Genomic DNA, 57,671 nt, shown 5'->3' with positions numbered 1-57,671 from the left:
CCTCGCCGGCCTCCACGGGCAGCTTCTCGATGAACAGGGTGTCGCCCTCGGCCACCTTGTACTGCTTGCCGCCGGTCTCAATGATCGCATGCATGTTTCTTTCAACTCCTTCATGACGGGCTCGCTGTCGGGGGAGGAAGCGCGCAGGCCGTGAGCAGGGGAGCTAAGGGAGTACGCAGACGAAAAAACAGGCTGGCCGCAGGCCAGCGGCATTTTTCGCGGAGTACGCACTTAGCGACCCGGCCGCGAGCGTGCCGAGCGTGACATCACGCCGTGCTTCACTTTGGTTCCCATTCAAAGCGGCTCTAGCATTATATCAGCGGGCTCTGGAAAAGTCAAGGCTTTTTGCGGCGATTTTGAGCGGATTACTGCGGGTTTTCCGCAGAAACCGGCATACCCTCCCACACATAGCCCAGCTCCGCCAGATCGGCGGCGGAATAGGTGAGGCCGCCGCCGCTGCGGGTGAGATCCACGTAGTGGGCGCCGTCGTCCTCGGTGAGCTGGTTCCAGAAGTGGGGCTCCCCGTTCAGGGTGCCCTCCACCAGGGTGGAGCCCACCAGGAGCTCCCCGCTGAGCAGCTGGAAGGCCAGGGCCGTGCCCTCGCTGTCCGCACCGTCGCCCAGCAGGGCGTCCCAGGCGGAGGGGCCGCCGCCGGGGGCGGACTGGATCCGCTCCTGGGCCACGGCGAACAGGGTGGCCCGGCGGGCGGAGGCGGACTGCTGCTGGGGCCGCAGGGGGAGCATCAGGGCGTCCACCTCGGCCTGCAGGGCGTCCCGCTTCTGGCGGAGGGCGGAGGCCTCCCCGGGGTAGGTGAAGAGGATCTCCACAATCCGCTGGCTGCCCGACTCGGGGTAGAGGGAGACGGTGAACTCCGGCATGCCCATGGCGGAGGCGGGCGCGTCATAGTAGGCCTGCCGCACCAGCTGGGCGATGGCGTCGGCGTCGGCGGTGAAGTACCCCACCCGCAGGACTGCCTCGCTGCGGTAGTCGGCCAGGGCCTCCGCCACCTCGTTGCGGATGGCGCTGGTGCCGGTGACGTTGACCAGGCTGTTGATCTGCTCCCTGGTGCGGCGGTAGGAGATGGTGATGGTGGCCTCGTAGGTGGTGAGCACCCGGGTGTACTGGTTCTTGATGAAGTCCACCGCGTAGGCGCCCAGGGGATCCTCCGTGGCTACCTCCAGGCAGGCCCGGTTCAGATCCTCCTCCACGTCGCCGGTGTACTCCACCAGCTGGAGCTCCCCCACCTCCGTCCCCTGGGAGACGAAGAAGAGCACCGCGTTGACCAGCTCGGAGTAGGTGCCGACCTGGATGGAGGAGCCGTCCCCGGCGGCGGGCTGCTCGGTGTGGGACTCCACCACGGCGTAGGGCCGCTCCAGCAGGGCGGAGCAGCCCGTCAGGGACAGGGCGCAGCACAGGGCCAGCGCCAGAAGAGCTCGTCGCATGCCGCGCCTCCTCCCGCTCAGTAGCCCAGGGGCTCGTCGATCAGCACCACCTCGGCCCGTCCGATGCCCGTGGGCTTCTCCCACAGCACCGCCAGGGCCCGGCAGATGCGCTCGGGGCTCTTGCAGTCGTAGCACTTGTCCCCCCTGACGGCGCAGGGGGTCTTTTTGCCCAGCCGCTGGGCGTTCTTGGGGGAGGCCACGTTGCGGGCCCGCCACAGGGCGGCGTCGTAGTCGGGGGCGATCTTGTTGGAGCCCACCAGGAAGTAGACCTCCTCGTGGCCGAAGATGGTGGAGGCCACCCGGTTGCCCGTGCCGTCGATGTTGATGAGCTCCCCGGTCTCCGCCAGGCCGTTCACCGAGGTCAGGTAGACGGAGGAGGCCGCCGCGTCGGCAAAGCTGTCCCCCAGCCAGTGGCTGCGCACCGTGGCGTGGCGCTGGAGCCGCTCGATAAGCCCCATGTCCCGCAGGGTGATGGAGCCGCCGTGGCCCACCGCTTTCCCATCCAGCTTCCGGTCTAAGTAGTCCACGGCCTCCGCCGCGGTGTCGAAATAGGTCACGTCAAATCCGCGGGCTTCCAGATTCTTGCGCAGTTTCTCATAGTCGGGCATGTACAGGGCTCCTTTCCAACTTAAATAACAGATCATTGGGGGATGGCGGGGGCAAGCCCCCGCCCTACAGGATGGACGCATACGAGCGGCGGGGCCGTTACGAAGTAAGGGCATGCCGCCGGAAATCCCCCGATAGAGCAGCCTGGGGGGTACATCCAATAGGGGGGAACCGCAGTTCCCCCCTGATTGGTCGTTTCAAGGAGGGGGTGCAGGGGGTTTGGGCGTCAAGAAACGTGCCGGTGGCACGTTTTAGCCCAAAAGCAATTCAGGCGAAGCCACCTTAACCCGTGGAATCGAAATCCCTCCCCCGCCCCTTCTTTGCCCCCATTTCTTCGGGAAGAAATGGGGGCGCCCGCCGCGTAGGCGCCTCGCCGGAGGCCGGGCCTCCACCGGGCGGCCGCCATATATGGCGGCCCTACGTGGAGAGCGGTGGAATGCGGTATCATAAATCGTTCTGTTTATACTCCCGGAACCCGTCGCCCAGCACCTCGTGGGCGTCGCAGACGATGAGGAAGGCGGAGGGATCCAGCTCCTTGACCATGCGCTTGATGGCAACGATCTGCTTCTGCTTGAAGGCCACCATCAGCACCTTTTTCTCCGCCCCCGACCAGCCGCCCTGGCCGTGGAGAATGGTGACGCCCCGGTCGATGTCGTGGATGATGGCGCTGGCGATCTTCTCATACTCGTCGCTGATGATATAGGCCACCTTGGCGTTGTCTATGCCGTAGAGCACCTGATCCATGACGAAGGAGGACAGATACAGGGCGATAATGCCGTAAAGGGCGCTGTAGATGCTGCGGAAGGCGGCGGCCACCGCCAGGATCACCAGCAGATCCACCACCAGCAGCACCCGGCCCATGGGCAGCCAGGACAGCTTGAGCTTGAGCAGCCGGGCCACCAGATCCGTGCCGCCCGTCGTGGCCCCCTGCAGGAACACCACCCCCAGGGAGGCCCCCATGAGCACCCCGCCGAACACGCAGGCCAGGAAGGGCTCCATGGGCTCAAAGGTGCAGAGCATGTGGAGCAGGTCGATGAACACCGACGAGATGAACATGGAGTACAGGGAGGACACCAGCAGGTGGCCGCCCAGCAGCCGCCAGCCCAGGATAAACAGGGGCACGTTGAGGATGATTACCACCGTGCCGATGGGAACCCAGGGCAGGAAGTGGTTGATGATCTGGCCGATGCCGGTGATGCCGCCGAAGCCGATCTGGTTGGGCTCATAGCACCAGTTGAAGCCGAAGGCGTACACCGCCGAGGCCAGGGTGATCCACAGATAGGGCAGCAGGTAGCGCTTGCAGATTTGCTTCATACATACTCTCCCTTTATTCATCCAGCAGGGTCATCTGCTTTTCCTCCCGATCCTCGTCCTTGAGGAGCATCCCCGCGATGGGCAGGGAGCGGGCCCGGTAGCGGGCGGCGTTGACGATGGGGGTGTCGGCCAGGGGCCGGGCGTCGGCCACCTGGTACCTGGGCTTGAGGGTCATCACGTTGACCCCCTGGGTGGAGCGGGTGGTCTTGGGGTTGAGGGCGGCGGTGTGGAACACCACGCAGCGGCCCTCGGTGGAGGTCACCGCCATCTCCGTGTCCTCCCGCAGGTGGACTGCCGCCGCCAGGGGGGACTTGTCCGAGTAGGCGCCGGTGAGGCGCTTGCGGCGGGTCTGGGTCTGGTAGGCGGACAGGGCCACCCGGGCCACCTTGCCGTTGGCGAAGAAGAACAGCACATCGCCGGTGTAGTCGGCCGTGACGCAGGCCCACACGAAGCCCTCGTCGGGCTCCATGCCCAGTTTGGTGGGCAGAAAGTCGCCCAGCACGCTGGCCTTGGCGTCGTCGAAGTCGCTGAGGCGGGCCTTGTAGCACTGCTGCCTGTCGGTGAACACCAGCAGCTCGTCCCGGTTGGACGCCTCCCACTGGAGGTAGGGGCCGTCCCCCTCCTTGTACTTCTGCTCGCCGCTCATGCGCAGGGACTGGGGGGTGATCTTCTTGAAGTATCCCTCCCGGGAGCAGAACACATGCACCGGGTAGTCGGGGGTCTCGTCCTCCGGCTCCTCCGCGGCGGCGTCCGCCGCCTCATAGACGATCTCCGTCCGGCGGGGGAGGGCGTACTTCTTCTTCACCGCCTGGAGCTCGTCCACGATCAGCTTCTTCACCCGGCTGGGGTTGTTGACAATGTCCTGGAGGTCGGCGATCTCCGCCTCCAGCTGCTCCACCTCATCAAGGCGCTTGAGGATGTACTCCTTGTTGATGTTGCGCAGCTTGATGTCCGCCACGTACTCGGCCTGCACGTCGTCGATGCCGAAGCCGATCATCAGGTTGGGCACCACCTCGGCGTCCTCTTCCGTCTCCCGGATGATCTGGATGGCCTTGTCGATGTCCAGCAGGATCTTTTTCAGGCCCTTCAGCAGGTGCAGCTTGTCCTGCTTCTTCTTCATGACGAAGTAGGTGCGCCGCCGCACCCCCTCCATCCGCCAGGCAGTCCACTCCTCCAGGATCTGCCGCACCCCCATGACCCGGGGCATGCCGGCGATGAGGATGTTGAAGTTGCAGGAGAAGGAGTCCTGCAGGGTGGTGGAGCGGAACAGCCGGGCCATCAGCTTGTCCGGATCGGCCCCCCGCTTCAGGTCGATGGTGATCTTCAGGCCGTTCAGGTCGGTCTCGTCCCGCATGTCGGAGATCTCCTTCACCTTGCCGGCCTTCACCAGCTCGGCCACCTTGTCCATGATGGCCTCCACCGTGGTGGTGTAGGGGATCTCGTAGATCTCGATCAGGTTCTCGCTTTTCAGGTAGCGCCACCTGGCCCGCACCTGGAAGGAGCCCCGGCCGGTCTCATAGATCTGGGACAGGGCGGCCTCGTCGTAGAGCAGCTCCCCGCCGGTGGGGAAGTCGGGGGCCTTCAGATAGTCCAGCAGGCTGACATTGGGGTGCTTCAGATAGGCCACCGTGGCGTCGCACACCTCCCCCAGGTTGAAGCCGCACAGGTTGGAGGCCATGCCCACGGCGATGCCCTGGTTGGCGCTGACCAGCACGTTGGGGAAGGTGGTGGGCAGGAGTGTGGGCTCCTTCATGGAGCCGTCGTAGTTGTCCACAAAGTCCACCGTGTCCTGGTCGATGTCCCGGAACAGCTCGGCACAGATGGGATCCAGCCGCACCTCGGTGTACCGGCTGGCCGCCCAGGCCATGTCCCGGGAGTACACCTTGCCGAAGTTGCCCTTGGAGTCCACCAGGGGGTGGAGCAGGGCCCCGTAGCCCCGGGAGAGGCGCACCATGGTGTCGTAGATGGCCGCGTCGCCGTGGGGGTTTAATTTCATGGTGGCCCCCACCACGTTGGCGCTCTTGGTGCGGGCGCCCCCCAGCAGGTGCATCTGGTACATGGTGTACAGCAGCTTGCGGTGGGAGGGCTTGAACCCGTCGATCTCCGGGATGGCCCGGGAGACGATCACGCTCATGGCGTAGGGCATGTAGTTTAATTCCAGCGTCTCGGTGATGGGCTGCTCCAGCACCTCGGGCCGCAGGCCCATGACGTTGGGGTTGTTGACCTTCTTCGCCCCCTCCTCGGGGGCCTTCTTTTTAGCCAATGGTATCAGTCCTTTGAGGAATTGATAATGGATAATTGAGAATTGATAATTAAGGCGTGGAAGGAGACTTGGTGGTTTTGATGATCGCGGTCAGGAGTTTTAACAGTTCCTGTGCGTCTGCGTAGATGCTCTCGTACTGTGCGGCTGAGAGATAGTCGGTTTCATAGAGCAGTTCCAGCCAATAACAGGTTTCGCTGCATTCTTTGATGGCGAGATTCATTTTATAGAGGAAATCATTTCGGCTGAACCCCTGGACAGCTTCTCGAATATTGGCCCCAATACTCGTACCGGAGCGCAGAAGCTGCTTGGACAGGACAAACTCCCGCTTGCTGTCCCCTAAAAATTGATACAGCCGGATAATCCGAATGGCAAACGCCTTGCTCTTTTCCAATACCACGTTTTCGCGCAACCGCCCTACCTCTCTTTCAGAGCGGATAATTGATAATTAGAATTTACGCTTACCAGCCCTGTCCTGCACTTACCACCCAGGTTGGCGGGATAAAAATTATCCATTATCCATTGTCAATTATCAATTTCTTACGAGATATCCGCCAGCTCCAGATATTTATACCCGTTCTCGGCGATGTGATCCTTCCGGCCCTGGAGGTTGTCCCCCAGCAGGAGGTCGAACACCTGGGCGGTGCGCTCCACGTCCTCGGGCATGACCTTGATGAGGCGGCGGGTCTCCGGGTTCATGGTGGTGAGCCACATCATGTCCGGCTCGTTCTCACCCAGGCCCTTGGAGCGGTTGATGGTGCACTTCTTGCCGGCAAGCTCCCCGTTGACGATCTCATTTTTCTCCGCGTCGGAGTAGGCGAACCAGGTCTTTTCCTTGCAGGTGATCTCATACAGGGGGGACTCGGCGATATATACGTACCCCCGCTGAATGAGGGTGGGGGTGAGGCGGTAGAGCATGGTGAGGATCAGGGTGCGGATCTGGAAGCCGTCCACGTCGGCATCGGTGCAGATGACGATCTTGCTCCACCGCAGGTTCATGAGATCAAAGGCGGCCATGTCCTTGGCGTGCTTGTCGTGAACCTCCACGCCGCAGCCCAGCACCTTGAGCAGGTCGGTGATGATCTCGCTCTTGAAGATTTTGGCGTAGTCGGCCTTGAGGCAGTTGAGGATTTTGCCCCGGACGGGCATGATGCCCTGGAACTCCGCGTCCCGGCTCAGCTTGACGCTGCCCAGGGCGGAGTCGCCCTCCACGATGTAGAGCTCCCGCCGGGTGGTGTCCTTCGTCCGGCAGTCCACAAACTTCTGCACCCGGTTGGCGATGTCCACGCTGCCGGACAGCTTCTTTTTGATATTCAGCCGGGTGCGCTCGGCGTTCTCCCGGCTGCGCTTGTTGATGAGCACCTGCTCGGCGATCTTCCCCGCGTCCAGGGGGTTCTCGATGAAGTATACCTCCAGCTGGGCGCGGAGGAACTCGGTCATAGCCTCCTGGACGAACTTGTTGTTGATGGCCTTCTTGGTCTGGTTCTCGTAGGAGGTCTGGGTGGAGAAGTTGTTGCTCACCAGCACCAGGCAGTCCTCCACGTCGGCCCAGGTGATCTTGCTCTCGCTCTTCTGGTACTTGCCCTGGGCTTTCAGATAGGCGTCGATGCCGTTGACAAAAGCGGACTTCACCGCCTTCTCCGGGGAGCCGCCGTGCTCCAGCCAGGAGGAGTTGTGGTAGTGCTCGATGACCTGCACCGTGTTGGAGAAGCAGAAGGACACGGACAGCTTCACCTTGTACTCGGGCTTGTCCGCCCGATCGCGGCCCCGCCGCTCGGTCTGCCAGAACACCGGCTGGGTCAGGGAGTTCTCCCCCGCCAGCTCCTTCACATAGTCCTCGATGCCGTTTTCATATTTGAAGTCGGTGGTCTCGAACTTTCCCCCCACCTCGTTGCGGAAGCGGAAGGTGACCCCGGCGTTGACCACCGCCTGCCGCTTGAGCACGTCCAGGTAGTACTCCACCGGGATGCTGATGTCGGTGAACACGTCCAGATCCGGCTTCCAGCGGAACTTGGAGCCGGTCTTGCGGCCGGAGTAGGGCTCCTTTTTCAGGCCGCCCACGTTCTCGCCCTTCTCGAAGTGGAGGGTGTACTCGAAGCCGTCCCGGTGGATCACCGCGTCGAAGTACTCGCTGGCGTACTGGGTGGCGCAGGAGCCCAGGCCGTTCAACCCTAAGGAGTACTCGTAGTTGTCCCCGTCGTTGTTGTTGTACTTGCCGCCGGCGTAGAGCTCGCAGAACACCAGCTCCCAGTTGTACCGGCCCTCCTTCTCGTTCCAGTCCACCGGGCAGCCCCGGCCAAAGTCCTCCACCTCGATGGACTGGTCGGCGTAGCGGGTGACGGTGATCAGGGAGCCGTGGCCCTCCCGGGCCTCGTCGATGGCGTTGGACAGGATCTCAAATACGGCGTGCTCGCAGCCCTCCAGCCCGTCGGAGCCGAAGATCACCGCCGGGCGCTTGCGCACCCGGTCGGCCCCCTTCAGGGCGGAGATGGAGTCGTTGCCGTAGCTCTGGTTGGTGGTACGCTTGGCCATGAAATTCTCCTCACTCGTTCCAATCTCACAATATTACATTATAGTATATTACCCCAAACCCGCCCAAAGTGTCAAGAAATGCCGGGGCGCGGCGCGTCCCCTTGCAATCTTCCCGGCGATGGGATAAAATGGTGCCGCCGAGATAAATAAAGAAGGAGGAGAGAGACCCATGAAGAAGAACCTGTAGCGTCTTTTGGGCGCCCTGCTGGCCGTTATCCTGCTGGTGGGCGCTGTCCCGGCTCTTGCGGCCGGTACGGGCGGGCTGAACGGCGAGAGCGGAAAGTGGGCTGATTTTGATGAAAGTATGTACGATACGGTCACATTCATCAGTACGGTCAAAAATGCCCATGTGAATGGATTTGAGTGGCCCGCCAGCGGCACCGTACTGCTGAAAGTATCCAGTTCCACTTATACCTTAACCGGAAGTGAGCCGAATTGCATAGGGATTACCATCCCCGCCGGTCTGGTCGTTGATATTTATAAATATTATCAATCCGCGGGCATGACCGAGCCGGTTTACACCCTGCTGGGCCACTTCGACACCACCGACGGCAATCCCGTGACCATTGGCTCCGGCAGCTCCAACTCCAGTTCCAGCAGTTCCAGCAGCTCCGGCAGCTCCATCAGCGAGGATTGGGGCGAGGTCAACAAATCCTTCGTCTCCGGCGTCAAGTCTGACTTTTATGACAACTCCTACACCGATGTACCCTCGGACATGTGGTGCTATGACGCCATCATGACCCTCACCGAAGGCGGCCTTCTGAACGGCTACGGCAACGGTAAGTTCGGCCCCAATGACAGCCTGACCCGTGCTCAGGTGGCATTCATCTACACCAGACTGATTGGCAACGAAGTTGAAGGCTCCGGTGATATGCTCGGCTACAAATCCTATCAGGATAATGCAACCGCAGACCGTGCTTTTGCAACCATGTGGCTTGCCGGCAACCTGACCCGTAAAGGCGGTGGCCACTCTCTGACCGAATATGAGACCTCTCTTGTGAGAAACGCAGGCGGTCTTGCCTACAGCATCTCTTCCAGTGGCCGGTTCGGTTCCATGTGGCAGGCCGTATACGACAATTGGCGTGCCAGTCTGGACGGCGGCAAAGACCCCAGCACCTATATCTCGTCTGTCGACGACCTGCCCGACGCTGCCGCAATCCATCAGTGGATTGAGGAGCACTGGCAGCTGATGGGCAAGGTCCTGCTCATTCAGGAGAGCAAGGATGTCATCGTCAAGGCCTGTGAGGACGCCATCTGCCGGGCCTACAACCTGGGCATGATTACCGGCACGGATACCTCCGGCACCTTCAGCCCGTACAACCCGCTGACCCGCGGCCAGCTGGCTGCCATCCTGTGGCGTGCCGGGTGGCTTGAGACCGGCTGCCTCAGTTACAACGACTAATCACTCAGCTCCCCGTATGAGACAAAGGGCCGCCGGGCGTTGTCGCCCGGCGGCCCTTCTGCGTGCCGTGTCTCCCGCTCCGCCGCGGGTGATCCGGCCCGCTTTGGACAGCTTGCGTTTTCTCCTTTCGCCTTTCGCCAGAGGGTGAGCTCACCCGGCACCGGCTTAAAAGGAGATGCAAGGAGGAACAGGCCTCTTTTCCTGTCCAGCCCTAGTATGTGCAGCTTCTGCGGGGGCATGCGCGGAAAATTTTGGTTTAACCGCCGTCATATTTGTCCACACTGGACATACCATGAATGTGGAATAAAACCAACCGAGGAGGGGCCGGTATGACGGATGAGGCCAGAGTGTTTTCCTTTCGCAGGCGGCGGACGGCGGAGGATCCCGAGCGGCGGGCGCTGCTGGAGGGGCTGGGGCAGACCCGGGCGCTGATCGCCCAGGCCTACGCCGGCTTCAACGCCGCCGGGGATCCGGATCTGATCGAGTCCTACGTCTTTGAGATCAACGCCCTCCAGGCCCGGTACTCCTACCTGCTGCGGCGGGTGAAGGAGCTGGAGGCGGACACACAGGCACGGCTGGGATAACGCGGGGGAGCCCGCCGCCAAGGGACTGGCAATCTGCGCTGGGAGGTGGCGGCGGTGGAAGCCCTGCTCAACGCCCTGCCCTGGATTGTGGGCGGGCTCATGCTCATCCTGCTGCTGGCGGCCCTGCGGCGGCCCCTGCAATGGCTGGCCGCCCTGGCGGCCCGGACGGGGGCGGGCCTGGCGGTGCTGTGGCTGTTCAGCGGCGTGGGCCACCTGGTGGGTGTCCACCTGGGGGTCAACCTGGTCAACGCCCTGGTGCTGGGCGTGCTGGGGGCCCCCGGCTTCGGCCTGCTGCTGATGCTCAACTGGGCGCTGGCCTGAACCGGGGCGGAAAAGCGGCCTGCGGCGGGGGAGGGCGGAAGCCCTCCCCTCAGGCTGCCGATAAACCCTCCGTGAGGAAAAGCCTCGCAGAGTTCCTGCGGTCGCAGCCGCAGGAATAAAATCAAAATCCGTCATTTCCGGGGACATGCGCCTCGGAAATGACACTTCTCATGGCGGAAGGGGTGACTTTTTCGCAAGAAAACGAACCCCTTCCGCCATGTGATCTTTCTCGAAAAAGCGGCTTTGCCGCTTTTTCGACACGCTCGGGGGAGGGCGGAAGCCCTCCCCCTTTGTGCAGATTCCTTTATAGAATGTTCATAGTTTCTTAAAATCCGTATCGTAAAATTGGGACAATCAAACGGGAAGGAAGTGGCTCCAGTGAAAAGACGGCTGATGGCCCTGGCCTGCACCCTGGGCGTCTGCGCGGCCCTGGCGCTGCCCGCCGGGGCGGCGTACGCCGACGTGGCCCCCGGCTCCTGGTACGAGGCGGCGGTCAATCAGGTGACGGAGCAGGGCTACATGGAGGGGGTCAGCGACACCCAGTTCGCCCCCGACGCCTACGTGACCCGGGCCACGGTGGTCACCGTGCTCTGGCGCATGGAGGGCTCCCCGCTCCCGGCCGCCACGGTCTCCTTCGGCGACGTGAATCCCTCCGCCTGGTACGGGCAGGCGGCGGCCTGGGCCAAGGAGAACGGCATCGCCAACGGCGACACCCGGGGGGACTTCAAGCCGGAGCAGTTTGTCACCCGGCAGGAGCTGGCCGCCTTCCTCACCCGCTATGACGCCTACCGCGGGTCGGAGCTGGCGGAGGGCACCCTGGGCCTCTACAGCGATGCCGGGGAGATCAGCGCGTGGGCCGAGGAGAGCATGGCCCACGCCGTGGGCATGGGCCTGCTGGAGGGCTCCGGGGGGAAGCTGTCCCCCACCGCCTCGGCCACCCGGGCCCAGCTGGCGGTGATCCTCCAGCGGCTGACCACCCAGGCCGTGGGATAGCCGGGGCGCAGCAGACAGAAAGGAGCGCGGACGGATGGAGCAGTCCGATATTTTCATGACCTACCTGCGGGTGACACAGCACATGTCCCAGCAGTTCCGCAGCCATTTCGGCCGGATGGATCTCACCTTTCCCCAGGCCCTGGTGCTCAGCGTGCTGGGGGAGGAGGGGCCGGTGCCCATCAGCGCCCTGGCCGAGCGCACCGGCAGCGCCAACAGCACCGTCTCCGGCATCGTAGACCGGCTGGAGAAGCTGGGCCTGGCCCAGCGGCAGCGCAGCGAGACCGACCGCCGGGTGATCTACGTGTCCGCCACCGACAAGTACCGCGCCCTGCGGGACAAGACGGCCACCGACGTCACCGGCTATTTCTCCTCCCTGCTCAGCGGCATGAGTGAGGAGGAGCGCACCCTGCTGGCCACGGCCTTCCGCAAGCTGGACGAGGCCCTGGAGCAGCAGTCCGGGCGGTAGCCCCGGCCCACAGAGAGGGGGGAGGCGCCGGTGAGGCGCAACGGATACGATTCCTATCGGGGGCGCAGCCGCTTCCGCACCGTGATGAAGGTACTCATCGGCGTGCTGCTGGTGGTGCTGGTGCTGGCGGTGGCGGCCCTGATCTGGCTGGAGCCCTATCTCGGCTACTCCGCCGGGGGCATCCGCATCAATCTGCCCTTTTTCCGGCGGGAGCAGCCGGAGGAGACCGGCGGCGCACCCGTGGTGGTGACCACGCCGGAGGTGCTCCCCACCCCGGCCCCCACGCCGGAGGAGCAGGCGGACTTCCGGGCCGTGCTGCTGCCCAACACCGCCCTCTATGACGGCACGGCGGCGGAGCAGCTCCAGGCAGCCGGGGCCAACACGGCGGTCTTTGACATGAAGGCCGACGACGGCACCCTGGGCTATATCTCCGAGCTGGCCCTGGCGGCCCAGGCGGAGGTCAGCGCCGCCGACCCCGCCCTCAACGCGGCCATCCAGCTGCTCAACGACGGGGACATCACCACTGTGGCCCGGGTGTCCTGCTTCCGGGACAACTCCGTGCCCTACTACCGGAACTCCCTGGCCCTCCACGCCAGCGGGGGCAACTGGCGGGACGGCGGCGGCTCCCGCTGGCTCAGCCCCGCCAGCGCCGAGGCCCGGCAGTATGCGGCGGACGTGTGCCGGGAGCTGGCCGGACTGGGCTTTGACGAGATCCTGCTGGACAACTGGGCCTTCCCCGCCGGCGGGGAGGGCATCCTGGCGGACGACAACTACCCCGCCGCCGACGGCCGCACCGCCGTGCTGGAGGGCTTTCTGGATCAGGTGGAGGAGGCCCTGGCCGGCTATCCGGAGGTGCGCGTCTCCCTGGTGACCACTTCGGCGGCCGCCGCCGGGGAGGCCCCCGAGACCGGGCAGACCGCCGCCCTGCTGGAGCGGGCCGACCGGGTGCTGGTCAGCCTGGGGGAGGGGGAGACCCTGCCCCAGCTGGACGGCCCCTCCGTGATCCCCATCCTGGCTCAGGCGGGGGAGGCGGCGGACAGCTGGGCCGTGCTGACGGCACAGCCGTAGACAGACAGAAACACACAGGCGCACCGCGGAGCAGCCCTCCGCGGTGCGCCTTTTTGCCGAAAAGGAAAACTGAATATGTTAAAAATTAAACTTACTAGATTAAACTTGAAATTCTCGTGAAAATGGAGTATGATTCATATATCGTCGGGAAAATTTGTGTGAGATACGTCCCAATCACTGGCGAGGAAGGAAAGGCGGTGAGAGCATGTCCCTGGAGGCAATGAAGCAGGTAACCGAGGCCGAGCAGACCACCCGGGCCCAGAAGGCGGAGGCGGAGGCCCAGGCCAAGCGCCTGGTGGCCGAGGCGGAGCGGGACGGGAAGGCCGCGCTGGCCCAGGCCCGCGCCGACGCGGAGGCCCAGGTCAAGGAGCTGCTGCGCCAGGCGGAGGATCGGGCGGCCGGCCACGCGGCCGAGGTCATGGCCCAGGCCGAGCAGGCCTGCGCCGCGCTGCGGAAGCGGGCGGAGGAGCGTCTGGATCAGGCCGCGGACACCATAGTAGGAAGGGTAGTGAAAACGGATGTCCATTGTTAAAATGAAGCGGCTGCGGCTCATCGGCATGCAGGCCGAGCGGGGCGCCCTTCTGAAGCTGCTTCAACACATGGGCTGCGTGGAGATCGACGAGCCGACGGAGTTCAGGGACGACCCGGTGTGGGACTCCCTCACCCGGCCGGACACCCAGGCGCTGGGCCGGGCCAGGGAGCAGCGCTCCGAGCTGGAGGGGGCGCTGAAAACCCTGAAGAAATACGGCCCCAGACAGAAGGGCGGCCTGCTGAAGGCCCGGCCGGTGATCACCGAGGGGGAGCTCTTCGACGACAGGGCCTACGAGGCCGCCCTGGCCGACGCCGGCCGGCTGGGAGAGCTGGAGCGGCAGATCTCCGCCCTGTATGCCGAGCAGAACAAGCTGCGCACCCAGCGGCTCTCCCTGGCCCCCTGGCTGGGGCTGGACATCCCGCTGGAGACGACCTCCACGGAGGAGGTGGCGGTGCTCTTCGGCACCGTGGCCGGCACGGCGGATCTGGACGCCCTGGAGCAGGCCCTGACGGAGAAGAGCGAGCTGACCCAGCTCGTCCGGGCCGGGTCGGACGCGCAGCTGCAGTACCTGGTGTTCCTGTGCCACCGCAGCGCGGAGGAGGAGTGCCAGGAGGTGCTCAAGGACTTCGGCTTCTCCCGCTCCGCCCTGCGGGGGTGGATCGGGACGGCGGCGGAAAACGACAAGCGCCTGGCTCAGGAGCTGGCGCAGTCGGAGCAGACCCTGGCCGAGACCATCGCCCAGGTGGCCGCCTTCGCCCCGCGGAAGGGCGCGCTGGAGCAGGCCCTGGACCGCTCCAACCAGGAGATCAGCCGGGAGGAGGCCCGCTGCCGCCTGCTGGACTCGGGGACGGCCTTCTTCCTGGACGGGTGGGTGCCCGTGCCCGAGGAGGAGAAGCTCCTGCAAAAGCTGCGGGAGTTCACCTGCTGCTGGGAGACGGAGGAGCCCCTCCCGGAGGACTATCCCCAGGTGCCCGTCAAGCTCAAGAGCAACGTGCTCACCGAGCCGCTGACCACCATCACGGAGATGTACTCCCTCCCCGCCTATGACGGGGTGGATCCCAACGGGCTGATGATGCCCTTCTATGTGTTCTTCTTCGGCTTCATGTTCGCCGACCTGGCCTACGGCGCCATCCTGGCCGGGGTCTGCGCGGTGATCCAGATCAAGACCCGGCCCAAGGGCGGCTTCGGCCAGCTCATCCGGCTGATGATCATGTGCGGCATCTCCTCGGCGGTGATCGGCTTCCTCACCGGCGGCTTCTTCTCGGATCTGCTGGTGCAGTTCACCGACATGCTGGGCCTGCCCCAGCCGGTGATCCCCTTCCTCTCCGCGCCGGAGGGGAGCGGCGTGCCCGGGCCGGTGCTCAGCGTCATGGACGACCCCATGACCGTCCTGGTCTTCGCCCTGATCGTGGGGTTTGTGCAGATCCTGGTGGGCATGATCGTCAAGTTCTGGATGCTGTGCCGGGCCGGACAGGTGTGGGACGCCATCTGGGACATCGGCACCTGGTGGGTGATCTTCCTGGGCATCGGCCTGTTCGCCCTGAACATGACCGGGGTTACCGCCCTGGGCAGCGTCGGCGGCGTGCCGGTGGTGCTGATTGCCGGGTGCCTGATGCTGCTGGCCCAGGCCCGCACGGCCAAGGGCTTTGGCAAGGTGACGGCGGTGATCAGCGCGGTGTACAACGGCGTGACGGGGTACTTCGGGGACATCCTCTCCTACTCCCGCCTGATGGTCATGATGCTGGCCGGGTCGGTCATCGGCCAGGTGTTCAACATCCTGGCGGCCATGCCCGGCGGGGGCCTGCCCCCGGTGGTGGGCATCCCGGTGTTTTTCCTGATCGTCATCGTGGGCCACGCCTTCAACATCGGCCTGAACGTGATCGGCACCTACGTCCACACGTCCCGCCTGCAGTATCTGGAGTTCTTCAAGCAGTTCTACGCGGAGGGCGGCCGCCCCTGGCGCCCCCTGAATATCGCCACAAAGTATGTGGACATCAAGGAGGAAGAGTAACATGACTATCGGTGAATTCTTTACGATGTATGCCGGCCCCTTCTTCGGCTTCCTGGGCGCCGCACTGGCCGCCGGCCTGGCCTGCGTGGGCTCCGCCAAGGGCACCGGCATCGCCGGTGAGGCGGGCGCCGGCCTCCTGTGCGAGGATCCCTCCCAGTTCTCCAAGGTAATGATCCTCCAGGTCATCCCCGGCACCCAGGGCCTGTACGGCCTGGTTATCGGCTTCCTGGCCCTGCTGAAGATGGGCCTGTTCAACGGCACGGTGAGCGAGCTCACGGTGCAGAACGGCCTGCTGATCCTGGCCGCCTGCCTGCCCATGGCTCTGGGCGGCCTGCTGTCCGCCATTGCCCAGGGGCGCGTGGCCGCCGCCTCCATCGGCATCGTGGCCAAGAACCCCAACGACTGGTCTAAGGGCATGGTGCTGTGTATCATCGTGGAGTTCTACGCCATCCTGTCCCTGCTCATCTCCTTCCTGATGATCATGTTCGGCTTCTGAGCGGAGGCGCGTATGGACGGAATTGAAAAAATCACCGGGCGCATCGCCGCCGACGCCTCCCAGGAGATCGCGGCCATCCAGGCCGAGGCCCGGCGCCAGGCCGACGAGATTGCCGGGCGCTATGAGGCCCAGGCCCGGCGGGAGCGCGAGGACATCCTGGCCCGGGGCCGCCGCGCCGCCGACGAGCGGGTGGAGCGGCTGGCCAGCGTGGCCCAGCTGGACGCCCGCAAGCTGGAGCTCTCCGCCAAGCAGGAGATGCTCGCCAGGGCCTACGACCGGGCGCTGGAGAAGCTGACCGGCCTGCCGGACGGCGCGTACACAGATCTGCTGGCCCAGCTGGCGGTGGAGGCCTCCTCCACCGGGCGGGAGGCGGTGATCCTCTCCCCCAAGGACCGGGCCCGCTACGGCAAGGCGGCGGTCACCCGGGCCAACGAGAAGCTGGGCGACGGGCACCTGACCCTGTCGGAGCAGACCCGCCCCATCCAGGGGGGACTGATCCTCAGCGACGGGGACGTGGAGGTCAATTGCAGCTTTGAAACCCTGGTGCGCCTGATACGGGGCGAGACCGACCGTGAGGTGGCCAAGGTGCTCTTTGACTGACGCGCTCCTTCCAGAAGTAAGGAGGCGGAAGCTTGTCTAAGATTCGAGATACCGATTATCTGACCCTGTCCACCCGGGTGCGGGCCATGGAGACCCGGCTGGTGACCCGGGAGCGGATGGAGCGGATGCTGGACGCCCGCACCGACGAGGAGGCCGTCAAGATCCTCACCGAGTGCGGCTATGAGGAGCTGCCCGCCCTCACCAACGCCGGACTGGACGACCTGCTGTCCAAGGCACGGGCGGCCCTGTACCGGGAGCTGTCCACCGCCGCCCCCGACAGGCGGGTGGTGGAGCTCTTCCAGATGAAATACGACTACCACAACGCCAAGGTGCTGGTGAAGGCCGCCGCCATCGGGGCCGAGCCGGATCGGATGCTCATGGAGGGCGGCCGGTGGAGCCCCGCCAGGCTCCGGGACGCCTTCCAGCGGGACAGCCTGGGGGACTTTTCCGAGCCCTTCCGCCAGGCGGTGCTCCGCGCCCGGGAGACCCTCAACGCCGGGAACGACCCCCAGCGGGCCGACTTCGTGCTGGATCGGGCCTACTTTGCCGAGATGGCGGACACGGCCAAAGCCGTGGGCAGCCCCTTCCTCCAGGGCTATGTGCGGCTGCTCATCGACGCGGCCAACCTGCGCTCCGCCGTGCGGGCCGCCCGCATCGGCAAGGGGCCGGATTTCCTGCGGCAGGTGCTCCTGCCCGGCGGGAATGTGGATGTGTCGGTGCTCTCCTCCGGCCGGGGGGCGGATCTGGCCGCCGTGTTCCGGGCCGGGCCCCTGGGGGAGGCGGCCGCCGCCGGCGCGGCCCTCACCAGCCCCGGCAGCGGGGAGCTCACCGCCTTTGAGCGGATGTGCGACGACGCGGTGATGCACTACCTGGAGGGGGCCCGGCTGATCCCCTTCGGCGAGCAGTCGGTGATCGGCTACCTGTACGCCCGGGAGAGCGAGTTCACCGCCATCCGCACCATCCTCTCCGGCCGCATGGCCGGGCTGGACAGCGATACCATTCGGGAAAGGCTGCGTGAGGCCTATGTTTGAACAAGTTCAAACATTTGATACCAGCGCGTGCCGCGGCGGCGCGCGGCACATGCGCACACATTTGACCGCTCCGGCGGCTTGTCGGTGTACTGGGGCGCGGAGAAAGGAGCGGCCAAATGTCTAATTATCGGATTGCCGTATTGGGCGACAAGGACAGCGTCCTGGGCTTCAAGGCCCTGGGGCTGGACGTGTACCCGGCGGAGAACGTGGAGGAGGCCAGACGCACCCTCCACGCCCTGGCCAGGGAGAATGTGGCGGTGATCTACCTCACCGAGGGGTACGCCGCCGCCATGGCGGCCGATGTGGAGAAATACAAGGATGCCCTCACCCCCGCCATCATCCTGATCCCCGGCAAGGACGGCTCCCTGGGCATCGGCATGGCCAATGTCAAAAGAGCGGTGGAGCGGGCCGTGGGCGCGGATATCCTGTAAGTCCAGGGGGGATTTCATCCCCCCTAGATACGCGGTCACCGCGCCGCCCTTTGGGCGGCACAATGACCGCGATACCCCCCTCACCCGCGCCCGCGCGGGTGGTTGCCCGCCGGTGGCGGAGCAAGCATCGGTGTGCTGCGCAGGCACATGTCCTGCTCCGCACGGATTTTGATTTACTTTCCGGCGCGCCGCGCCGGAAACTCTGCGAGGCTGTAGGGGCGGCCTGCGGTCGCCCGCACCCCCGCCGGAGCCCAGCGAAGCGGGTTCGGCGGGGAGGAGGAGGGACAGCGGAGTGAGTGAGCCCTGGCGCTTGCGCCGGGGCGAAGGATACAAAGCTTGTCCCGACGAGAAAGAAGGTTGAGCTTATTGAGCGGTAAAATTGTCAAGGTCTCCGGCCCGCTGGTGGTGGCCACCGGACTGAAGGACGCCAACATGGCCGACGTGGTTCGGGTGGGCGAGCAGCGGCTCATCGGCGAGATCCTGAACATGAACGGCGATGCCGCCTCCATCCAGGTGTACGAGGAGACCTCCGGCCTGGGCCCCGGCGCGGTGGTGGAGACCACCGGCGCCCCCATGAGCGTGGAGCTGGGCCCCGGCCTGATTGAGAACATCTACGACGGCATCCAGCGCCCCCTGGAGGGGATTCTGAAAAAGGCCGGCAGCAACAACCTCCCCCGTGGCGTGGAGGTGCCCGCCCTGGATCGGGAGAAGAAGTGGGACTTTACCGCCGTGGCCAAGCCCGACGACAAGGTCATCGGCGGCGATGTGCTGGGCACCGTCCAGGAGACCAGCGTGGTGCTCCACAAAATCATGGTGCCCCCCACCCTGAAGGGCACCGTGGAGTCCATCCAGTCCGGCTCCTTCACCGTGCTGGACACGGTGGCCGTGGTGGTGGACGAGAAGGGGGAGAAGCACGAGCTGACCATGGTGCAGAAGTGGCCCGTCCGCGTGGGCCGGCCCTACAAGCACAAGTACGCCCCCCGCACCCCCCTGCTCTCCGGCCAGCGCATCGTGGACGCCCTGTTCCCCGTGGCCAAGGGCGGCACCGCCGCCATCCCCGGCCCCTTCGGCTCGGGCAAGACCGTCATGCAGCACCAGCTGGCCAAGTGGTCGGATGTGGACATCGTGGTCTACATCGGCTGCGGCGAGCGGGGCAACGAGATGACCGACGTGCTGCGGGAGTTCCCCGAGCTGGTGGATCCCCGCACCGGCGAGTCCCTGATGAAGCGGACGGTGCTCATCGCCAACACCTCCGACATGCCGGTGGCCGCCCGTGAGGCGTCCATCTACACCGGCATCACCATCGCCGAGTACTTCCGGGACATGGGCTACGACGTGGCCGTCATCGCCGACTCCACCTCCCGCTGGGCCGAGGCCCTGCGCGAGATGTCCGGCCGCCTGGAGGAGATGCCCGGCGAGGAGGGCTACCCCGCCTACCTGTCCTCCCGCCTGGCCCAGTTCTACGAGCGGGCCGGCATGGTGGAGTGCATCGGCTCCGATGCCGAGCGCCGGGGCTCCCTCACCGCCGTGGGCGCCGTGTCGCCCCCCGGCGGCGACCTGTCCGAGCCCGTCTCCCAGGCCACCATGCGCATCGTCAAGGTGTTCTGGGCCCTGGACTCCTCCCTGGCCTACCGCCGCCACTTCCCGGCCATCAACTGGCTCAACTCCTACTCCCTGTACCTGGACTCCCTCAAGCCCTGGTATGACGAGAACCTGGGGCCCCAGTTCATGGCGCACCGGGAGCAGGCCATGTCCATCCTCCAGGAGGAGGCCAGCCTCAACGAGATCGTCCAGCTGGTGGGCAAGGACTCCCTGTCCGCCGGGGATCAGCTCACCCTGGAGACCGCCAAGATGCTGCGGGAGGACTTCCTCCAGCAGAACGGCTTCATGGAGGTGGACTGGTACTCCAGCTACGACCGGCAGGACAAGATGCTGTCCATGATCCTGGACTACGACCGGCTGTGCCGGGCCGCCATCGACAAGGGCGCCGCGGCCGCCGACCTGTTTGCCATCCCCTTCCGGGAGAAGATGGGCCGGGCCAAGAGCGTGCCCGACGACCAGTATCCCGCCGTCTACGCCGACATGGCCCGGGAGATGGAGGAAGAGATCGAGGCCGCCGCGGCCAGGGGAGGTGCTGACGAATGATCAAGGAATACCGTACCATTCAGGAGATCAACGGCCCCCTGATGGTGGTGCGCCGCGTGTCCGGCGTCACCTATGACGAGCTGGGCGAGATCGAGCTGCCCGACGGCACCGTCCGCCGCTGCCAGGTGCTGGAGGTCAACGGCGACAACGCCGTGGTGCAGCTGTTCGAGTCCTCCGCCGGCATCAACCTGAAGGAGTCCAAGGTGCGCTTCCTGGGCCACCCCCTCCAGCTGGGCGTGTCCGGCGATATGCTGGGCCGGGTGTTCAACGGCATGGGCAAGCCCATCGACGGCGGCCCGGAGATTTTGGCCGAGGAGTACCGGGACATCAACGGCCTGCCCATGAACCCCGCCGCCCGAGACTACCCCAACGAGTTCATCCAGACCGGCATCTCTACCATCGACGGCCTGAACACCCTGGTGCGCGGCCAGAAGCTGCCCATCTTCTCCGGCTCCGGCCTGCCCCACGCGGCCCTGGCCGCCCAGATCGCCCGGCAGGCCAAGGTGCTGGGGGACGACGCGGGCAACTTCGCCGTGGTGTTCGCCGCCATCGGCATCACCTTTGAGGAGTCCGACTTCTTCGTCCAGGAGTTCCGCCGCACCGGCGCCATCGACCGGACGGTGCTGTTCACCAACCTGGCCAACGACCCCGCCGTGGAGCGTATCGCCACCCCCCGCATGGCCCTCACCGCCGCGGAGTACCTGGCCTTTGAGAAGGATATGCACGTGCTGGTCATCCTCACCGACATCACCAACTACGCCGAGGCCCTCCGGGAGGTGTCGGCCGCCAAGAAGGAGGTGCCGGGCCGCCGGGGCTATCCGGGCTACCTGTACACCAACCTGGCCACCATCTACGAGCGGGCCGGCCGCCAGATGGGCAAGAAGGGCTCCATCACCCTGATCCCCATCCTGACCATGCCCGAGGACGACAAGACCCACCCCATCCCCGACCTGACCGGCTATATCACCGAGGGGCAGATCATCCTGAGCCGGGAGCTGTTCCGCAAGGGCATCAATCCCCCCGTGGACGTGCTGCCCTCCCTGTCCCGTCTGAAGGACAAGGGCATCGGCGTGGGCCGCACCCGGGAGGATCACGCGGGCACCATGAACCAGCTCTTCGCCGCCTACGCCACCGGCAAGGAGAACAAGGAGCTCATGTCCATCCTGGGTGAGGCCGCCCTGTCCCCCACCGACCTGCTGTACGCCAAGTTTGCCGACGAGTTTGAGAAGCGCTATGTGGCCCAGGGCAGCGAGGAGAACCGCTCCATTGAGGAGACCCTGGATCTGGGCTGGGAGCTGCTGAGCATCCTGCCCAAGAGCGAGCTCAAGCGCATCAAGCCGGAGTTTATCGAGAAATACCTCCCGAAAAAGGAGGGGTGATCCATGCCGGCCATTAACGTAAACCCCACCCGGCAGGAGCTGACCCGGCTGAAAACCCGGCTGCGCACCTCCGTCCGGGGCCACAAGCTGCTCAAGGACAAGCGGGATGAGCTGATGAAGCAGTTCATGGACGTGGTGCGGGAGAACCGGGCCCTGCGGAAAAAGGTGGAGGAGGGCCTCATGAAGGCCCACGGCTCCTTCACCGTGGCCTCCGCCCTCATGTCCACCGAGATGCTGGAGCAGGCCCTGCTCTACCCCAAGCAGAGTGTGGAGCTGGACATGACCTTCCAGAACGTGATGAGCGTCAACGTGCCCGTCTACCAGTTCAAGACCAGGAGCGACGACGCCGGGGAGATCTATCCCTACGGCTTCGCCACCACCTCCGGCGAGCTGGACGGCGCGGTGGAGGCCCTGTCCGGCGTGTTCCAGGATATGCTCAAGCTGGCGGAGATCGAAAAGACCTCCCAGCTGCTGGCCGAGGAGATCGAAAAGACCCGCCGCCGGGTCAACGCCCTGGAATACGTGAAGATCCCCCAGATGGAGGAGGCCATCCAGTATATCACCATGAAGCTGGACGAAAACGAGCGGGCCAACACCATCCGCCTGATGAAAGTCAAGGATATGCTGCTCCAGGAGTCCATTGAGGAGAAGCGCCAGGCCGACGCCCAGGCCGTGGAGGCCTTCGGCGGCCATCTGGCCGAGCCCATGGGCGAGCTGTAAGCGTAAACCATCCGCCAGACAGGCGGCCGTCCCACCGGACGGCCGCCTGTTTTGCTGCGCAAAACTCCATGCCCGCGGCGTGCCGAACGCCCATGAGCCTCCCCCGTTTTGACATGCGGCGGATTCTGCGGTATAATCACACCCTATCCCTCTGCATCAGGAGAACCCCTATGAAACAGAATCTGATTCCAACGAAAGAGGCGCTGTGGCTGGCGGGCTTTCTGCTGCTGACGCCCCTCACCGCCGCCTGGCTCATGCAGTTCACCTACGGCGTGCTGCCCTGGCAGATGCCCCTCCCGGCCGCCCTGGCCAACGCCCTGTGCATCGCCCTGCTCTACTGGCCCCTGTGCGCCCTGACCGGGCGGGCGGCCCCCTGCTGCATCGGCGTGCACATCGCCGCCGGGGCCTGGGGCACGGCCAACTGGTTTGTCAGCTCCTTCCGGGGCACCCCCATCCTGCCCTGGGATCTCTCCGCCCTGGGCACCGCCGCCGCCGTAGCGGGGAATTACCGCCCCATCCCCACCTGGCAGATGCTGGCGGCCATCGCCCTGGCGGCGGCGCTGATCGTGTTCCTCCACCCGGAGAAGCGCAAGGCCCGCCTGCGCCTCACCGGGCGCCTGCCCCTGCGGCTGGCCTGTCTGGGGGCGGGGCTGGCCTGCCTGCTGTTCCTGGTGCCCACCCGGCGGCTGGGCCTGCTGGGCGTGAACACCGACGTGTGGGATCCGTCCGGCTCCTACCGCACCGGCGGATGCCTGGCGGTCTTCCTGCGCAATACGGAGTTTTTGAAGGTGGAGGAGCCGCCGGACAGCACCCCGGAGCGGGTGGAGCAGATCCTGGCCGGGGCGGAGGCGCCGGAGCCGGCGGCGGTGCCCGTGGAGCGGCCCAACATCGTGGCCATCATGAACGAGTCCTGGGCCGATTTCGAGGCCTGCGGCAATCTCCGCCTCAGCGAGAGCGTCACCGACTACGTCCGCTCCCTGGACAACGCGGTGTTCGGCCACGCCTACACCTCCGTGTTCGGCGCGGGCACCAGCGCCAGCGAGTTCGAGTTCCTCACCGGCAGCTCCATGGCCTTTCTGCCCTCGGGCAGCATCCCCTATCAGCAGTATGTGCTGGGGGATACCGCCTCCCTGGCCTCCCTGCTCCGGGCCAAAGGCTACGACACCCTGGCCTTCCACCCCGGGGAGCGCACCTCTTGGCAGCGGGACCGGGCCTACCCCCGGCTGGGCTTTGACGCCTACAAGTGCGGCGACGACATGGACGTGCCCCAGACCTTTGAGCACGGCTATGTCAGCGACGAGTCGGATTTCCGGCAGCTCATCTGGGAATTGGAGCACAAGGAGGCGGGGCAGCCCCTCTTCCTCTTCAATGTGACCATTCAGAACCACGGCGGCTACACCGCGGCGGACTACCCGGCCCAGGTAACCCTCACCGACGTGCCGGGGGAGTACCCCATGGCGGAGCAGTACCTCACCCTGGCAAACAAGACCGACCAGGCCTTCCGCACCCTGGTGGAGTATCTGGAGGACTTCGACGAGCCCACCATCGTGGTCATGTTCGGGGATCACCAGCCCTCGGTGGAGCAGGGCTTCCTGGACAGGGCCTACGGCGTCACCCAGGATCAGATGACCATGGAGCAGTACATGGGCAGGTTCTATGTCCCCTTCGTGATCTGGGCCAACTACCCCCTGCCCGAGTCCGGGCCGGAGGTCACCAGCCTCAACTTCCTGGGCCAGTACCTCCTGCGCTACGCGGGCATCGGCGGGACGGCCTACGACAACTACCTGTGGCAGCTCCAGACCCAACTGCCCGCCGTCACCTTCGTGGGCTATGTGGATGCGGACGGGAGGGCCTACAGCCACCTGGAGACCAACGGCTTCACCCCCGTGATCGAGGACTACCAGCGGGTGCAGTACAACAACCTCTTCGGCGGAAAGGAGCGGCTGACGGCCCTGTTTGACCCGTAGTCGGCCTGTCAACCGCCGTTTGACAGGGTGGAAGGGGCGGCCCCTTGCCAAAGTCCCGCCGGTGGGGTAGGATAGAGGCAGAAAAGGGGGGAGTCGCCATGACGCTGGGTCAGCGGATTCAGGAGCACCGGCTCCGGCTGGGCCTGTCCCAGGCCGGATTGGGGGAGAAGCTGGGGGTGTCCCGCCAGGCGGTGAGCCGGTGGGAGGCCGACGGGGCGGTGCCCGACACGGATAAGCTCATCGCCCTGTCCAAACTTTTCGGACTCACTCTGAACGAGCTGCTCCAGGTGGAGAACCCGCCGGAGCAAATGCCCGCCCCTGTGGAGGAACCGGCGGAAAAGCGGCGCCCCGTCCGGTGGAAACTCCTCCTGCTGGCGGCGGGGTGCTTCCTGGCCGGGCTGGCTGTGGGCCGGGCTCCGGACATCGCCGCCCGGCTGGGGCCGCCGGAGCCGAAGGAATGGATTACAGAGTGGAGCTTACGCGCAGCCCCGTTCGCTTATGAACTGGATGGGCGGGAGGTTGTGAATCTCTATGTGGGGGTGACCCTGGAGGACTCCGAAATGCTGGAGGACACAGAGGTGTTTTTCCAGGCAGAATCCGCCGGCGGGGAGACCATCCGGGCAGAGCCGGTGAATCGGCGGGAATCCCTGTACGGGGTCAGCTGCTCGGCCATGCTGACAGTGCCCAACGAGGCGGGGTGCATATTGATCGGCTTCCGGACAAATGGCCGGGAGCGCCTCCAGATTCTCGATGAGTTTGGCCGGCTGATTCCATCACAAGAATAAAGCACCCCGTGGAGCGCCGCTCCACGGGGTGCTTTACGTTTATTCCTTGGGCTTGCCCTCGGGGCCGAAGTCGGTTCCGTTCTCCTGAGGGGGCTCCGTCTTAGGGGGCTCCTCCTGCCCGGGCTGGGTGTCGCCGCCCAGAGGAATGGGGGCGGCGGGCTGGGAGGCCGGCTTGGGCTCCTCCTTTTTGCTCTCCCGGTCGGGGAAGTTGTCCGCCAGGGCGGGATCCCGGCCCTCCAGAATGGCAACCATCTCGGGGCCGGTGATGGTCTCCTTCTCCAGCAGGTAGGCCACCACCTTGTCCATGTCCTCCCGGCTGGCCGAGAGGATTTCGGTGGCCTTTTTGTAGCAGGAGTCGATCAGATCCCGCACCGCCCTGTCCATGGCGGCGGCGGTGTCCTGGGCGCAGTCGATGCCGTAGCCGCCGTCCAGGTACTGGTTGCGGCGGGAGGCCAGGGCCATCATGCCGAACTCGTCGCTCATGCCGAACATGGCCACCATGTTGCGGGCGATGCTGGTGGCGTCCTGGATGTCCTGGGCCGCGCCGTTGGTCATGGTGTGCAGCACCAGCTCCTCAGCCACGCGGCCGCCCATGGAGACGGTGATCTGGGCCAGCAGCTCGTCCTTGGTGTGCAGGTGCTTGTCCTCCTCCGGCAGGTGGAGGGTGTAGCCCAGGGCCCCCTGGGTGTGGGGCACGATGGTGATCTTGCTCACCGGCTCGGCGTGCTTCTGCTTGTAGGCCACCATGGCGTGGCCCACCTCGTGATAGGCCACCAGCTTCTTCTCAAACTCACTGAGGACGCTGCCCTTCTTCTCCGCGCCGGCGATGACCAGCTCGAAGGCGGTGAGCAGATCCTCCTGGTTCACCGCCTTGCGGCCCAGGCGCACGGCCCGGAGGGCGGCCTCGTTCACCAGGTTGGCCAGATCGGCGCCCACGGCGCCGGCGGTGGCCAGGGCCACCTTTTTCAGATCCACGTCGTCGGCCAGGCGGATGTTGCGGGTGTGCACCTGGAGGGTGGCCAGGCGGCCGGCCAGGTTGGGCCGATCCACCGTGATGCGCCGGTCGAAGCGGCCGGGCCGCAGCAGGGCCTGATCCAGCACCTCCGGCCGGTTGGTGGCGGCCAGCAGAATGACGCCCTTGGTGGGGTCGAAGCCGTCCATCTCGGCCAGCAGCTGATTCAGGGTCTGCTCCCGCTCGTCGTTGCCGCCCATGCGGTTGTCGCGGGACTTGCCGATGGTGTCGATCTCGTCGATGAACACGATGCAGGGGGCCATCTTGCTGGCCTCCTTGAACAGGTCGCGGACGCGGGCCGCGCCCATGCCCACGAACATCTCCACGAAGTCGGAGCCGGAGATGGAGAAGAAGGGCACGTTGGCCTCGCCGGCCACGGCCTTGGCAAGCAGGGTCTTGCCGGTGCCCGGCGGGCCCACCAGCAGGGCGCCCTTGGGCAGCTTGGCGCCGATCTCGGTGTACTTCTGGGGGTTGTGGAGGAAGTCGATGATCTCCACCAGGGACTCCTTGGCCTCGTCCTGACCGGCCACATCCCGGAAGGTGACGCCGGTCTTTTTCTCCACGTACACCTTGGCGTTGGACTTGCCCAGGTTGCCGATGCCGCCGCCCATCTTGCCGGCCATGCCCCGCATGAGCAGGGAGAAGGCCACCATGATGATCACCATGGGCAGCACCCAGGACACCAGCAGGGAGATGATGGGATTCATGGGCTCCACATATTCGGTGCCGTACTGGGTGATGCCCTGCTCCTCCAGCAGGGTGAGCAGGCTGGAGTCATTCAGGGGGGCGCAGAAGTAGACCACGGAGGAGGAGGACGACGTGCCGCCGACGCTCTGCCCGGAGGCGCCGCCCTGGATGGGGGTGAGCCCCTCCAGCACGGGGAGATCCAGCTGGCCTCCGGTGGTCTCGCCGCCGGTGCCGCCGCTTTCTCCACCGGAGGTATCGGCGGAGCTGGTCTGGCCGTCCTCCTTCACCGCCTCCACGTTGCCATCGTCGTCAAACTGGAGGGTGTACCCCTCCTTGAGGGTGAAGGTGTACCGGTCGCTCTCCATGAGCACCGAGTCCACCACGCCGTCCATGACCAGGTCGCGGAACTGGCCGTAGAGCACCTCCACGGAGTTGGCCTGCTGGAACCGGGAGGTGGCCACGTTGACCAGCAGGGTGAGCACCAGGGCCCACAGCAGAACCGAGACAATGGCGGTCACGTTGCGCTTGTTGCCGCCGTTTCCCCGGTTGTTGTTCTGATTGGGGTTCAAGGTAGAGTTCCTCCTTGATGGGAAACAGTTTCGTCCGAAGTAATAATATAGTTATAGCACAAGGCGGGGGAAAAAACAAGAAAGGGGGTGGGCAAAACCTGTAAACTTTCTATGAAAAGCCGACGGAAACCGACGGCCGCTTTTTGCGGATTTCCGGCAATTTTGGCTTTTTTGATCCGGGCGGTTGTGGTATACTGAAGGAGATAAACGGACAAGAGGAAGGAAGAGGAAGCATGAAGGAGCGCAGGCCCAATCTGGAGGCGGAGGCCGACGGCATCATCGAGGGCCGCAATGCGGTGATCGAGGCCCTGCGGGCGGGGACGCCCGTGGACAAGATCTATCTGGCCAGGGGGGAGACCGACTCCGCCCTGGGGCACATCGCCTCCACGGCCCGCTCCAGGGGCATCGTGGTGGTGGAGTGCGACCGGCGCAAGCTGGACGGCATGAGCCGCACCCACTCCCACCAGGGGGTGATCGCCCTGGCGGCGGTGCGGGAGTACGCCAGCGTGGACGACATCCTCAACGCCGCGAGGGAGAAGGGGGAGCCCCCCCTGATCGTGGTGTGCGACGAGCTCTCCGACCCCCACAACCTGGGGGCGGTGATCCGAACCGCCGAGTGCGCCGGGGCCCACGGGGTGATCATCCCCAAGCGGCGCTCCGCCGGCCTCACCGCCGTGGTGGCAAAGACCTCCGCCGGCGCGGTGAGCCACGTGCCCGTGGCCCGGGTGCCCAATCTGCCCGCCCTGCTGGACGAGCTGAAGGAGGCGGGGGTGTGGGTGTTCGGCACCGCCGCCGACGGAGACCAGCTGCTCTACGACGCGGATCTCAAGGGCCCCGCCGCCATCGTCATCGGCAGCGAGGGCACCGGCATGGGCCGCCTGGTGGCGGAGAAGTGCGACTTCAAGGTGCGCATACCCATGAAGGGCAGGCTCAACTCCCTCAACGCCTCCGCCGCGGCGGCGATTTTGATGTACGAGGCCGTCCGGCAAAGAATGGGGTGAACAGCGGCCGCCATGTATGGCGGCCCTACAGGCGGCAAACGAAGCTGGGCGTAGGGCCGCGATAAATCGCGGCCGCCCGGGCGCCCCATATCGGGGCGGGCCGCCGAGGGCGGCGGCCCCTGCAGCACCGCTTCCGTACCTTCTGTAGGGGCCGACCCATCATCCACCGATTCCACCACGCAAAGCAGGTGAGCATCATGTCCGACGACCGGGACGACAAACAGAATACAGGCGCCCCCGGCCCGGAGGACTTCTCCCTGGAGGAGATTCTGGCGGAGTTCGGCGGCGGGCCGCCCAAGCCCACCCGCTGGAAGGAGGATACCATCCCCTTCCCGGTGCAGGGGCGCCGGCCCAGAGGGGGCTCGCCGCCTCCGCCGGCGGGCGGCGGCAAGGTGGTGGACTTCCCCGCCGGGAAGCGGGAGGCAGGCCCCAGGCCAGCCCCGCCGCCCAAGGCCCCGCCGCCCCCTTCGGAACCGGAGGAGTCCGAACCGGAGGAGGCGCCGGAGGAGGACGGGGACGACAAGGTGGTGGACTTCCCCGGCGAGGAGGGGCCCGCCTCGGACAACCCCATCGCCGAGGGCCTCAACCGCCTGCTCCAGAAGGCCGACGACTACGCCGGCCACATGTTTGAGGAGGAGGGGAAGGAGGACGACGAGGAGGTGCGCCGGGCGGAGGAGTTCATCCCCGGCACCGACGAGGAGGAGCCGCCGAGAGCCGGCGGAGCGCCGCCCCGCCGCCAGCCGCCCCGCCCCGACCTGCCCCGGCGGAGCTGGCCCGGCGGTACGGCAAGGGCTCAAGTCCCTGGGCATCCGCTCGTGCTGGTGTTCCTGCTGCTCATTCCCGCCCTGTACCTGACGGTGGATGTGTTCCCCTATCCCGCCGCCCTCACCCCCCAGCTGCGGGTGCTGCTGCTCTCGGCGGCCCAGGGGCTGGCCATGCTGGTGGGCATCGACGTGCTGGCCCGGGGGCTGTTCCGCCTGGTGCTGCTGGAATTCGGCATGGACACCCTGCTGGTGTTTGCCTGCGCTGCCACCCTGGCCGACGCGCTGACCATGTACCGGCTGGATCCCCGGGAGGGGCAGATGCCCTACTGCGCGGCGGCCATCCTGGCCATCTTCCTGCTGATGCGGGGCACCCGGCGGAAGCGCCGGGCCCAGCGGCTGGCCTGCCGCACGGCGGCGGCCGCCGCCCACCCCTACCTGGTGACCCTGGACGAGGGCAAGTGGAGCGGACGGGACACCTACGCCAAGTGGTCGGGGGAGCCCATCGGCTTCGGCCGGCAGATGCAGGCCGCCGACGGGGCGGAACGGATTTTCCACCGCATCTGCCCGCTGCTGTTCATTGCCTGCCTGCTGCTGAGCGTCGTGGCCTCCATCGGCCGGGGCGCGCCGGAGCGGCTGCTGTGGTGCCTGTCCGCCATGCTCACCGCCTCCACCTCCCTGTCCGGGGGACTGTGCTACGCCCTGCCCTGGCTGAGCCTGACCCGCCGCCTGAGCAAGTCGGGGGCGGCCATCGCGGGCTGGGACGGGGTCACCGCCACCGGCGGCAGCGGCATCCTGCTCACCGACACCGACTTCTTCCCGCCGGGCTGCGTCTCCCTCAACGGCATCAAGATCTTCGGGGACTTCCCGGTGGACAAGGTGGTGTCCAACACCGCCACCCTGATCCGGGACTCGGGCTGCGGCCTGGACAAGATCTTCCACGATCTGCTGCGGGCCCAGGGCTGCGTCTACCGCCGGGCCTCCGGGCTGACGGTCTACGAGGGCGGCCTGTCCGCCGTGATCCGGAACCAGCAGGTGCTGGTGGGCTCGGCGGCCTTCATGGGACTCATGGAGATCACCCTGCCCCAGGGGCTCCATGTGAAAAACGCCGTGTTCTGCGCCATTGACGGGGAGCTTGCGGGCATCTTCGCCCTCAACTACACCCTTCACGGCAATCTGGAGCCCTCCCTCAACAGCCTCATCCGAAACCGGGTGACCCCGGTGATGGCCACCCGGGACTTCAACCTGATCCCCGCCATGCTGCGCCAGCGGTTCAAGCTGCCGGTGGATAAGATGGAGTTCCCGCCGGTGGAGCGGCGGGTGGAGCTCTCCGGCGAGGAGCAGAGCCACAGCGACATCCTCACCGCCGTCCTGTGCCGGGAGGGGGTGGCCCCCTACTCCGAGGCGGTGGTGGGGGCGGCCCGGCTCCGCCGGGCGGTGCGCACCTCCGCCGTGCTGGCCTGCCTGGGGGCCCTGGCGGGGCTGCTGCTGGCCTTCTACCTCACCTTTGTGTGCTCCTACTCGTCCCTCTCCGCCGTCAACCTGCTGGTGTTCCTGGTGATGTGGCTGGTGCCCACCCCGCTGATCGCCGGCATGGTGAACAAGTATTGAGCAAAAACGACGCCCCGTCCGATGGACGGGGCGTCAGCGTGTCGAAAAAGCGGCAAAGCCGCTTTTTCGAGAAAGATTGCATGGTGGAAGGGGTTCGTTTTCTTGCGAAAAAGTCACCCCTTCCACCATGAGAAGTGTCATTTCCGACGCACATGTCGCCGGAAATGACGGATTTTGATTTGATTCCTGCGGCTGCGGCCGCAGGAACTCTGCGAGGCTCTCCTTCGCGGGAGGTTTTTCGACAGCCTGGCGCTCCGTCCACCGGACGGGGCGTATTTTTGCACCTCTAGTTCTTCAGGCTCTGCATCGGCGCGGGAATCCGGCCAATCCCAGCCGGGCGGGCCCGGCCGGGGCCCCAAGGGCCTATTTAACTTGCTCGGGCCAAGTGAATTGGCCCTGCGCCGAGGTTTTCGCTGCGCGAAAACGCTCGTACGGCGCGAAGCGCCGCCCCGCCGCTGGCGGGGGGTGCGGCGGCCGCCTCAGTTCTTCAGGCTCTGCATCGGCGCGGGGATCCGACCGCCGCGGGCGATGAAGGCGTCGCTGCCCTCGGGATGGACGGGCATGACGGGGGCGGAGCCCAGCAGGCCGCCGAACTCCACCGTGTCCCCCACCACCTTGCCGGGGGCGGGGATGATGCGCACGGCGGTGGTTTTGGAGTTGACCATGCCGATGGCGGCCTCGTCGGCGATGATGGCGGAGAGGGTGGCGGCGGAGGTGTCGCCGGGGACGGCGATCATGTCCAGGCCCACGGAGCAGACGCAGGTCATGGCCTCCAGCTTGTCCAGGTGGAGGGCCCCCGAGCGGGCGGCGGCGATCATGCCCTCGTCCTCGCTGACGGGGATGAAGGCGCCGGACAGGCCGCCCACATGGGAGGAGGCCATGACGCCCCCCTTCTTCACCGCGTCGTTGAGCAGGGCCAGGGCGGCGGTGGTGCCGTGGGTGCCGCAGGTCTCCAGGCCCATCTCCTCCAGGATGCGGGCCACGGAGTCGCCCACGGCGGGGGTGGGGGCCAGGGAGAGATCCACGATGCCGAAGGGCACGCCCAGCCGGCGGCTGGCCTCCTGGGCCACCAGCTGGCCCATGCGGGTGATGCGGAAGGCGGTCTTTTTCACGGTCTCGGCCACCACGTCGAAGGACTGGCCCTTCACGGCCTGGAGGGCGTGATAGACCACGCCGGGGCCGGACACGCCCACGTTGATGATGCAGTCCGGCTCCCCCACGCCGTGGAAGGCGCCGGCCATGAAGGGGTTGTCCTCCACGGCGTTGCAGAACACCACCAGCTTGGCGCAGCCGAAGCCGCCCCGCTCGGCGGTGCGCTCCGCCGTCTCCTTGATGATGCGGCCCATGACGCCCACGGCGTTCATGTTGATGCCCGCCTTGGTGGAGCCCACGTTGACCGAGGAGCACACATAGTCGGTGATGGCCAGGGCCTCGGGGATGGAGGAGATGAGCTTCCGATCCGCCGGGGTGGCCCCCTTCTGCACCAGGGCGGAGAAGCCGCCGATGAAGTCCACGCCGGCGGTTTTCGCGGCGCTGTCCATGGCCACGGCGAAGGGGACATAGCTGCTGGTCTCCGACGCGCCGGCCACCAGGGCCATGGGGGTGACGGAGATGCGCTTGTTGACGATAGGGATGCCGAATTCCCGCTCGATGGCCTCGCCGGTGGCCACCAGGTGCTCGGCCCGGCGGGTGATCTTGTCGTAGATCTTCTGGCAGGCGGCCTTGGGGTCGGGATCGGCGCAGTCCAGCAGGGAGATGCCCATAGTAATGGTGCGGATGTCCAGGTGCTGCTGGTCGATCATGCGGATGGTATCTAAAATCTCATTGGTGTTAATCAAAGTCAAATCCTCCTGCACAGAACTGGCACCCGCGAAGCGGGGACGCGCCGGGTGGCGCGTACAAGCATTTTGGCCCCGGGCCAAAATCTTGCCGCAGGGGCAATTCACTTGCCCCGAGGAAGTAAAAAAACGGGGTTCCCGCAGGGCGTCAGCCCTGTGGGGCAATGGTGCGGATGTCCAGGTGCTGCTGGTCGATCATGTGGATGGTATCTAAAATCTCATTGGTGTTAATCATGGGTGCTCACCTTAAATTCTGTGCATGGCGTTGAAGATATCCTCCCGCTGGGCCCGGATATCCAGGTTCTGCTCCCTGCCCTCCTGCTCCAGCAGGGCGGCCAGCTGGCCGAAGGGGATGTCGCAGGCGCCGGCATCCACCAGCATGACCATGGTGAAGTCCTCCTGGAGGATGGTCTGGCTGATGTCCAGGATGTTGACGTTGTGCTGGGCCAGCAGGGCGCACACCAGGGACATGATGCCCACCCGGTCTTTGCCCAGAACGGTGACGATGGCTCTCATAAGTAAACAGCTCCTTTGTTTTTTCTGCGGTATGTAAGGCTTGGGCTGTCACGCTGCGCCTGTTCGCGACGCCCGGCTTCCCTCCGTCTCGGGCTCCAACCGCCCCGCTGTGCGGAGCTGGGTTTTCGCCCTCGCTCCGGTCCATCCGGGCTGCTCACGACGGCTCCGCGCTTCTATTGCAGTTCGTCCAGGGTCAGCCCGAAGGCGGGCAGGAAGTGCTCCATGAAATAGTCCAGCTCGGGCAGCTCATAGCCCTTCAGGGCCTCCAGGGTCTGCTCCGCGGCCTGCCGGAACTCGCCGTTGCCCGCCTTGAGCTCCTCCACGCACTTGATGTAGGCGGAGAGCTTGTCGGCGGCCTTCACCAGCCTCCGGAGCTCGGGGTCGTAGTCCTCCCGCAGCAGGGGGTCGAAGGCGGGGCGCAGGGATTCCGGCAGCATGTCCAGCAGCTTGCGGGCGGAGAACTGCTCCACCTCCTTGTAGGCGTCCCGGATGTCCGGGTTGTAGTACTTGATGGGGGTGGGCAGGTCGCCGGTGAGGATCTCCGGCGCGTCGTGGTACAGGGCGGCGGCGGCGGCCAGCCCCGGGTCGGCTTCCCCGCCCAGCACGTCCCGCCGGATCACCGCCAGGGCGTGGGCCAGCACAGCCACCATGTGGGAGTGCTCCTGGATATTCTCCTGAACCGTGTTGCGCATCAGCCCCCAGCGGTTGATGTACCGCATGCGGGAGAGATAGGCGAAGAAGGGGTACTGGTCTGCCATGGCGATTCCTCCTGTAAAAACACATTATTTTACCACAGCAGGGGCGGCTTGTAAACGAAAACCGTCAAAAAAGCGGACGGCGCCCGGGCCGTCCGCTTGTCATCGGGAGACTTACTGCTCCTCCTTCACCTCAAAGGCGGCCACACTCTGCTCAAAGGCCGCCCGGTCGGCGTCGGAGCCGTGCACCTTCACCTGAACCGGCTGGGACAGATCCAGGGAGAACAGGCCCATGATGGACTTGGCGTCCACCACATAGCGGCCGGAGAGCACGTCCACGTCGCAGGCGCAGTGGGTGGCGGCCTTGACGAACTGGCGCACATCATCAATCGAGGTCAGGGAGACCAGAAATTCAGACATGTGAAAACACCTCCATAATCGCACTTTGAGAAAGACCTATACAAGAATTCGGGTTTGCCTTATAATAGGGATGCCCACATTATAGTCGATGAAATCAAAATTTCAATGGTTCGCCGGAGAAAAGAAAGAAATTCTGTTTGATTGCACAAAGGGCCCCGGCGGCACGAGAGGAAAAACCATGCGAGTTGCTATCTATACCCTGGGCTGCAAGGTCAACCAGTACGAGACCCAGGCCATGGAGGCGGAGCTCACCCGCCGGGGCCACACCCTGGCCCCCTTCGACGGGGAGGCCGACGCCTACATCATCAACACCTGCACCGTCACGGCGGTGAGCGACAAGAAGTCCCGCCAGATGATCCGCCAGGCCCGCCGCCGCGCCCCCCACGCTGTGGTGGCGGTGTGCGGCTGCTACGCCCAGACCGACCCCGGGGCGGTGGAGAAGCTGGGGGTGGATCTGGTCATGGGCACCAATGACCGCATGGGCTTTTTGAACGCTCTGGAGGCCCTGAGCCCCGACGGGGGACAGCCGGTGGTGGACGTGGACGACGCCCTGCGCCGCCGCACCTACGAGCGGCTCCCCGCCGGCGGGCTGGAGGGCCGCACCCGGGCCATGCTCAAGGTGGAGGACGGCTGTGTCAACTTCTGCACCTACTGCATCATCCCTTACGCCCGGGGCCCCATCCGCTCCCTGCCCCTGGAGGAGGCCGCCTGTGAGGCAAAGCGCCTTGCCGGGCTGGGGTACCGGGAGCTGGTGCTCACCGGCATCGAAATCTCCTCCTGGGGCCATGATCTGAAAAACGGCCAGGGCCTTATCGATCTTGTCGAGGGGGTGTGCGCCGCCGCGCCGGGCTGCCGGGTGCGGCTGGGCTCCCTGGAGCCCCGCACCATCACGGAGGACTTCTGCCGCCGGGCCGCCGCCCTGCCCAACCTGTGCCCCCACTTCCACCTGTCCATGCAGAGCGGCTGTGACGCCACATTGAAGCGGATGAACCGGAAATATGATTCCGAACGGTATTATGAGAGTGTAAAATTACTGAGAGGCCACTTTGACCGGCCAGGGATCACCACCGACCTGATTGTGGGCTTCCCCGGGGAGACCGAGGCGGAGTTTGCCCAGACCCTGGACTTTGTGCGTAAGTGCGCCTTCTCCGCCCTGCACATCTTCCCCTACTCCCGCCGCACCGGCACCCCGGCGGCCTCCATGCCCGGTCAGGTGCCCCGGACGGAAAAGGAGGAGCGGGCCCATCGGGCCGCAGAGGTGGCGGCGGAGCTGCGGGCCGCCTGGCTGACCGGGGGGATCGGCCGCACCGCGCCGGTGCTCTTCGAGGAGGAGAAGGACGGCCTGTGGCGGGGCCACGCCCCCGACTACACCGAGGTGTACGCCGAGGGCGTGGGATTACACAACGTGATAAAAGAGGTCGAAATTACAGGAATACATGGAGATGGATGGAGAGGAAGCGTCGTGAAATGAAAAGGAAGCTCCTGCCCTGGCCCTGTCCTGGCCCTGCTGGCCGCCTGTACCCGGCCCCGGCGCCGTCCCCACGGCGGAGGCGACCCTTCGCCCACCCCAACCCCGCCGCGGCGGTGGACTTCCACGCCTTTCTGGACGAGGTCAACGAGACAAGGCGGGCCGTCATCGAGGACGGGGAGCCCCTGGACATCTCCGCCTGGACGCCGGACTTCACCGACCAGAACCACACCTTCACCGATGAGGAGATGGAGGTACTGCTGACGCCCCATGACCCGGCGGAAAATCTGACCCTGGAGCAGGCCAGAGAGGACGTGGAGACCGCCTTCACCCTCCTGCGCACCACCTACGGGGCCTACGAGTACTTCGGCGGCGATGAGGTGTTTGACGGCCTGCGGGAGGACGCCCTGGCCCGGCTGGAGGAGGCCGACCCCGCCCTCCCCCTGGCGGACGCGGTGGCGGACGCCCTGTATGCCGTGCTGTCCCCGGTGGTGCGAGACGGGCATTTCGTCGTTGACAACCGCCGCCTGATTGAGGCGTATGAGCTTTCCCCCTATTATGTCCCCGGCGTGTACATCGACGACCCCACAGGGCTGGATGAAGATTATATCAAGCCCACCATCGGCCCGGACGGGGCCATCACCTACGGCTTTTACGCCCTGAGCCACGACGGGAGCGACCTGCCGGACAGCCTGGGCGGGTACGAGCTGGACTGGACGCTGTGCGAACCCGTGGGCCGCGGCAATTTCGTGTTCGCGGAGAGTGAATACCGGGGCATCCCCACGCTGCAATCCCGGCGCATGTCCTCCCGCACGCCGGAGGAGGAGGCCCAGCTGGAGCGGTTTGCCTCCTGCGGCGGGGAGTACGCCGACGCGCCCCTGCTGATCTTCGACGTGCGGGGAAACCCCGGCGGCAGCGACCGGTGGCTCATGAGCTGGTTCGAGGGGTGGACGGGCCAGCCCGCCCAGCCCCACAGAGTTGACGGGCATCGGTACAGCCAGCTGGGCTGCGAGGTTCACGGATCCTACTATCCGCCGGATTGGATGGGGACCTGGGGGATCGGGACGGAGGAGGGCAACTGGGTGGAGCGGGAGGGCTATACCTTCCTGCTGACCGACGGGGGCACCGCCTCCTCCGGGGAGACCGCGGTGGAGTTCCTCCGCACGGTGGAGAACACCCTGGCGGTGGGCCTCCCCACCGGCGGATGCGCGCTGGTTTCCAATAATATGGATATCTATCTCCCCCGCACAGGGGTGTGGCTCTTTTTCGGCACTGGCCTGAGCTTTCATGAGACCATGGAGAACCGGGACGGGGTGGGCTATCTCCCCGATCTGTGGGTCAACCCCGCCGAGGCCCCGGTGGCGGTGGCCCGGATGTGTGAATACTACGGCCTGCGGGGGTGAGCGCGCAGCTATTCCCCCCGGGAGCGGCGGTAGAAGGGGGCCAGCCAGCGCTCCAGCCGCTCCCGGGGGAGGGCCCAGTTGATCAGCAGGGACATGGCCACCCCCACGCCGGTGTCCAGCATGCGGTTGAGGGAGTAGGAGACATAGTTGTCCGGCCCGATGGAGAACAGCAGCAGGCACAGCACCACCCCGCCGGGCTGCACCGCCCCCACCCAGAAGAACTGGGCCAGAATGATGAGCACCACGATCCCCCCGAAGAGCAGGGGCACCAGCAGCAGGTGGTGCCCGCCATCGGGGTAGAAGATCAGATAGATGCGGTAGAGGAAGATCCCCAGAAATCCGCCGATGATGGTGCCGAACAGGCGGTTGCCGCCGTGGAGCCTGGAGTGCTCCATGTCGGCCCCCATGCCGAAGATGGCGCCGATGCAGGCAAAGGCCGGGTTGCGGCCCAGAAAGTAGTAGATCAGGGCGCACAGGGAGGCGGAGAGGGCGGTTTTCACGTTGCGCTGGCCCACGTGGACGGGGAGAGGCTGCTTCATGGCGGACAACTCCTTCCTTTGATCCCCTACAGTGTACCATGATCTGGGGGATTTTTCCACAGAAAATGACGAAACCGCAGGGTTTGCCTTTTGCCGGAAAATGTGGTATGCTGGGCAAAACGCAGATGGAGGAGGAACGCCATGAGCCGCGCCGACGAGCTGTTTATCCAGAACTGTAAGGACATCCTGGCCCACGGGGTGTGGGACACGGAGCAGGAGGTGCGCCCCCGGTGGGAGGACGGAACCCCTGCCCACACGGTGAAGAAGTTCGGCATCGTCAACCGCTACGACCTGCGGGAGGAGTTCCCGGTGCAGACCATCCGGAGGATGGCCTTCAAGAGCGCGGTGGACGAGCTGCTGTGGATCTGGCAGAAGAAGTCCAACAACATCCGCGATCTGAACTCCCACATCTGGGACGCCTGGGCGGACGAGAGCGGCTCCATCGGCAAGGCCTACGGCTACCAGCTGGGGGTGAAGCACGTCTATCCCGAGGGGGAGATGGATCAGGTGGATCGGGTGCTCTACGATCTGAAGCACAACCCGGCCTCCCGGCGGATTCTCACCAGCCTGTACAACCACCACGACCTCCACGAGATGGCCCTCTACCCCTGCGCCTGGTCGGTGACCTTCAACGTGTCGGGGAAAACCCTCAACGCCGTGCTCAACCAGCGCAGCCAGGACATGCTCACCGCCAACGGCTGGAACGTGATGCAGTACGCCGCCCTGGTGCACATGCTGGCCCGGGTGTCGGGGCTGGAGGCGGGGGAGCTGCTCCACGTGATCGCCGACGCCCACATCTACGACCGCCACGTGCCGGTGGTGGAGGAGATCATCGCCCGGGAGCCCTGCGACGCCCCGGCGCTGTGGATCGACCCGGACGTCACCGACTTCTACGCCTTCACCAGGGACAGCTTCCGCCTGGAGGGCTACCGGTTCCACCCCCTGGACACGCCCATCCCGGTGGCGGTGTAAGGGGGGCGGCGGCATGTATGTGATCGCGGCGGTGGATCAGAACTGGGCCATCGGAAAGGGGGGGGATCAGCTGTGCTATCTCCCCGCCGATCTCAGGCGCTTTCAGGCCCTCACCACCGGGCACCCGGTGATCCTGGGCCGCAAGACCCTGGCTACCTTCCCCGGCGGGCGGCCCCTGAAAAACCGGCGGAACCTGATCCTGTCCCGGGATCCGGCCTTCGCCCCCCAGGGGGCGGAGGTGTTCCGGTCGCTGGAGGCGCTGCGCGCCGCCGCCCCGGCGGATTCCTTCGTCATCGGCGGAGCCAGTGTCTACGCCGCCCTGCTGGACGGGTGCGACACGGCCTATATCACCAAAATCGGCAGGGCGTGGGAAGGGGCGGACGCCTTTTTCCCCAATCTGGACGGCGACCCGTCCTGGTTTATTGCGGAGGAGGGGGAGCCCCTGGAGCATGAGGGCATCCCCTTCCGCTATGTGACCTATCGGAGGCGTGACGGACATGTACCTGGATGACATTCTGGCCTACGAGCCCCGGGATGAGGCGGAGGCGGGGGACAAGGCCATGTTTCTGGAGTACCTCCGCCTCTTTCCCGACACCATCCTCACCCGGGAGAACAAAATCGCCCACCTGACCGCCTCCGGCTTCGTGGTCAACGGCGACGGCACCCGCGTGCTCATGGCCCACCACAACCTGTACCGGGTGTGGGCCTGGACGGGGGGCCATGCCGACGGGGACGGGGATCTGCTCTCCGTGGCCCTGCGGGAGGCCAGGGAGGAGACCGGGGTGGAGCACATCCGGCCCCTGAGCACCGCCATCGCCTCCCTGGACATCCTGCCCGTGTGGGGCCATGTGAAGCGGGGGGAATGGGTGCCCTCCCACCAGCACCTGAACGTCACCTACCTGCTGACCGCCGACGACCGCGACCCCCTCCATTTCCGGGAGGGGGAGAACACCAAGGTGGGCTGGCTGCCCGCCGAGGGCCTGCTGGCGTACACCAACGAGTGGGAGATGGACGGCATCTATACCAAGCTGCTGGCCCGGGCCTGCGCCCTGCTGGGCCGGGACGGATAGACAAAAGCGCCCCGCTTTCGCACTGCGAAAGCGGGGATTTTTTGTCTGCCGGAAGGTATACTTTTTGGCAAATGTGGTATGAGCCCCCGGGAAAATGACAAAATATTTATTCTGATGTAAATTTGCGGCTAAAGTGGTTGATATCACTGAACTATCGTGGTAAAATCAAGACGCTTAAACAGATGCCAAAAGTATACCTTTTGGCAAATGTGGTCAGGGCGGGGAGCCGCCCAAACTGTTTGAGGAGGAGATAACCTATGAAAAAGCGATTGCTGGCCAGCTTTCTGGCGCTGTGCCTGGTACTGACGCTGCTGCCCGCAGCCGCGCTGGCCGATGAGGGCAGCCCGGTGGAGTGGTCTGAGCTCACGGAGGCTACGAAGGATTCCGGCGGGGATACGCTGGATAATACCGCTGATGAACCTGATGGGCCTGAGGCTGTGGACGACACGGTGGAATGGACGGGGCTCACCGAGACGGCAGAGGTTTCTGACGCGGAAACCGAGCCGCAGGCGGAGAATTATGTCGCGGAAGTGAACGGTAAGACGTTCACGACCCTTCAGGACGCAATTGATGAGGCCGGGGAGGGCGATACTGTAAGGCTTATAGCTGACATAATGATTATACCAGCAGGTGAGGAAGGAAAACACCTGGAGCCACAGATGAGGATTTCTAAGAGTATCACCTTGGATTTAAATAAATATACGATTGGTTTTGATGAAAGCGTTCATTCAAATAATATTCCGTACTATCCACTCCTATTCTCGGTGAATGCAGGCGGCATACTTCGGATTATTGGAGATGGAACTATCAACGCTGAGTGTGGGGAAAATGGTGCCTACGGAATTGATGTTTTTGGTGGCGAAGTCATTGTAGAAAGCGGTAATTTTTATGGCGCTCCCACTGCAATTCAGGTTGAAAAAGGAAGCTTAACTATCAATGGCGGCCAATTTGGCCTTGCAAAGTCGAATATTGAAAATAATGAGAGTCAAGTCAATTATGTGATCAACTGCATTGATGACGCATACAAAAGTGAAGAGGCAGAAATCGAAGTTAACGGAGGAACCTTTATCGGGTTTAATCCTGCTGATAACCCGGAAGGCGAAGGAACTTCCTATGTAGCCAGCAGTTCTCTTGCTAATGAAGAGCAAGGCGGTACTACCACAATTAGACCTTATACTGCGGAGGATGACGTAGCCGCCCAAATTGACGAGCGGTATTATCCCACCCTCCAGGCCGCAGTCAATGATGCTGAAGCGGGCGACACGGTGACGCTGCTGAAAGGCACCAAAGAGGATATTGTAATCCCCAAGGATGCGGAGTTGGCCCTAGATCTGAACAGCAGAGCTCTGACCAACGAGGACGCTGTAATCCCCAAAGAAGCGGCGCTGACCCTGGATCTGAACGGCAAAACTCTGACCAATGTAAGCGGCCATACCATCACCAACAACGGCACGCTGATCATCACCGGCGACGGCACCGTGGACAATGTGACCCACGGCAAGGCGGCAATCCAGAATGAGCCCGGCGGCATAGTGGTGCTTAACGGAGGCGCGTATACCCGCAGTAAGGAAAACGGAAATGACGATGCGGACAGCGGCGGAAATTCCTACTACAACATCGTGAATCACGGCACCATGGAGATCAACAATGGTGTTTCCGTCACACAGACCGGCCACTTCTCCAGCATGATCGAGAACGGCTGGTATAAAGGCAGCGAGAATACTGGCGGGCAGAACTCCGTTCTGACCATCAACGGCGGTACCTTCTCCGGCGGCCTGAACACCATCAAGAACGACGACTACGGTGAACTGACCATCAATGACGGTACCTTTACCAGCATGTCCCAGGCAGCGTTCCTGAACTGGAATATCGCTACCGTCAACGGCGGTACCTTTAACGCTGAAAGCGCCTCCAGCGGTGTGATCCTGAACGGCTACCTCGACGACAGCATGGATCAGGGTGAGCTGACCATCAACGGCGGCACCTTCAATGCCGGGGAACAAAATGCTGTGATTGCCACGATGAACGGCGCGCACAGCGGCGACATTGAGATCACCGGCGGTACGCTGAACGGCTCCATTGTCCTCACAGACAACAAGGGCGGCGCCCAGCTGACCATTACCCAGGACGCCAAAATCAACGGCAACGTGACCAACAGAGGCAAAGCGGACGTGGCCATCACCGACGGCGCCACCGTGAGCGGACAGGTGTCCAACGACACCAACGGCACCATGAGCGTGGTCAACAGCACCGTCGGCAGCGTGCCCCAGGATACTACTTCGGATTCGATTGTCATTGTCAACAGCTATGTGGACAATGTGCTGACCACCAATACCCGCGACAAGGCAATTGTGGTGGGCGGCAAGACCTATGACACCATGGCCAAGGCGATCGAAGCGGTGGGCGATGGCCAGACTATCTATGTTCTGAAGGACATTCCGGACGCGGTTGGCATTGCCGTGCCCTCCAGCAAGAACTTTACCATTGATTTCGGAGGTCACACCTATACGCTGATCGGTCCCGGGGCTGGCTCTTCCGGTACAGAAACCAATGGCTTCCAGCTCCTGAAAGGCTCCACCATTACCTTCAAAAATGGTACTATCCGCATTGCGGAGAACGCAAACGACATCAAACGAATCATCCAGAACTACGCCAATCTGACCTTGGAGGATATGCACATCTATGCGGAAAACCAGGTGCCGGATGAGAATTATGCCCTGAGCTTCAACAACGGCAATATCACCTTCAAGGGCGATACGGATGTGATTACCACCAGCGATGAGACAATTGCGTTTGATGTCTGCAAATTTGCCAGCTATCTCTCTGCCAGCGTCACATTTGATGAGAGCTACACCGGTACTGTTAACGGCAGGATCGTGTATGACAGCACCAACGCAGACACGCACAAGTTGGTGATCCAGGGCGACGGCACCTTCGGCACCATTGAGGCGGCCAACGGGGCCGAAAACGCCGCAAAGGCTGGCATCGAGGTCACCAGCGGACACTTTGCCGAGCCTGTCAACGAGGACTATTTGGCGGACAGCGTCAAGGCCCGGCTGGAGAGCGCCTCCAACCCCGAAGCCCCCTACAGCTACTACCCCAGCGTGGAGGATGCCATCGCCGCGGCCAAGCCTGGTGATACGGTGACTGCGGTGAACACCGAGCCCGGCAAGACAACATATACTGTTACCCTGAAGTTCAACGACGGCAGGACGGATGATCTCACTTACAAAGTCAGCGAGGATACAGCGATCGACCTTCCCACCCCCAGGCGCTCCGGCTACACCTTTGAGGGCTGGTATGACGGAAACACCCGCGTGAGCGATCCTTACAACGTGACAAAGACGGTCACTCTGACTGCGGAGTGGGATTACAAGGACGACGACCACGGCTCCAGTTCCTCCGGCAGCTCCAGCAGTGTGCGGCGGTACAACATCGAGGCCGACGCGGGCCGGGGCGGCGACATCAGCCCGGACGGCCGGGTGCGGGTGCGCCGGGGCGAGAACCAGACCTTCCGCATCACCGCCGACGACGGCTGGGAGATTGCCGACGTGGAGGTGGACGGCGAGAGCGTGGGCGCGGTGGAGCGCTACACCTTCGAGAACGTGCGCACCGACCACACCATCTCCGTCACCTTCCGGCAGATCGTGACCGAGCCGGAGGAGCCCCAGACCCCCGCCCTGCCCTTCACCGACGTGTCCGAGGGCGACTGGTACCACGACGCGGTGGCGTACTGCTGGGAGAACGGCATCATGGACGGCACCAGCGGCACCGCGTTTGCGCCCAACATGATCCTCACCCGGGCCATGATGGCCCAGGTGCTCTACAACCTGGCCGACGGCACGGCCTCCACTGTTGCGGGCTTCCCCGACGTGGCGGCTTCCGCCTGGTACGCCGACGCGGTGAACTGGGCGGCGGCCAACGGCTACGTCACCGGCTACGACAACGGCAGCTACGGCCCGGAGGACAGCCTGACCCGGGAGCAGCTGGCGGTGATCCTGTACCGCTACGCCGGCTCCCCCGCGCCCGCCGGCACCCTGGACAGCTTCGCGGACGCCGCGTCCGCGTCCGACTACGCGGTGGACGCCCTGCGCTGGGCGGTGGGCGAGGGCCTGCTGACCGGCAAGGACGGCGGACGGCTGGATCCCACCGGCACCGCCTCCCGCGCCGAGCTGGCCCAGATCCTGGCCCGCTTCGCCCAGATGTAACACAGCCATGCGCCCCAGACGGCGCGGAAAAGCCCCCGGCCCCGGAACTTTGGTTCCGGGGCCGGGGGTTCTCTCATGCCCGTTTGGTCAGCTTGAGGGCCAGGACGGTGCGGTCGTCGGCGGCCGCGCCCACCTGCTGGGTGCTGGTGTCCAGGACGGCCTGGGCCAGCTCCCGGGGGCTGCCGCCGTCAAAGGCGGCCAGCTTGTCCCGAATCCACTGATCCCCCTCCCCTCCGGCCACCCCGTCGGTGACCAGCAGGACGCAGTCGCCGCTCTCCAGATGCAGGGAGGTGGTGTCAGGGGCGGCCCCGTCGCCGGAGGCGAGCCCGGCGGGGAGGGCCGCGCCGGTGATGCGGCTCACCGCCGCCCCCTTCTTCACGTAGGTGGGGGCCGCGCCGTACTTGTACACCCACGCCTCGCCGGTGAACAGATCCACCCGCAGCAGATCGATGGTGGTGAAGCCGCCGGCGGCCTCGTCGTTGCGCAGGGCCAGGGCGGAGTTGAGGGTGCGCAGGGCGTTCTCCGGCCGGACGCCGGCCCGGAGGAACTGCTCCAGCAGGCGGACGGCCAGGGAGCTCTCCCGCTGGGCCGGCGCGCCGGAGCCCATGCCGTCGCACAGCAGCACGTAGAGGGAGCCGTCGTCGTGCTTGAACCAGGCGCCGGTGTCGCCGCTCACCGCCTGGCCGTCCTTCTTCTGGGCCGCCGCCCCGGCCACGGCCATGAGGGGTTCGCTCTGCACCAGCACCAGCTGATCCCGCCGGGCCTCGTCCAGGGGGCGCAGGGGGAAGTTCATCAGTTTGGACAGCCTGTCCACCGCCTCCGGCTTGCGCAGGGGGGCCAGCCCCGCCCCCTCCAGCTCGATGCGCAGATGGCCCGCCTGGTCGTAGTAGGCCGCCAGGCGGCACTCGATGCCCTGGGCGGTCAGGTGCTGCCGCAGGCGCTTCTCCCGCACCGGGTCGGGCACCAGCTCGGCGGACAGCTCCGCCGCCGCCTCCCCCAGCACCCCGGCCAGCTCGGCGTACTGGCGGCACACCGCCGCCCGGTTGTCCCGGAGGCGGCTCTGGAGCTGCCGCCGGTAGAGCAGGGCGGACAGCTCCTCGTTGGCGGCGGAGAGGAAGTCGTTAAAGTGGAGGCACCGGTTGGCGAAGTAGGCGGGGAAGTCGCCCCCCTCCCCCTTGCCCCGCTCCACCATGGCGGGGAGGGCGTCGTTGAGGGCGTTGAAGGTGGACACGTAGTCCCGCTGCCAGCAGGCGGTCTGGAGGGGGCAGGTTTTGCACACCCGCTGGGCCGTCCGGTCAAAGACAGAGGCGGCGTCGTTGTCGTTGGGCCTGGGGGTGTGGAACACCCCCCGCATGGACTCGTACAGGTTCTTGAAGGCGGCGGCGGTGGCCTCCAGCCGGGTGGAGACGTAGGCGCGGGCCCGCTCCTGGGTCTCGTGCCGGGGCTGCCGGGCCACCAGGGCCCCCACCTGCCGCAGGGCGCGCTGGGGGAGGAGCATAAAGACCACCGAGGCGATGAATACCTCGTAGAGCAGGGCGATGTGGAGCCCGTCCTCCCACGTCCACAGCACCGCCAGGGCGTTGGACAGCACGTAGGCCACCGCGGCGGCCAGCCGCCCCTGCCGGTGGAACACCCCGGCCATCACCCCCGACAGGGCGTAGGCCATGGAGTAGAAGGGCAGACCCCCGGCGGAGAGATCCATCCCCAGCCCTGCGGCCACCCCCACCGTGGCCCCCACGCCGATGCCCCCGGCGTAGGCGGCGGCCATCACCGCCACCGCGGCGGCCAGCCGCCCGGCGGACAGACCCCAGAGGAGGGTGAGCCTGGACAGGGTGAGCAGCAGGGTGCCCCCCAAAATCAGCAGGCTCACCGTCTGCCGGGGGGTGAGGGCCTCCTCCTCCCGCTTCTCCGTCCAGGGGGTGAAGGCGACGCGGTAGAAGTAGGCCGACGCCCCGCACAGCAGCAGCTCGGTGCCGAAGAAGATCAGGCTCTCCGGCGACCAGCCCCGGTCGGATAAGTACACAAAGCCGGTGATCCCATCCATCCCCGCCGCCGCCAGGGGCATGAACCAGCTCTTGCGGTAGGCCTTCACGTCGAAGAAGGCGAAGGCCAGGGAGAAGGCCAGGATGCAGGCGGCGGCGTAGCGGAGCCCCTCGGCAAAGCCCTGGAAGGACAGATAGCCGAAGCAGGCCCCCACCAGGGCGCAGAACCCGTCGATGCCCGAGCCGGAGGCCGCCACCAGCCCCAGGCCGAAGGGGGCGTATCCGCCGAAAATCTCCGCGCCGGAGAGCAGGGCCCCCAGCAGGAAGCGGATGGCGCACTCCGCCGTGCGCACCAGGGCCGGCGCCCGGAGGATCACCTTCCCCGTCTCCCGGGCCTCCTCCCGCATCCGGGCCGCCTTTGTTCTCCACTTCTCCTTGGTAGCCATGGCTTCCGTCTCCTTTGCCTCCGGGCTTGTCCGCCCAGTGTGTCAGAGACAGTATAAGCCATAAATTGGAAAAAACTGGTCGGAACCCGACAGAGAAGAAAAAAGGAGCCGCCCCCGTAAATTGCGGCGGATTTTGTCCCGGCGTGAAACCGCCGGGACTACTTTTGTGTTAAGATTGGTGAAAGTCCTTTCGAGCACACAGCGTCAGGAGGTGGGACGGTTGGAGGAACGGGAGCTGCTCCGCCGCATGGGGCGGGGGGACACGGCGGCCCTGGAGGAGGCCATGGACAGGCACATGGCCTTCGCCTGCGGCCTGGCGGGCTCCGTCCTGCGGGGATATCCCCGGGACGCGGAGGAGGTGGTGTCCGACGCCTTCCTGGCCCTGTGGGAGCACGCCGGGCAGATCCAGCCGGGCAGGCTGCGGCCCTGGCTGGGCCGGGTGGTGCGCAACAAGGCACTCAACCGCCTGCGGGCGCTGGGCGGGGAGCTGCCTCTGGAGGATGACATGCTGGCGCTGACCCCCGACGAAGCGCCAGGCCCGGCGGAGCTGCTGGAGCAGGAACAGCGGCGGGAGCTGGTGCGGGCCCTGCTGAACGAGCTCTCCCCCCAGGACCGGGCCATCTTCCTGCGCCACTACTACTACGGCCAGACCACCGCCGAAATCGGCGGGGCCCTGTCCATGCGCCCGTCCACGGTGAAGGTGCGCCTGCACCGGGGGCGGAAAAAATTAAAGGAACTCTTATCGGGAAGGGGGTATCCCTGTGCATACGCGGATTTCTGACCTGCTGGACGGCTGGGAGGACGGCTCTGCGGAGCTGCCCGTCCCCGCCGGGATGTCCCCGGAAAGGATACGGGAGATGACCATGAAAAAAGTCAAAGAGAGCGGGCGGCCCCGCCGGCGGATGGGCCTCCGGCTGCTGGCCTGCGCCGGACTGGCGGCGATGTTCACCGTGTCGGCCATGGCGGCCTATCAGATCTGGGGGCCGGGGGAGCTCTTCGACCCCTTCTTTGCCATCGAGAGCGCCCCCCTCAACGACGGGCAGAAGGCCCTGCTGGACGAGATCGGCACCACCGACCTGCCCCCCGTCACCAGCGGCGGCACCACCCTCACCCCCCTGGCGGCCATCACCGACGAGCACACCCTCTACCTCCGCCTGCGGCTGGAGGCCCCGGAGGGCACGGCGCTGCCCGACATGGGGGAGCAGGAGGGCCACATCGCCCACGACATCCAGCTGGTGGACACGGAAACCGGGGAGCAGCTCAACTGGGGCTTTCAGAAGGCCCGGTTCCTCCCCGACGACACGCCGGGGGACAACTCTCTGGAGCTGGTGTTCATGCTCCTGGGCTTCCCCAGGGGGGCCAACTGGATCGACGGCATCCCCAAGACCCTGACCATCACCGGCCTGGAGCTTTTCGCAAGTGACGGAGAGAGTATGCACCTGGAGGGGGAGTGGAGCTTCTCCCTGGACGGCTTCTACCCCAGCAAGGCGGTGGAGGTGGACACCACCGGGGCCGCCCGCTGGGACGAGACCACAGAGCGGATGGTCACCCTGGAGGGGCTGACCCTCTCCCCGCTATCCGCCGCCTTCACCACCTCTTACCCCACGTGGGGGGATGAGTGGGGGGTGTTCACCAACCTGGAGATCGAGCTGGTGTTCCAGGACGGCTCCACCGTGATCATCGACGGCGGTAACGGAGGCACCAGTCCCGGCCCCGACGGAGATGGCGGGGTGGTTTACTTCACCGGCGTCCACTCCTTTGACACCCCCCTGGATCTGACCCAGCTGGCATACATCCGGTTCGGCGAGTACCGGCTGGAATTGCCCGACGCCCCCAGGCAGACGGTGGAGGTGGACACCGCCGGGGCGGTTTGGCACGACGAGGAAAGCCAGGGCACCCTGGCGCTGGAGGCGCTGTCCTTCTCCTCCCTGAGCCTGGACTACCGCATCACCTATGACAATCCGGAGGCCGTGAACCTGTCCGACCTGGGCATCCGCCTGGTGCTGGCCGACGGCAGCAGGGTGTCCGTGGACTGCGGCACCGGCTTCCTGACCTCCGACTCCATCCAGGGCACCGCCTACTTTGACGCGCCCGTCCCCCTGGAGCAGGTGGATCACGTCCTGTTCGGGGATGTCCGGCTGGAGCTGCCGGCGGCAGAGCCGTAAAACCCTTGCAGGGACGGCGGTTTCGTGGTATCCTTTCCATAGCGAAATAATTCCTGCTCAATAAACTGGAAAGGGATGACACCGATGCGAAACCGACTCCAATTCCGCGCGCTCTCCCTCCTCTGCACCCTGGCCCTGCTGACGGGCCTGCTCACCGCTCCCGCCTCCGCCGCCGATACCCCCGACGCCTGGGCCGCCGGGGAGGTGGAGCGGGCCGTCTCCCTGGGCCTGGTGCCCGGCGACCTCCAGAGCAATTACACCGCCGACATCACCCGGGCGGAGTTCTGCCGCCTGGCGGTGATCTGCCTGGATGAGGCCGCCGCCGTCAACGGCTGGACATTCACCCCGGAGACCGTCACCTTTGACGACACCAGCGACCCCGACGTGCTCACCGCCGCCGGACTGGGCATCGTCAGCGGCAACGGGCAGGGCTCCTTCCTCCCCGACAAGGGCATCACCCGGCAGGAGGCCGCCGTCATGCTCTACAACACCTTAAAGGTGATGGGCGCGCCCGTGGCCTCCAAGGGGGCCGCCTTTACCGACCAGTCCGCCATCGCCTCCTGGGCCGCCGAGCCGGTGACCGCCATGGTGGGCTGGGGCGTGATGAACGGCACCGGCGGCGGGGCCTTCTCCCCCCAGGGCTCCTACTCCCGGCAGCAGGCCTACGTCACCATGTACCGCCTCCTCAGCAGCGTGTACATGCAGATGGAGTCCTACTCCTACACCCTCCAGCCCGGCGAGAGCGTGGACACGGGGTGCTATTACTCCACCGGGGCGTCCACCGCCTCCTGGAGCTCCAGCAACCCCGCCGTGGTGGCCATTGCCGCCGACCCGGGCAACGGGGCGGTAACCCTGAAGGCCGTGGGCCCCGGCACCGCCTCCGTCACCTGCGCCAGCGGCGACTTCCAGATGACCGCCACAGTCACCGTGGCCCAGGCCACCACCTCCACCGGAACCGACTTCACAGGCAAGAGCCGCATCCGCTACTCCAACGACGTGGCCTGGGAGCTGTGCCGCCAGATCGAGAACGACATCGGCATCCAGATCTACTACCTGCCCGAGTTCAACGACAATGTGCCCGGCGCCCAGGTGACCCACGCCACCTTTGACTACGTGACCCTGGACAGCGCCTACTTCCAGTCGGTGTACAATGAGCTGGTGAAGATGAAGGAGGCCTTCGACCTCTATCCCGACGGCCTCCTCAAGCAGGTGATCGCCAAGAAGGGGAACCGCACCACCGAGATCATCCTCTTCCCGGCGGACATGATCTTCTTTGACGGCACCCCCGTCAGTGTCATGACCACCGGCTCCTTCTCCAACACCGGCGGCTTCTCCGGCCAGCACGTGTACGACGAGTCGGGCCTGCGCATCGACCGCATCTACTACACCGGCACCGGCTCCCCCTACCACTACAGCCACGAGATGGGCCACATGGTGGTGTCCTCCGCCATGATCGCCAACGGCTGGACTGCCTCCTGCAACCAGTGGGTGAGCTACAGCGCCTCCTCCGCCGACTTCGTCTCCTCCTACGCCATGGCCAGCCGGCCGGAGGACTTCGCCGAGACCTGGGCCTACCTGTGGCACTATCCGGACAAGGTGGCCGCCCAGCTCTCCTCCGGCCAGTCGGAGGGCCTGCGCAGCAAGATCCGCTTCCTCACCGACGTGCTTACCAGGCAGTACTCCGCCGCCACCCGGGCCAGCCTGCCCTGGAGCGGCCTGGCCGGCTAGTGCCGGAGGGCCCGGAGCCGCTTTATTCAATTCCCCTAAATTCGCCCCCATTCCGGGGGCGAATTTTTTGTGTAAAGACGGGAAAGCTATGGGGCAGAAGGACTTTACATGATCTTTACAATTTGATGGGGGACAACTTTACAATCGGCCGATATACTGAATAGCGTTCCAAGGAGAAACAAAACCATTACATGATTGGAGATTGAACGACATGAAGAAGAGAACTCTTGCTCTGATGCTGTCCGCCGCTCTGTGCGTGGGCATGCTGGCCGGCTGCGGCGGCGGCACCACCACTACTACCGAGTCCCCCGCCGCCAACACCGAGTCCCAGGCTCCCGCTTCCGAGGCTCCCGAGAGCGAGTCCCCCGCCGCTGAGCAGCTCACCGGCACCGTCAACACCAACGGCTCCACCTCCATGGAGAGCGTCATGGGCTACCTGACCGAGGGCTTTGCCGAGGTGCAGCCCGGCATCACCGTCAACTACACCGGTTCCGGCTCCGGCGCCGGCGTCACCGGCGCCCAGGACGGCACCTGCGACATCGGCCTGGCCTCCCGCGACCTCCACGACGACGAGACCGGCGTGACACAGATCACCGTGGCCAAGGACGGCATCGCCATCATTGTCAACCCCAACAACCCCGTGGCCGACCTGAGCATCGAGCAGATCGCCCAGATCTTCACCGGCGAGATCACCAACTGGTCTGAGCTGGGCGGCGAGGACGGCCAGATCGTGCCCATCGGCCGTGAGGCCGGCTCCGGCACCCGCGACGGCTTTGAGTCCATCACCGGCACCGAGGATACCTGCGTGTACCAGAACGAGCTGACCTCCACCGGCGAGGTGATCGCCAACGTGGCCTCCAACCCCAACGCCATCGGCTACGCCTCCCTGTCCGCCGTGGACGAGACCGTGAAGGCCCTCACCGTGGGCGGTGTGGCTCCCACCGAGGAGACCGTCCTGGACGGCACCTACGCCATCCAGCGTAACTTCAACTTCATCATCAACGAGAGCACCGAGCTGTCCCCCGCCGCCCAGGCGTTCGTGGACTGGGCCACCTCCACCGATGCCGCCGACCTGATCGCCTCCGCCGGCGCCGTGCCCGTGGCCGAGTAAGCCCCACCAATTACACCCTGCTCTTTATGCCGGATCTGCCCCCTCGGGCTTCGCTTCGAGGGGGCCTTCGGCGTGATCAGCCCCAAATCCCCGCATCTGACAAAGCCAACGGGCTGTGAAAGCCCCGGCTTTCAGGGCTTTCGCCTTTGTTCTGTACGCGTTATTCTACGAAAGGCCGGTAATCTGCCATGAAACAAAAGCTCCGACCGATGGAGACCATCATGAACCTGGTGTTTTTCGCCTGCGGCTTCATCGCCATCGTGTTCGTGCTCTTCATCAGCGTCTATCTGATCATCTCCGGCATCCCAGCCATCCGGGAGATCGGTCTGATCGACTTCCTCTTCGGCACCGAGTGGGCCTCCACCGCCGCAGAGCCCAAGTTCGGCATTCTGCCCTTCATCCTCACCTCCATCTACGGCACCGCCGGCGCCATTGTGCTGGGCGTGCCCGTGGGCTTCATGACCGCCGTGTTCCTGGCCAAGGTGGCGCCCCCCAGGCTGGCCGCCGTGGTGCGCCCGGCGGTGGATCTGCTGGCCGGCATCCCGTCGGTGGTGTACGGCCTCATCGGCATGATGGTGCTGGTGCCCGCGGTGCGGGTGGCCTTCAACCTGCCCGACGGCGCCAGCCTGTTCTGTGCCATCATCGTGCTGGCCGTCATGATCCTCCCCTCCATCATCTCCGTGTCCGAAACCGCCCTCAAGGCGGTGCCCAAGGAGTATGAGGAGGCCTCCCTGGCTCTGGGCGCCACCCACATCGAGACCGTGTTCCGGGTGTCCGTCCCCGCGGCCTCCAGCGGCATCGCCGCCTCCATCGTGCTGGGCATCGGCCGGGCCATCGGCGAGGCCATGGCCATCATCATGGTGGCCGGCAACGTGGCCAACATGCCCGGGCTGTTCAAGTCCGTCCGCTTCCTCACCACCGCCGTGGCCAGCGAGATGTCCTATGCCTCCGGCCTCCAGCGGCAGGCCCTGTTCTCCATCGCTCTGGTTCTCTTTCTCTTCATTATGCTTATCAATGTGGTTCTCAACACGCTTCTCAAACGGAAGAAGGGGTGATATACTGATATGGAAGACAAAAAGATTACCATGCAGCCCCTCTCCGGCAGGCGGAAGGCCTATGACCGGGTGCTCCGCTTCCTGCTGTATTTCTGCGCGGCCCTGACCTGCGCCCTGCTGATCTTCATCATCGGGTATATCTTCATCCAGGGCCTGCCCCACATCAGCTGGTCTTTCCTCTCCACGGAGCCCAGCTTCATCCAGGACACCATCGGCATCCTGCCCAACATCCTCAACACCGTCTACCTGGTGGTCATCACCCTGATCATCATCCTCCCCCTGGGCGTGGGGGCGGCGGTGTACCTGACCGAGTACGCCCGCAACCGGAAGCTGGTGGCCGCCATCGAGTTCGCCACCGAGACCCTCACCGGCATCCCCTCCATCATCTTCGGCCTGGTGGGCATGCTGTTCTTCTGCCAGCTGCTGGGCCTCCAGGCCTCCCTGCTGGCCGGCGCCCTCACCCTGGTGATCGTCACCATCCCCACCATCATCCGCACCACCCAGGAGTCCCTGAAAACCGTCCCCCAGTCCTACCGGGAGGCCGCCCTGGGCCTGGGCGCGGGCAAGTGGCACATGATCCGCACCGTGGTGCTGCCCTCCTCCATCGACGGCATCGTCACCGGCTGCATCCTGGCCATCGGCCGCATCGTGGGCGAGTCCGCCGCCCTGCTCTTTACCGCCGGCATGGGTATGAGCCTGAACAACTTCTTCGCCTCCTTCGACAACTTCATCCACTCCTCCGGCGCCTCCCTCACCGTGGCCCTGTATGTGTACGCCCGGGAGCGGGCCGAGTTTGACGTGGCCTTCGCCATCGCCGCCATCCTGATGCTGCTCACCCTGGTCATCAACCTGGCCGCCAAGCTGGTGGGCGCGAAACTAAAGAAAAAGTAAGGAGCCCTGATTTATGGACGAGAATATTATCCTGTCAACCAAGGGGCTGGACCTCTGGTACGGCACGACGCAGGCCCTCAAGGACGTGAGCATGGACATCCCCGAGAAGCAGGTGACGGCCCTCATCGGCCCCTCCGGCTGCGGCAAGTCCACCTTCCTCAAGACCCTGGATCGCATGAACGACCTGGTGCCCGGCATCAAGATCACCGGCTCCATCCAGTACCGGGGCATCGAGATCTACGACCCCAGCGTGGACGTGACGTGGCTGCGCAAGCAGATCGGCATGGTGTTCCAGAAGCCAAATCCCTTCCCCATGTCCATCTATGACAACGTGGCCTACGGCCCCCGCACCCACGGCATCAAGAGCAAGAGCAAGCTGGACGACATTGTGGAGAAGTCCCTCCAGGGCGCGGCCATCTGGGACGAGGTGAAGGATCGCCTGAAAAAGTCCGCCCTGGGCCTGTCCGGCGGCCAGCAGCAGCGCCTGTGCATCGCCCGGGCCCTGGCGGTGGAGCCCGACATCCTGCTGATGGACGAGGCCACCTCCGCCCTGGATCCCATCTCCACCTCCAAGATTGAGGATCTGATCGCCGATCTGAAAAACCAGTACACCATCGTCATCGTCACCCACAACATGCAGCAGGCCACCCGCGTCTCCGACAAGTGCGCCTTCTTCCTGCTGGGCCAGCTCATCGAGTTCGGCGACACCACCCAGCTCTTCTCCGTGCCCAAGGACAAGCGCACCGAGGACTATATCACCGGCCGGTTCGGATAAGTCAAAAAATCGGCGTAGCCGATTTTTTGAGAAAGATACAGCCTGCCGCGCGCAGAATTTGTCCGCCTGCTGCGGACAAATTCCACACTTGCAGGCTGAGAGGTGGTTTCCCCGACGCACATGTCGCCGGGAAAACCGGTTTGTATTTGATTCGCGCCCATAGGCGCGAACTCTGCGAGGCTTTTCAACCAGCTATTATCAGGAGGTCGCAATGAGAAAAACCTTTGACGCCGAGCTCCAGGAGCTCAACTATGAGATGATCGACATGGCCGCCGCGGCCGAGGACTGCATCGACGTGGTCATTGAGTCCCTGACCACCGGCGACGAGGCGGCCGCCAAGTCCGCCGTGGAGATGACCAAGACCATGGATCAGATGGAGCGGGACATCGAGAACCGCTGCCTGCGCCTGCTGCTGCAGCAGCAGCCCGTGGCACGGGATCTGCGCACCATCTCCGCCGCCCTCAAGATGGTCACCGACCTGCAGCGCATCGGCGACCAGTGCGCCAACATCGCCGAGATTGCCCTGCTGCTCAAGGGCCAGAAGCAGACCCAGACCCTGGCCGACATCCGCTCCATGAGCCAGAAGGCCGGCGTGATGGTCAAGCGGGCCATCTTCGCCTATGTCAACCGGGACACCGAGGCCGCCCAGGCCGTCATCGCTCTGGACGACGAGGTGGACGAGTACTTCCGCACCATCAAGAGCGAGCTGGTGGAGCTCATTGTGGACAACCGGGAGGAGGCCGACCAGGCCATCGACCTGATCATCATCGCCAAGTACCTGGAGCGTACCGCCGACCACGCGGTGAACATCGCCCAGTGGGCCATCTTCTGCGTCACCGGCGAAATTCTCGGGTAAGGAGGGACTGCCATGGCCAGGGCCATCGCGGTCGTGGAGGACGACGAGAGCATCCGGGAGATGCTCCGCTACTATTTTCAATCGGTGGGTTATGCCGTCCGGGCCTATGAGTCCGGCGAGGCCCTCTTCGCCGGGGAGGAGGGGCAGAGCCTGCCCGCCCTGTACATCCTGGACATCATGCTCCCCGGCATGGACGGGCTGGAGATCCTCCGCCGCCTGCGGGAGGGGAGGGACACCGCCGACGTGCCGGTAATCATGCTCACCGCCCGCACCGCCGAGATGGATCGGGTGGCCGGGCTGGAGAACGGGGCGGACGACTACGTGGTCAAGCCCTTCGGCATCATGGAGCTCCAGGCCCGGGTGAAGGCGGTGCTCCGCCGCACCGAGCGCAGGAGCGACCGGCTGCTCACCTGGGGGGATCTGGAGATCGACCCCGCCGCCCGGGAGGTGCGAAAGGCCGGCCGGGTGGTGGAGCTGACCTACAAGGAGTTTGAGCTGCTCAAGCTGCTGTGTACCCGCCGGGGGGTGGCCCTCACCCGGGACGAGATCCTCCAGGCCGTCTGGGACTACGACTACACCGGCGAGACCCGCACCGTGGACATGCACGTCAAGGCCCTGCGCCAGAAGCTGGGGGAGGACGTGATCACCACGGTTCGGGGCGTGGGGTACAAGATGACGTAAAGTCCAGGGGGCCCCAGGCCCCCTGGATACGAGCCTGCGTGCCGGCGAAACGCCGGCGACTTGGCTCGATACCCCTGGTTTCGCGCCCCGCGGCGCGGGTCGGGGTGTTTTTGGGGAAAATGAATTCCCCCAAAAACATTTATGATTCTCTCTTGCCGGCGGGGCCGGCAGACTCTGTGAGGCGATGGAACCTTCCCCCGCCGGGGGGAAGGTGGCACGGCGAAGCCGTGACGGATGAGGGGGACTTCCCCCTGCGCCTTTGGATGGGAGGCTTTGCTCGTGAAAAAACGTATCATCGGCGCCACCCTGTTTACCGTGGTGTGTGCCCTGCTCATTTCCAATGTGGTGGGCGTCCTCATGTTCCGCAGCCGGGAGATGGATGCGGCCCGGAATACCCTACAGGAGCTGCTCACCCTGATGGACGCCCAGAGCGCCATCACCGAGCCGGAGGAGCTGCTCCGCCAGTTCAGCCAGGCCGCGCCGGACAAGCGCCTGACCATCATCGACACCGACGGCACCGTCCTGGCCGATTCCGAGGCCGACGTGTCCGCCATGGAGGATCACGAGGATCGGCCCGAGGTGATGGAGGCCGAAGCCACCGGCTGGGGCGAGGCGGTGCGCCAGTCCGATACGGTGGGCACCTCCATGCTCTATGTGGCCAAGCGGTTTGCCGACAACATGGTGGGACGGGCGGCCATGCCCGTGTCCTCCATCAACAGCCTGGCGCTGGGCAGTGTGGGCGGCTTCACCCTGGCCGCCGCGGCCGCGCTGATCCTCACTCTGCTCCTGGCCAGCCGCACCGCCAACCGGGCGGCCGCGCCTCTGGATGCGGTGGGCGCCGCCCTCCAGGGGGTGCTGGACGGCAAGGAGCCTCCCGCCGGTCTGAATCCGGACAGGGCGTATGACGAGCTGCGGCCGCTGCTGCGCACCATCGACAAGCTGGTGGAGCGGCTGCGGGGGTACATCCAGTCCATCACCGCCGAGCGGGACAAGGTGGGCCTGATTCTGGACTGCATGGCTGAGGGCCTGATTCTCCTGGACGACGAGGGGAACGTGCTGGCCATCAACCGGGCGGCCCGGAACCTCTTCGGCTTCCCCGAGGGGGAGGAGGTGGACGGCGCCCTGCTCTTCACCCGCAGCCGCCGCCTGCGGGAGGCCATCCAGCAGTCCAGGGACACCCGCACCGCCGTGGTGCTGGACGTGGACGCCCTCACCGACGACGCCCGCAGCCTGCGCCTGTTCATCTCCCCGGTGGTGGGCCGCCAGTATGAGGGCCAGGACGTGGGCACCTCCATCCTGATCTCCGACGTCACCGAGCTGAAAAAGGCCGAGGGCATCCGCAGCGAGTTCACCGCCAACGTGTCCCACGAGCTCAAGACCCCCCTGACCAGCATCAAGGGCTTCACCGACATGCTGGCCTCCGGCATGGTGGCCTCTCCGGAGGATCAGAAGCGGTTCATCACCATGATCGGCGTGGAGGTGGATCGGCTCATCGACCTGATCAACGACATTCTCAAGCTCTCCGAGCTGGAGTCGGTGGCCATCGACCAGTGTGAGGAGCGCTCCGACGCCAACGCCGTGGCCAAAAGCGCCGTGGAGCTGCTCTCCCCCTCCGCCAAGCAGGCGGAGGTGCGCCTCACCCTCAGCGGGGAGGAGGCCGTGGTGGCTGTCCCCGAGGGACGGCTCAAGGAGCTGATGCTCAACCTGATCAGCAACGGCATCAAGTACACCGAGCCCGGCGGCTCCGTCACCGTCCAGGTGCGCACCCAGGACGGGCGGGCGGTGCTCACTGTGGCCGACACCGGCATCGGCATCCCCGAGGAGGCCCAGAGCCGGGTGTTCGAGCGCTTCTACCGGGTGGACAAGGGCCGGGCCCGCAAAAACGGCGGCACCGGCCTGGGGCTGGCCATTGTCAAGCACATCGTCCAGCTCTACGGCGGCACCGTCAGGCTGGAGAGCGAGGTGGGCAAGGGCTCCACGTTTACCGTGACCCTGCCCCTGGCGGAAAAGTAAACACCAAGAAGGACGGCTGAACCTCAGCCGTCCTTCTTGTATCCCAAAACCACTCGCTAGGCGAGTGGTAGAAAAAAGCCTATGGCGATAAAGAAGATAGAAAAACTCCCTTT

General features: G+C 65.2%; 49 protein-coding genes (1 of these 49 running past the window's edge). 35 read left to right on the top strand and 14 right to left on the bottom strand.

The features are described from left to right. From rplU to B5E42_RS16460, 7 genes are all read right to left on the bottom strand, one after another. On the bottom strand, positions 1 to 94 hold the beginning of the coding sequence (gene rplU, locus B5E42_RS16490) for a 50S ribosomal protein L21 (protein ID WP_087241655.1). Its footprint begins 218 nt before the window's first position; only the first 94 of its 312 coding nucleotides appear in the window; its start codon is at positions 92 to 94; its stop codon lies beyond the left edge, outside the window. 271 nt (positions 95 to 365) lie between these two features. Further along, positions 366 to 1,442, bottom strand: coding sequence for a hypothetical protein (locus B5E42_RS16485; RefSeq protein WP_087241653.1), 1,077 nt, complete (start codon positions 1,440 to 1,442; stop codon positions 366 to 368). 17 nt (positions 1,443 to 1,459) lie between these two features. Beyond that, positions 1,460 to 2,050, bottom strand: coding sequence for a lactate utilization protein (locus B5E42_RS16480; protein ID WP_087241651.1), 591 nt, complete (start codon positions 2,048 to 2,050; stop codon positions 1,460 to 1,462). 442 nt (positions 2,051 to 2,492) lie between these two features. Continuing rightward, entirely contained in the window at positions 2,493 to 3,362 is an 870-nt protein-coding gene (locus B5E42_RS16475; RefSeq protein ID WP_087241649.1) for a YitT family protein, read from the bottom strand. Between the two features lie 13 nt (positions 3,363 to 3,375). Further along, positions 3,376 to 5,625, bottom strand: a complete 2,250-nt coding sequence (locus B5E42_RS16470; protein ID WP_087241647.1) for a DNA topoisomerase (ATP-hydrolyzing) subunit A — start codon at positions 5,623 to 5,625, stop codon at positions 3,376 to 3,378. Positions 5,626 to 5,674: 49 nt separating this feature from the next. Then, positions 5,675 to 6,034, bottom strand: coding sequence for a four helix bundle protein (locus tag B5E42_RS16465; protein WP_087241645.1), 360 nt, complete (start codon positions 6,032 to 6,034; stop codon positions 5,675 to 5,677). Between the two features lie 128 nt (positions 6,035 to 6,162). Next, positions 6,163 to 8,154 (bottom strand): toprim domain-containing protein, encoded by a 1,992-nt coding sequence (locus B5E42_RS16460; protein WP_087241643.1) that lies wholly within the window; start codon positions 8,152 to 8,154, stop codon positions 6,163 to 6,165. A gap of 193 nt (positions 8,155 to 8,347) precedes the next feature. Here B5E42_RS16460 and B5E42_RS19010 point away from each other — a divergent pair, with 193 nt between their 5' ends. From B5E42_RS19010 to B5E42_RS16370, 17 genes are all read left to right on the top strand, one after another. Then, positions 8,348 to 9,556, top strand: coding sequence for an S-layer homology domain-containing protein (locus B5E42_RS19010; protein ID WP_141242563.1), 1,209 nt, complete (start codon positions 8,348 to 8,350; stop codon positions 9,554 to 9,556). A gap of 329 nt (positions 9,557 to 9,885) precedes the next feature. Continuing rightward, on the top strand, positions 9,886 to 10,140 hold the full coding sequence (locus B5E42_RS16445; protein ID WP_087241638.1) for a DUF2508 family protein: 255 nt from the start codon (positions 9,886 to 9,888) through the stop codon (positions 10,138 to 10,140). Between the two features lie 54 nt (positions 10,141 to 10,194). Next, positions 10,195 to 10,461, top strand: coding sequence for a pro-sigmaK processing inhibitor BofA family protein (locus B5E42_RS16440; protein WP_242967199.1), 267 nt, complete (start codon positions 10,195 to 10,197; stop codon positions 10,459 to 10,461). Positions 10,462 to 10,839: 378 nt separating this feature from the next. Beyond that, on the top strand, positions 10,840 to 11,454 hold the full coding sequence (locus tag B5E42_RS16435; protein ID WP_087241635.1) for an S-layer homology domain-containing protein: 615 nt from the start codon (positions 10,840 to 10,842) through the stop codon (positions 11,452 to 11,454). A 34-nt stretch (positions 11,455 to 11,488) separates the two neighbouring features. Next, positions 11,489 to 11,920 carry a MarR family transcriptional regulator gene (locus B5E42_RS16430; protein WP_087241633.1) on the top strand — a complete coding sequence of 144 codons (432 nt, stop codon included), beginning with the start codon at positions 11,489 to 11,491 and terminating at the stop codon, positions 11,918 to 11,920. 30 nt (positions 11,921 to 11,950) lie between these two features. Then, positions 11,951 to 12,988 carry a putative glycoside hydrolase gene (locus tag B5E42_RS16425; RefSeq protein ID WP_087241631.1) on the top strand — a complete coding sequence of 346 codons (1,038 nt, stop codon included), beginning with the start codon at positions 11,951 to 11,953 and terminating at the stop codon, positions 12,986 to 12,988. Between the two features lie 205 nt (positions 12,989 to 13,193). Next, a complete protein-coding gene (locus tag B5E42_RS16420; RefSeq protein ID WP_087241629.1) occupies positions 13,194 to 13,520 on the top strand; it encodes a hypothetical protein in 327 nt (108 codons plus the stop codon). After that, a complete protein-coding gene (locus B5E42_RS16415; RefSeq protein ID WP_087241627.1) occupies positions 13,507 to 15,531 on the top strand; it encodes a V-type ATP synthase subunit I in 2,025 nt (674 codons plus the stop codon). The genes B5E42_RS16420 and B5E42_RS16415 overlap by 14 nt, the downstream gene beginning before the upstream one ends. A 1-nt stretch (position 15,532) precedes the next feature. Further along, positions 15,533 to 16,027 (top strand): V-type ATP synthase subunit K, encoded by a 495-nt coding sequence (locus B5E42_RS16410; RefSeq protein WP_087241625.1) that lies wholly within the window; start codon positions 15,533 to 15,535, stop codon positions 16,025 to 16,027. 12 nt (positions 16,028 to 16,039) lie between these two features. Beyond that, on the top strand, positions 16,040 to 16,627 hold the full coding sequence (locus tag B5E42_RS16405; protein WP_087241623.1) for a V-type ATP synthase subunit E family protein: 588 nt from the start codon (positions 16,040 to 16,042) through the stop codon (positions 16,625 to 16,627). A gap of 32 nt (positions 16,628 to 16,659) precedes the next feature. After that, positions 16,660 to 17,658 (top strand): V-type ATPase subunit, encoded by a 999-nt coding sequence (locus tag B5E42_RS16400; RefSeq protein WP_087241621.1) that lies wholly within the window; start codon positions 16,660 to 16,662, stop codon positions 17,656 to 17,658. A gap of 116 nt (positions 17,659 to 17,774) precedes the next feature. Continuing rightward, positions 17,775 to 18,089 (top strand): V-type ATP synthase subunit F, encoded by a 315-nt coding sequence (locus tag B5E42_RS16395; RefSeq protein WP_087241619.1) that lies wholly within the window; start codon positions 17,775 to 17,777, stop codon positions 18,087 to 18,089. Positions 18,090 to 18,455: 366 nt separating this feature from the next. After that, positions 18,456 to 20,234, top strand: a complete 1,779-nt coding sequence (locus B5E42_RS16390) for a V-type ATP synthase subunit A (protein ID WP_087241617.1) — start codon at positions 18,456 to 18,458, stop codon at positions 20,232 to 20,234. After that, positions 20,231 to 21,613: a V-type ATP synthase subunit B gene (locus B5E42_RS16385; protein WP_087241615.1), complete on the top strand. Its 1,383-nt coding sequence runs from the start codon at positions 20,231 to 20,233 to the stop codon at positions 21,611 to 21,613. The genes B5E42_RS16390 and B5E42_RS16385 overlap by 4 nt, the downstream gene beginning before the upstream one ends. A gap of 3 nt (positions 21,614 to 21,616) precedes the next feature. After that, entirely contained in the window at positions 21,617 to 22,333 is a 717-nt protein-coding gene (locus B5E42_RS16380) for a V-type ATP synthase subunit D (RefSeq protein ID WP_087241613.1), read from the top strand. Between the two features lie 170 nt (positions 22,334 to 22,503). Further along, entirely contained in the window at positions 22,504 to 24,300 is a 1,797-nt protein-coding gene (locus B5E42_RS16375) for an LTA synthase family protein (protein WP_087241611.1), read from the top strand. A gap of 98 nt (positions 24,301 to 24,398) precedes the next feature. Continuing rightward, positions 24,399 to 25,085 (top strand): helix-turn-helix transcriptional regulator, encoded by a 687-nt coding sequence (locus B5E42_RS16370; RefSeq protein WP_087241608.1) that lies wholly within the window; start codon positions 24,399 to 24,401, stop codon positions 25,083 to 25,085. 39 nt (positions 25,086 to 25,124) lie between these two features. On the opposite strand, the gene ftsH is transcribed toward B5E42_RS16370, so the two are convergent. Next, the gene (gene ftsH / locus B5E42_RS16365) at positions 25,125 to 27,353 is read right to left on the bottom strand and encodes an ATP-dependent zinc metalloprotease FtsH (RefSeq protein ID WP_087241606.1); all 2,229 of its coding nucleotides are present in this window, start codon (positions 27,351 to 27,353) and stop codon (positions 25,125 to 25,127) included. Between the two features lie 233 nt (positions 27,354 to 27,586). Between ftsH and rlmB the strand changes: the two genes are divergently transcribed. Next, on the top strand, positions 27,587 to 28,354 hold the full coding sequence (rlmB, locus tag B5E42_RS16360) for a 23S rRNA (guanosine(2251)-2'-O)-methyltransferase RlmB (protein ID WP_087241604.1): 768 nt from the start codon (positions 27,587 to 27,589) through the stop codon (positions 28,352 to 28,354). A 197-nt stretch (positions 28,355 to 28,551) separates the two neighbouring features. Continuing rightward, positions 28,552 to 30,726: a hypothetical protein gene (locus B5E42_RS16355; RefSeq protein ID WP_141242562.1), complete on the top strand. Its 2,175-nt coding sequence runs from the start codon at positions 28,552 to 28,554 to the stop codon at positions 30,724 to 30,726. Positions 30,727 to 31,205: 479 nt separating this feature from the next. Here the strand turns inward: B5E42_RS16355 and B5E42_RS16350 are convergent, their stop codons facing one another. From B5E42_RS16350 to B5E42_RS16335, 4 genes are all read right to left on the bottom strand, one after another. Next, positions 31,206 to 32,561 carry a PFL family protein gene (locus B5E42_RS16350; protein WP_204244428.1) on the bottom strand — a complete coding sequence of 452 codons (1,356 nt, stop codon included), beginning with the start codon at positions 32,559 to 32,561 and terminating at the stop codon, positions 31,206 to 31,208. 249 nt (positions 32,562 to 32,810) lie between these two features. Then, a complete protein-coding gene (locus tag B5E42_RS16345; RefSeq protein ID WP_087241600.1) occupies positions 32,811 to 33,080 on the bottom strand; it encodes an ACT domain-containing protein in 270 nt (89 codons plus the stop codon). 173 nt (positions 33,081 to 33,253) lie between these two features. After that, complete coding sequence (gene yfbR, locus B5E42_RS16340; RefSeq protein WP_087241598.1) at positions 33,254 to 33,838, bottom strand: 5'-deoxynucleotidase; 585 nt, start codon at positions 33,836 to 33,838, stop codon at positions 33,254 to 33,256. A gap of 111 nt (positions 33,839 to 33,949) precedes the next feature. Next, positions 33,950 to 34,195 (bottom strand): HPr family phosphocarrier protein, encoded by a 246-nt coding sequence (locus B5E42_RS16335; RefSeq protein WP_087241596.1) that lies wholly within the window; start codon positions 34,193 to 34,195, stop codon positions 33,950 to 33,952. 178 nt (positions 34,196 to 34,373) lie between these two features. On the opposite strand from B5E42_RS16335, the gene mtaB reads away from it, so the two are divergent. Continuing rightward, positions 34,374 to 35,666, top strand: a complete 1,293-nt coding sequence (gene mtaB, locus B5E42_RS16330) for a tRNA (N(6)-L-threonylcarbamoyladenosine(37)-C(2))-methylthiotransferase MtaB (protein ID WP_087241594.1) — start codon at positions 34,374 to 34,376, stop codon at positions 35,664 to 35,666. After that, complete coding sequence (locus B5E42_RS16325) at positions 35,663 to 37,066, top strand: S41 family peptidase (RefSeq protein ID WP_087241592.1); 1,404 nt, start codon at positions 35,663 to 35,665, stop codon at positions 37,064 to 37,066. Before mtaB ends, B5E42_RS16325 begins: the two co-directional genes overlap by 4 nt. An 8-nt stretch (positions 37,067 to 37,074) precedes the next feature. Here B5E42_RS16325 and B5E42_RS16320 read toward each other — a convergent pair whose 3' ends face one another. Continuing rightward, on the bottom strand, positions 37,075 to 37,605 hold the full coding sequence (locus B5E42_RS16320) for an aromatic acid exporter family protein (RefSeq protein WP_087241590.1): 531 nt from the start codon (positions 37,603 to 37,605) through the stop codon (positions 37,075 to 37,077). 141 nt (positions 37,606 to 37,746) lie between these two features. On the opposite strand from B5E42_RS16320, the gene thyA reads away from it, so the two are divergent. From thyA to B5E42_RS16300, 4 genes are all read left to right on the top strand, one after another. Further along, positions 37,747 to 38,577 carry a thymidylate synthase gene (thyA, locus tag B5E42_RS16315; protein ID WP_087241588.1) on the top strand — a complete coding sequence of 277 codons (831 nt, stop codon included), beginning with the start codon at positions 37,747 to 37,749 and terminating at the stop codon, positions 38,575 to 38,577. A 13-nt stretch (positions 38,578 to 38,590) separates the two neighbouring features. Then, complete coding sequence (locus tag B5E42_RS16310) at positions 38,591 to 39,088, top strand: dihydrofolate reductase (protein WP_087241586.1); 498 nt, start codon at positions 38,591 to 38,593, stop codon at positions 39,086 to 39,088. After that, positions 39,075 to 39,647: an NUDIX hydrolase gene (locus B5E42_RS16305; RefSeq protein ID WP_087241584.1), complete on the top strand. Its 573-nt coding sequence runs from the start codon at positions 39,075 to 39,077 to the stop codon at positions 39,645 to 39,647. The genes B5E42_RS16310 and B5E42_RS16305 overlap by 14 nt, the downstream gene beginning before the upstream one ends. A gap of 1,265 nt (positions 39,648 to 40,912) precedes the next feature. Continuing rightward, positions 40,913 to 43,855, top strand: coding sequence for an S-layer homology domain-containing protein (locus tag B5E42_RS16300; protein ID WP_242967196.1), 2,943 nt, complete (start codon positions 40,913 to 40,915; stop codon positions 43,853 to 43,855). A 73-nt stretch (positions 43,856 to 43,928) separates the two neighbouring features. On the opposite strand, the gene B5E42_RS16295 is transcribed toward B5E42_RS16300, so the two are convergent. Then, entirely contained in the window at positions 43,929 to 46,283 is a 2,355-nt protein-coding gene (locus B5E42_RS16295; protein ID WP_087241580.1) for a SpoIIE family protein phosphatase, read from the bottom strand. A gap of 211 nt (positions 46,284 to 46,494) precedes the next feature. Between B5E42_RS16295 and B5E42_RS16290 the strand changes: the two genes are divergently transcribed. The 10 genes from B5E42_RS16290 to B5E42_RS16245 all read left to right on the top strand — a co-directional run bounded on the left by B5E42_RS16290 (position 46,495) and on the right by B5E42_RS16245 (position 57,558). Next, positions 46,495 to 47,064 carry a sigma-70 family RNA polymerase sigma factor gene (locus tag B5E42_RS16290; RefSeq protein ID WP_242967209.1) on the top strand — a complete coding sequence of 190 codons (570 nt, stop codon included), beginning with the start codon at positions 46,495 to 46,497 and terminating at the stop codon, positions 47,062 to 47,064. Beyond that, a complete protein-coding gene (locus B5E42_RS16285; protein ID WP_242967195.1) occupies positions 47,045 to 48,448 on the top strand; it encodes a DUF4179 domain-containing protein in 1,404 nt (467 codons plus the stop codon). The genes B5E42_RS16290 and B5E42_RS16285 overlap by 20 nt, the downstream gene beginning before the upstream one ends. Before the next feature lie 84 nt (positions 48,449 to 48,532). Then, positions 48,533 to 50,176, top strand: coding sequence for an S-layer homology domain-containing protein (locus tag B5E42_RS16280; protein ID WP_162614011.1), 1,644 nt, complete (start codon positions 48,533 to 48,535; stop codon positions 50,174 to 50,176). A 211-nt stretch (positions 50,177 to 50,387) separates the two neighbouring features. Continuing rightward, positions 50,388 to 51,287 carry a phosphate ABC transporter substrate-binding protein gene (locus tag B5E42_RS16275; RefSeq protein WP_087241573.1) on the top strand — a complete coding sequence of 300 codons (900 nt, stop codon included), beginning with the start codon at positions 50,388 to 50,390 and terminating at the stop codon, positions 51,285 to 51,287. A gap of 188 nt (positions 51,288 to 51,475) precedes the next feature. Then, entirely contained in the window at positions 51,476 to 52,342 is an 867-nt protein-coding gene (gene pstC / locus B5E42_RS16270) for a phosphate ABC transporter permease subunit PstC (RefSeq protein WP_087241571.1), read from the top strand. Between the two features lie 9 nt (positions 52,343 to 52,351). Then, positions 52,352 to 53,233: a phosphate ABC transporter permease PstA gene (pstA, locus tag B5E42_RS16265; protein WP_242967194.1), complete on the top strand. Its 882-nt coding sequence runs from the start codon at positions 52,352 to 52,354 to the stop codon at positions 53,231 to 53,233. 13 nt (positions 53,234 to 53,246) lie between these two features. Then, entirely contained in the window at positions 53,247 to 54,008 is a 762-nt protein-coding gene (gene pstB / locus B5E42_RS16260) for a phosphate ABC transporter ATP-binding protein PstB (RefSeq protein WP_087241569.1), read from the top strand. Positions 54,009 to 54,219: 211 nt separating this feature from the next. Further along, positions 54,220 to 54,864, top strand: coding sequence for a phosphate signaling complex protein PhoU (gene phoU, locus B5E42_RS16255; protein ID WP_087241567.1), 645 nt, complete (start codon positions 54,220 to 54,222; stop codon positions 54,862 to 54,864). A gap of 12 nt (positions 54,865 to 54,876) precedes the next feature. After that, positions 54,877 to 55,545, top strand: coding sequence for a response regulator transcription factor (locus tag B5E42_RS16250; RefSeq protein WP_087241565.1), 669 nt, complete (start codon positions 54,877 to 54,879; stop codon positions 55,543 to 55,545). A 279-nt stretch (positions 55,546 to 55,824) separates the two neighbouring features. Continuing rightward, complete coding sequence (locus tag B5E42_RS16245; RefSeq protein ID WP_087241563.1) at positions 55,825 to 57,558, top strand: ATP-binding protein; 1,734 nt, start codon at positions 55,825 to 55,827, stop codon at positions 57,556 to 57,558. Positions 57,559 to 57,671 lie beyond the last annotated feature (113 nt).

The sequence above is a fragment of the Flavonifractor sp. An10 genome (assembly GCF_002161215.1).
GTDB classification, from domain to species: domain Bacteria; phylum Bacillota; class Clostridia; order Oscillospirales; family Oscillospiraceae; genus Flavonifractor; species Flavonifractor avistercoris.
This window is presented reverse-complemented; position numbering and strand designations above follow the sequence as displayed.

Excerpts from the sequence above, each read along its gene's own strand:
- B5E42_RS16485 (WP_087241653.1), bottom strand. The coding sequence starts at position 1,442 with ATGCGACGAGCTCTTCTGGCGCTGGCCCTGTGCTGCGCCCTGTCCCTG.
- B5E42_RS16480 (WP_087241651.1), bottom strand. The coding sequence starts at position 2,050 with ATGCCCGACTATGAGAAACTGCGCAAGAATCTGGAAGCCCGCGGATTT.
- B5E42_RS16475 (WP_087241649.1), bottom strand. The coding sequence starts at position 3,362 with ATGAAGCAAATCTGCAAGCGCTACCTGCTGCCCTATCTGTGGATCACC.
- B5E42_RS16460 (WP_087241643.1), bottom strand. The coding sequence starts at position 8,154 with ATGGCCAAGCGTACCACCAACCAGAGCTACGGCAACGACTCCATCTCC.
- B5E42_RS16445 (WP_087241638.1), top strand. The coding sequence starts at position 9,886 with ATGACGGATGAGGCCAGAGTGTTTTCCTTTCGCAGGCGGCGGACGGCG.
- B5E42_RS16430 (WP_087241633.1), top strand. The coding sequence starts at position 11,489 with ATGGAGCAGTCCGATATTTTCATGACCTACCTGCGGGTGACACAGCAC.
- B5E42_RS16420 (WP_087241629.1), top strand. The coding sequence starts at position 13,194 with ATGTCCCTGGAGGCAATGAAGCAGGTAACCGAGGCCGAGCAGACCACC.
- B5E42_RS16415 (WP_087241627.1), top strand. The coding sequence starts at position 13,507 with ATGTCCATTGTTAAAATGAAGCGGCTGCGGCTCATCGGCATGCAGGCC.
- B5E42_RS16410 (WP_087241625.1), top strand. The coding sequence starts at position 15,533 with ATGACTATCGGTGAATTCTTTACGATGTATGCCGGCCCCTTCTTCGGC.
- B5E42_RS16405 (WP_087241623.1), top strand. The coding sequence starts at position 16,040 with ATGGACGGAATTGAAAAAATCACCGGGCGCATCGCCGCCGACGCCTCC.
- B5E42_RS16395 (WP_087241619.1), top strand. The coding sequence starts at position 17,775 with ATGTCTAATTATCGGATTGCCGTATTGGGCGACAAGGACAGCGTCCTG.
- B5E42_RS16385 (WP_087241615.1), top strand. The coding sequence starts at position 20,231 with ATGATCAAGGAATACCGTACCATTCAGGAGATCAACGGCCCCCTGATG.
- B5E42_RS16380 (WP_087241613.1), top strand. The coding sequence starts at position 21,617 with ATGCCGGCCATTAACGTAAACCCCACCCGGCAGGAGCTGACCCGGCTG.
- B5E42_RS16375 (WP_087241611.1), top strand. The coding sequence starts at position 22,504 with ATGAAACAGAATCTGATTCCAACGAAAGAGGCGCTGTGGCTGGCGGGC.
- B5E42_RS16370 (WP_087241608.1), top strand. The coding sequence starts at position 24,399 with ATGACGCTGGGTCAGCGGATTCAGGAGCACCGGCTCCGGCTGGGCCTG.
- rlmB (WP_087241604.1), top strand. The coding sequence starts at position 27,587 with ATGAAGGAGCGCAGGCCCAATCTGGAGGCGGAGGCCGACGGCATCATC.
- B5E42_RS16355 (WP_141242562.1), top strand. The coding sequence starts at position 28,552 with ATGTCCGACGACCGGGACGACAAACAGAATACAGGCGCCCCCGGCCCG.
- B5E42_RS16345 (WP_087241600.1), bottom strand. The coding sequence starts at position 33,080 with ATGAGAGCCATCGTCACCGTTCTGGGCAAAGACCGGGTGGGCATCATG.
- yfbR (WP_087241598.1), bottom strand. The coding sequence starts at position 33,838 with ATGGCAGACCAGTACCCCTTCTTCGCCTATCTCTCCCGCATGCGGTAC.
- B5E42_RS16335 (WP_087241596.1), bottom strand. The coding sequence starts at position 34,195 with ATGTCTGAATTTCTGGTCTCCCTGACCTCGATTGATGATGTGCGCCAG.
- mtaB (WP_087241594.1), top strand. The coding sequence starts at position 34,374 with ATGCGAGTTGCTATCTATACCCTGGGCTGCAAGGTCAACCAGTACGAG.
- B5E42_RS16325 (WP_087241592.1), top strand. The coding sequence starts at position 35,663 with ATGAAAAGGAAGCTCCTGCCCTGGCCCTGTCCTGGCCCTGCTGGCCGC.
- B5E42_RS16320 (WP_087241590.1), bottom strand. The coding sequence starts at position 37,605 with ATGAAGCAGCCTCTCCCCGTCCACGTGGGCCAGCGCAACGTGAAAACC.
- thyA (WP_087241588.1), top strand. The coding sequence starts at position 37,747 with ATGAGCCGCGCCGACGAGCTGTTTATCCAGAACTGTAAGGACATCCTG.
- B5E42_RS16310 (WP_087241586.1), top strand. The coding sequence starts at position 38,591 with ATGTATGTGATCGCGGCGGTGGATCAGAACTGGGCCATCGGAAAGGGG.
- B5E42_RS16305 (WP_087241584.1), top strand. The coding sequence starts at position 39,075 with ATGTACCTGGATGACATTCTGGCCTACGAGCCCCGGGATGAGGCGGAG.
- B5E42_RS16295 (WP_087241580.1), bottom strand. The coding sequence starts at position 46,283 with ATGGCTACCAAGGAGAAGTGGAGAACAAAGGCGGCCCGGATGCGGGAG.
- B5E42_RS16280 (WP_162614011.1), top strand. The coding sequence starts at position 48,533 with ATGCGAAACCGACTCCAATTCCGCGCGCTCTCCCTCCTCTGCACCCTG.
- B5E42_RS16275 (WP_087241573.1), top strand. The coding sequence starts at position 50,388 with ATGAAGAAGAGAACTCTTGCTCTGATGCTGTCCGCCGCTCTGTGCGTG.
- pstC (WP_087241571.1), top strand. The coding sequence starts at position 51,476 with ATGAAACAAAAGCTCCGACCGATGGAGACCATCATGAACCTGGTGTTT.
- pstA (WP_242967194.1), top strand. The coding sequence starts at position 52,352 with ATGGAAGACAAAAAGATTACCATGCAGCCCCTCTCCGGCAGGCGGAAG.
- pstB (WP_087241569.1), top strand. The coding sequence starts at position 53,247 with ATGGACGAGAATATTATCCTGTCAACCAAGGGGCTGGACCTCTGGTAC.
- phoU (WP_087241567.1), top strand. The coding sequence starts at position 54,220 with ATGAGAAAAACCTTTGACGCCGAGCTCCAGGAGCTCAACTATGAGATG.
- B5E42_RS16250 (WP_087241565.1), top strand. The coding sequence starts at position 54,877 with ATGGCCAGGGCCATCGCGGTCGTGGAGGACGACGAGAGCATCCGGGAG.